This is a genomic window from Frankia tisae, assembly GCF_025403405.1.
Lineage (GTDB): Bacteria > Actinomycetota > Actinomycetes > Frankiales > Frankiaceae > Frankia > Frankia tisai.
Map to the genome: position 1 here is coordinate 1 of NZ_JANEZT010000005.1, position 44819 is coordinate 44819.

Sequence of the window (44819 nt, forward strand, 5' to 3'; positions counted from 1 at the left end):
GAGCGGAGGTGGCGCGGGGTACGGGAGGTCGGCGTGGGGCGGCAAGGCGTCGCCCGAACGGAGCAGTACCCGCAGCGGCGTCGCGGAGCCGGTGGCGAGTTCCGCGCCCTGGGCGCCGGCGAGGGCGAACAGCGCCGACGGGTCGGTCAGCAGCGTCACCGTCCCGCGGGGGATGAGCAACCGGGCCAGCTCACCCGTGCTGAGCAGCGTCTCCTCTACCCGCAGCCCGGCGTCGACGTAGGCGGGGACGACGTAGCGGCCGGCGGCGTCGAGGGAGCGCCGACCGTTGAGCACCCCGGGCCTGGTCACGGCGGCGATGTAGCGCCCGACGATGAGGATGTCGCGGTTGACGACGGTGCCGTTCTGCACGACCACGACCAGCCCGCCGCGCACGACCAGGTCGGCGTCCTCCTCACCGTCGGCGACCCGGCGCAGGCGTTCCAGCGTGGCGGGCGAGGGAGCCAGCCGGCCCGCACCGGCCACCGGGAGGTGCCCGATCGGACCGGCCGGAGCCAACCGGGGGTCGCGCCGGTCCGCGCCGGGGATCATGACGGGTGACTCCGTTCGGGCGGGTGCCCGCGGATAGGTGGCCGAACCGGCGGAAGCCGTCCGCGCCGGCCGGCCGCGTGCCGCCATCAGCCGGGGTCCGAGGCTGGTGCATTCGACGTTCAAAGGCAGCCCTTCGTCCACCGGCCGGCGCCGGCGGCGCATGTACATCCGGAGACGGCAGGCAGGGAAGGCGGCCGCCCGGAAACTTCGCGTAAATCGCGCCGATTTTCGTTATATCCCAGCGAAAACACCAGATACGCCGCGGGAGGGCAGGCCGGGGGACGACAACGGGCACGGCGGACAACCGACTGCCCCAGGATGGCCCGTCCGGACGATGCGGAAGGTGCAATCGACGGCACCATTGCGGTCATCACAATCCTCTCTACCTGCCAAGACCCGAGCTCGGCCCGTATCGCGCCAGGACGATCGCCTCGATGAAGCCCACGATGGCGTACAGCGCGATGCTCGCCACGGTGATCACGACCACCGAGGCCCACACCCCGCCGTAGTTGAACGTCTGCTGGGCGCGCTGCATGTAGTAGCCGAGCCCCTCGCCGGTCGCCAGCCACTCGGCGAGCAGCGCCCCGATGACCGCGCCCGGGACGGCGATGCGAGCGGAGACGAACAACGCCGGCAGCGCGCTGGGCAGCGCGACCTTGCGCAGCACGGTCGCGGGACCGCCTCCGTAGGCGAGGACCAGGTCGGCGGCGGCCGGCGGCCCGGAACGCAACCCGAAGACCAGGTTCACCAGCGACGGGAAGAACACGATGATGCCGGCGATGACCCCGACCGCGGTCAGGCCCCGGCCGAAGATCAGGGTGAGCAGCGGAATCATCGCCACCAGCGGCACCGATCGCAGCATCATCGCCACCGGCATCAGCGCCCGTTCCACCGAGCGGAACAGCACGAAACAGACGGCGACGACGATCGCCGCCACGGTGCCCGCCAGATAGCCGACCCCGGCGTCGCCCAGGGTGTGCCACAGCCCGTCGAGGATCGTCCGGCGGCTCTCAGCGGCCTTGTCGGCCGTGAACAGGTACGTCCACACCGCCTGCGGGTCCTTGGCCACGAGCGGGTCAAGATCGAACACGGCGATGAACGCGTACCAGAGGCCGACGATCACGGCGGCGGACGCGACCACGGACAGCACCGTGCGGCCGGCCCGCAGCAGGATCGCGGTGAGCAGCACGTGCGCACCGCGGCCCGGGGCCGGCGGCGGCGCCGAGGCGGCCGCAGCCGGTTCCACGGCCGGTTCCACGGCGGTCGCCGTCGGGGCGCCGGCCGTCACTGCCCGCCGCCCGGGTTCCCGCGCGGCGCCCACGGGGTGAGCAGCCGGGCGACGAGCGCGGTCAGCGCATAGCCCAACCCGGCGACCGCGGAGGCGACCACGGCCAGCGCCCACGTCCGCGGAACCTCCAGGGCCTGCTGGGAGTGGACCATCGCCACGCCGAGCCCCCGGTCGGCGCCGAGGTACTCGCCGATGATCGCGCCGAGGACGGCCGCCGGCGCGGCGATCTGCAGCGCGGCGAAGGTACTGGGCAGGGCGGCCCGCAACCGGATGTACCGCATCTGCTTCCAGGCACCGCCGCCGCCGGCCCGCACGACGTCGAGGCTCGCCGGATCAGCCGCCCGCAGCCCGAGCAGGGTGCCGACCATCGTCGTGAAGAACACGGAGATGCCGGCCAGGGCGATCTGCGGGGTGCTGCCGTCGAACACGGTGGTGAGGATCGGTCCGATCGCGATGATCGGCAGGCAGTAGGACGCCACGCCGATCTGCAGCAGCACCCGCTCCACCACCGGCACCCCGAAGAACACCACGGCGAGGCCGACGGCCAGGCCGTTGCCGATCAACCAGCCCTTCGCCGCGATCTCGACCGTCGACTTCGCCGAGGTCCACATGAGCCGGTGGTCGTCCCACAGCGCCCGCACGACCTCCCACGGGGTGGGCACCACGCCGCCGTTGTCGAGCACGGTGATCGCGAGCACCCACCACAGCGCGAGGAGCCCGACGATGCCGGCCGCGCCGCCGATCCACGACGACCGGTCGGTTCCCGTCCCGTCCCCGCGGCGGCGGCGCCCCGCTCCGGGACCGCCTGACCCAACCGGTCCACCCGATCCCCCGGGTCCGCCCGGACCGCCGCCGGTCGCGCCGAAGGCTGTGTCCTGCAGGGTCGTCATACTCCGCTCCGAACGGGGTCGCCCGCCGTCGCCGCGGTCCCCGCCGTCGCCGCGGTCCCTGCCGTCGCCGCGGTCCCTGCCGTCGCCGCGGCCCCTGCCGTGGGCTCGCCGCCAGCGAACAGCAGCGCCGACAGCTCGTCGTGCAGCTCGTGGAACCGCGCCGAGCGCAGCATCTCCGGGGTGCGCGGCCGGGGCAGGTCGATGTCGACCAGCGCGGAGATGCGGCCCGGTCGGGCGCTCATCACCGCGACGGTGTCGGAAAGGATCACCGACTCGGGGATGGAGTGGGTGACGAGCAGGGTGGTCGTGGCCCGTTCGCCCCAGATCCGCAGTAGCTCGAAGTTCAGCCGCTGGCGGGTCATGTCGTCGAGGGCGCCGAACGGCTCGTCAAGCAGGAGGATCCGCGGCTCGACGACGAGGGCGCGCGCGATCGCGACCCGCTGCCGCATCCCGCCGGACAGCTGCGCCGGGCGGGCCTTCTCGAAACCGGTGAGCCCCACCAGCCGGATCAGGTCGGCGATCACCGCCCGGTCCGCCTTCGCTCCGGCGACCTCCAACGGCAGGCGGATGTTGGACTCGACCGAGCGCCACGGCAGCAGCGCCGAGTCCTGGAAGGCGATGCCGAGATGGTGGCCGCGGCGGGCGGCCGCCGGGGGCTCCCCGTGTACCAGCACCTCGCCCGCGCTGGGCGCGTCGAGATCGGCAAGGATGCGCAGCACCGTCGACTTGCCGCAGCCCGACGGCCCGATGAGCGTCAGAAACGAGCCCTCGGCGGTGGCGAGATTGACATCGTCGAGAGCAAGCACGGACTTGCGGCCGAGACGGAACTCCTTGCGCAGGCCCGCCACTTTCACGCCGGAGCCGGGGGCAGGTGCCACGCCGGAGCCGGGGGCAGGTACGCGGGGAGCCGACGGTCCCGGGACCGGCTCCGGCACAGGCGTGACGGCTGCGCTCATACGAGTTCCGGCTTCTCCTTGTACAGCTCCCGGATGATGGACAGATCGAACAGCTTCCCCGCGGTGATGTCGACGCCGGCGAGCTTGAGGGTGGCGATGTTCTCTTCGACCAGGGTGTCGGTGAGCGTGAACAGCCCGTTCTTCTTCGTCTCCGCGGTGAGGATGAGCTTGTTCTGGTCGGCGCTCTCCAGACCCTGTTCCTTCTCGTCCAGGCCGAGATCCTTGCCGTAGACGGTGGCCGCCAGCCTGGCGCCGAGCGAGGCGTCGGCGGTGGCGTCCTTCCAGCCGCGGATCTCGGCGGTCAGCGCCGCTTTCACCTTGTCGCGATTCTTCGCGATCGACCCGTCGGTGACCATGAAGGTCTCCGAGACGAGCGGATAGTTGTGATCAGCGAGCAGAAATGTGGTGACGTCGAAGCCCTTGACCCGCAGCAGGTTCGGTTCGTTCGTCACGAACGCGAACCAGCCGTCAACCGTTCCGGTGGTCAGCGGCAGCGGGTCGAACTCGACCGGCACCTTCGTGATGGACGAAGGATCAAGCTTGTTCGCCTTCAGGAACGCCGACCAGACCGACTCGTTCGTCGCCTGCACGCCGATCTTCTTGCCGACCATGTCCTGCGGCGTCCTGAGGGGGCTCTTCGCCAGCGACAGGATGGCGAAGGGGTTCTTCTGGTACTGCGCACCGATGATCTTCAGTGGGGCGCCCTGGGTGATCGCGGTCCCGGTGATGTCCGGTGAGGAGATTCCGATGAAGGCCTTTCCGGTGGCGACGTCGGTGTCCTGGGGCGTCGCCGACGGGCCGCCCGCGATCAGGTTGACGCCGGAGAAACCCGCCGCCTTGTAGTACCCGCGCTGGTCGGCGACGTACTCGCCGGCGAACTCCGCGTTCTTGATCCAGGACAGCCGCACGCTCAACGTGCCGAACGAACCGGCACCGGCTCCACCCGAGGCCGAGTCCTCGTCGTCGCTGCCGCACGCGGCGAGCAGACCGCCTCCGCCGACGGTAAGCAGAGTCGCTCCCGCGGTCACTCCCACACCCCGGCGGAGAAAACCCCGCCGATCCAGACCTGTTGTCACCAAACTCCCATCGGCGTCGTCTCGGGCACACCCCATCAGCCGGTCGATCCGACCTGCCCGAGCGGTCTCCCGGACGCTAGGAAGGGGGCGTATCCGTCCCATCGCACCCAGGTGAATTGCCAGTAACTCCATTCTGACCGCCCGTCCGGTCACTCTCCACCACCACCCCCAGGATTCCTGTCGAACGAAACGTCACCGAAACCTCGATGCCCCGAAAGGGGTTCATCGTTCACCAGAACGACATCGGGCAACGATCGAATGACGGACATGCATGAGGGCAAGAGGATCGGCGTACGGATCATCTGGCCGGGCCGCAGCGGCGCCGGCATCGATGGCCCCGCCTGCTAGGCTTCGCGGTCGTGCTGCTGAGCCCCCACGAACAGGAACGGCTGCTCATCCATGTGGCGGCCGGACTCGCCCGGGAACGACGCGCCCGCGGGCTGCGGCTGAATCATCCCGAGGCGACCGCGCTCCTGACCTCGTTCCTGCTGGAGGGGGCCCGCGACGGCCGCAGCGTCGCTGATCTGATGACCGCAGGGCGCGGCGTACTCACCCGGGACGACGTGATGGAGGGGGTGCCGGAGATGCTCGCCGAGGTCCAGGTCGAGGCGACGTTCCCGGACGGCACCAAGCTGGTCACCGTGCACCAGCCGATCCCTTGATTCCCGGCGAGGTCCTGCCGGGCGAGGACCCCATCGAGATCAACCCGGGACGGCCCGTCCGGACGGTGCTGGTCCGCAACACCGGTGATCGCCCGGTGCAGGTCGGGTCGCACTACCATTTCGCCGCGGCCAACCCGGCGCTCGAGTTCGACCGCGGCCTGGCCTGGGGGCACCGGCTGGCGGTGCCCGCCGGCACCGCGGTCCGCTTCGAGCCCGGCGTGGAACGCGAGGTCGACCTCGTCCCGCTGGCCGGTGCCCGCATCGTGCCCGGCCTGCGCCCGGAGTCGGCCGGCCCCCTCGACGGGCGCGAGAGCCACGACCCCGGAGAGGGCTCATGAGCCGGCTGGACCGATCCCGCTACGCCTCCCTGTACGGACCGACGGTCGGTGACCGCATCCGGCTCGCCGACACCGATCTGATCATCGAGGTCACCGAGGACCGCAGCCGAGGTCCGGCCCTCGGCGGCACCGGTGACGAGGCGGTCTTCGGCGGCGGCAAGGTCATCCGCGAATCCATGGGGCAGTCGCTGGCGACCCGCGCGCAGGGCTCGCCCGATCTCGTCATCACCGGCGCCGTGGTGCTCGACCACTGGGGGGTGATCAAGGCCGACGTCGGTGTCCGCGACGGGCGGATCGTCGCGCTCGGTAAGGCCGGCAACCCGGACACCATGGACGGCGTCCATCCCGACCTGGTCATCGGGCCCGGCACGGAGATCATCGCCGGGAACGGGAAGATCCTCACCGCGGGCGCGGTCGACTGCCACGTGCATCTCATCTGCCCGCAGCAGGTGCCCGAGGCGCTCGGCGCCGGGATCACGACCCTCATCGGCGGCGGCACCGGCCCGGCCGAGGGCACGAAGGCGACCACCGTGACGCCGGGCTCGTGGAACCTCGGCCGGATGCTCTCCGCGATGGACGACTGGCCGGTGAACGTCGTCCTTCTCGGCAAGGGAAACACGGTCAGCGAGGCGTCGATGTGGGAACAGCTCCGCGCCGGCGCGGCCGGGTTCAAGCTGCACGAGGACTGGGGCACGACACCCGCCGCGATCGACGCCTGCCTGCGGGTCGCCGACGCCGCCGGGGTCCAGGTCGCGCTGCACTCGGACACGCTCAACGAGGCCGGCTTCGTCGAGGACACCCTCGCCGCCATCGCCGGGCGGGCCATCCACGCTTACCACACCGAGGGCGCCGGCGGCGGGCACGCCCCGGACATCATCACCGTCGCGGCCGCCGCCAACGTGCTGCCGTCGTCGACGAACCCGACCCGCCCGCACACCGTCAACACCCTCGACGAGCATCTCGACATGCTGATGGTCTGCCACCATCTCAACCCCAGCGTGCCCGAGGACCTGGCCTTCGCCGAGAGCCGGATCCGGCCGTCGACGATCGCCGCCGAGGACATCCTGCACGACCTCGGCGCCATCTCCATGATCGGTTCGGACTCGCAGGCGATGGGCCGGATCGGCGAGGTCGTGCTGCGCACCTGGCAGACGGCGCACGTGATGAAGCGTCGCCGCGGGGCCCTGCCGGGCGACGGCGCGGCCGACAACGCCCGGGCGCGACGCTACGTCGCCAAATACACGATCTGCCCGGCGGTGGCGCACGGGCTGGACGCGCAGATCGGCTCGGTCGAGCCCGGCAAGCTCGCCGACCTGGTGCTTTACGATCCCGCGTTCTTCGGGGTACGGCCGTCGCTGGTCCTCAAGGGCGGGTTCATCGCCTGGGCGGCCATGGGCGACGCGAACGCCTCCATCCCCACCCCGCAGCCGGTGCTGCCCCGCCCGATGTGGGGGGCCGCGCGCGGTCCGGCCGCCGCCTCGTCGCTGACCTTCGTCGCGCCCGCCGCGATCACCGCCGGGCTGCCCGAACGGCTCAGCCTGGCCACCCCCATGGTGCCGGTTGAGGACGTGCGCCGCCGGGGCAAGGCCGACCTGCCCGAGAACACGGCGAGGCCGGACATCCGAGTCGACCCGGACACGTTCACGGTCTCGATCGACGGCGACGCGATCGAGGCTGACCCGGTGCGCGAACTGCCGATGGCCCAGCGGTACTTCCTGTTCTAGCGACGGCTGCCCAGCGGCGGCCACCCAGCGACGGCTACCTGACAGCGGCCCGACGGCGGCTGCCCTGACTGCGCGTCAGCGGGCGGCGTTCTTGATGAACTGGTCTCGGTAGGAGGTCGGATCCCCGCTGTAGTAGCCGGCCCGGACATGACGGCGGGTGGCGGTGTTCTCCGTCGCGCGGGCCGCGGAGTGCCACAGGTAGGCATCGTGCAGCAGCAGGTCACCGCGCTCGGCGTAGACGGCGATCTCCCCCGGGATCTTCTCGAAGCCCAGCGGCATCGCGTGGGGAGGCTCGGCGTCGGTGTATCCCCCGCTCGGGCGGGCGTCCGCCGGCACGGTGACGTTGTTGATGTTTCGGTAGGGCGCCGGTGTGGCCCAGCGGTGGGAGCCCGGCACCACCCGCAGGAAACCGTTGGCCGGGCTGGTCGCGTCCACGTGGAGGGTGAACGCGCAGCCGGGCCAGACGTCGAGGCTCGGCATGGCCTGCCAGTCCGAGTGCCAGCCGATCCGGCTGTACCCGGACTCGCGGCCGGGCCGGGCGTCCTGGTAGACCACGCCGTCGTTCGGGCTGGGACTCATCCACACGTCCGCGCCGAGCAGGCGGCGCAGCAGGGCGACCATGATCGGATGGGTCGCCACCGCACGCACGGCCGGGGCGAGCTCCTCCACGTGCTCGACGTAGTTCACATACGCGTCGGCGTCGACGTCCGCGCCGCCGTGGGTCGTTCCGTTCGACGCCCGTTCGGGCGGGGCCACCGCGCCGTCGGGCTGACCCGACCGATCCAGGTAACGGGCGTCCAGGTACTGCGTGGAGCCATACCGTTCGGACACCGTTCCGGCGAGAACCGCCCGCTGCGCCGCGCCGCATTCCCGCTCGACCCGGTCGAGGAACTCTGCCGAGTGCAGGCCACGGAGCAGGACGAAACCGTGGCGATGGTAGAAATCGTCGAGGCTGGCCAGCGTTGGCACGGCCAGCGGATCCACTGCGGTCAAGTCCACGACGAACACCCCGGCCCCGGCCACCGTCGGCATGGATGGTGCCCCCCGTCGCGCGGACCCGCCGGCTCCGGACGACTCGCCGGATCGGGATCGTCCATCAGATCGGAACGGCCCGACTGGGCCGGTATGACCGCCGTCACGGGTCACACCCGTCTGCGCCGGGACGGATGCCAGGCTGTCCATGGTCGTTCCTCCACCCTCGACGTCACCGCCGGCCCGGGTGGCCCCCCGATCGGGCCGGCCGGTTCCTCACGCTACGGCGAGTGGGTTTCGGTGCCGTTGCTGACCAGCAGCACTCCGGCGGACGGCAGACCTCGCCCGCGGCCACCCAGTAGCCCCAGTCGGGCGCCCCAGCCGCCACTCGGACCGCGTGGCCGCCCGGTTAGTGTCGGCTGCGGGAGCGGGTCCGGTGGCCGGTGCTGTGCGACGTGTGGGAACCCTTGCGCTCGCATTCCCACACGTGGTCGTCGTTGTCCCAGTCGGCCTGGTAGCCCGCCTGGCAGCGCGGTTTCGGCGGGCGGTTGTCGCTGCAGGAGGTGAGCACGGGTGCCAGCGCCACCGCCGCCACCAGCAGCCCGGTCAGGCGGACCCGCAGCCCGGCGCGTCCCATCGCCCGTCGTGACATGTCGCCCCTCATACCGGTGTTTCGTGGTCAGCAAACCCGGTGGCGTGGTCGATCCGCGCGGCGCGGTGCGTGGCCGCTGGGCTCGGGTACCGCGGGGCCGCCCGGCCGAATCGGACCATGGCCACCGGCGGCGAACTCTTCCACAGACGGACGACCGGCGTGACCGGATTGTCGCTGGGACGACCAAGGGTGCCGCCTGGTCGAGGGGTGCCACCTGGTCGAGGGGCGCCGTGACGGAGACATCGGGATGGAGGCGCTGTGACGTCCGGTGACGAGGAGGGTGGCCTCGGCCGTGGCGAGGAGCAGCCCCACGGCAGCAATCGGCGCGACCCCCGCGGCGACGGGGCCGAGCCTGGCCCGATCGGGCGGTCGGGTCGGCGGGCGACACTGCTGGTGCTCGCGGATGGCCGCATGCCGACCGGGGGGCATGCCCATTCGGGCGGGGTCGAGGCCGCCGTGACCGACGGCAGCCTGGCGAGCCTGGCCGATCTGGCCGCGTTCCTGCTCGGCCGGCTGCACACCGCCGGCCTGGTCGCCGCGGCCTTCGCCGCCGCCGCCTGCCACGCCCTCGCGACCGGCCGGACCGACGTCGTCGAGCTCGACACCGAACTCGACGCCCGCACGCCCTCCCCAGCCCTGCGCGCCGCCAGCCGCGCGCAGGGCCGCACCCTGTTGCGAGCCGGCCGGGCAGCGTGGCCGGTACCCGCAGGTCCCCGCGCCCCGCACCACGCGGTCGCGCTGGGCATGGTGGCCGCCGGCGCGGGACTGACGCCCGGGGAAGCGGCCCTCGCCGCGGCGCACGTGACGGTCACCGGGCCGGCGACGGCCGCGACCCGCCTGATTGGACTGGACCCCCTGGCGGTCACCGCGATCCTAGCCCGCCTCGCCGACGACGTGGAGGCGATCGCCCAGGCGGGCGAGGCCGCAGCCGCGCTGCCCCCGCGGGAACTGCCGGCGCTCACCGGCGTCCGCCTGGACCTGCTGGCCGAGCGCCACCGGGTCACCGCGCTGCGGATGTTCACCTCCTAGTACCGCAACGGCACTTGTAGGCGGCCTCGTCGTTTGTAGAGGGAGCGTCGGGCTTGGTGTTACCGGTGTCGCCGCCAGCGAGGTGCTGCCCGCAGGCCTCGTCGACATAGCGGCGGGCATCATCAGGTACCCCGTCGACATCCAGTCCGCCCGGCACAGCAACCGCCGCATCCCATCCGAGGACACCGCGGCGGCAGGTTCCGCCAACGTCCAACCGCGAGACGAAAGTGCGATAGGCATACCAACGCCTCGTCGAGGTACCTGGAATACTTCGTGACCATGGATCAGCCAGGTCGCCAGGCACAGAGTCCTGCGTCGGGTGCAGCGGGACTCGGCCGGGTGGAAGATGGGGCCATCGAATTAGCTCAATCATTGCACGAATTCTGGTCGCGGGAAATTGTCCGTCGCAGGGTCAAGAAGCCGCAACTCATTGATGTCGGCTGGACGTGGGCCGCCCGCGAGGTCGCGACGCCGTGGGCAGAGATCAGTGGCTCCGTTTTCTCTATCGCACCAGGAGAGAGAGCTGGTGCGGTCGCTCCCCCTTCAGTGCCTCAGAGCGGGACCATAACCGACCTCTTCCGTGACATGTACTCCCGACTGCCCGGGAACCGGCTCGTGATCCTCGGCGGGGCCGGATCAGGAAAGACCGCCGCCATGATGCTTCTAATGGAAGAGATACTTCGCACACGGCTCAATGGACACCTGGGCCCAGAGGAACCGATTCCAGTATGGTTAACCCTTGGCGGCTGGAATCCCGATACGACCGATCCTCTGAGCTGGGTGAAATCCTCCCTAGCCCGCGATCACCCCTTCCTCCGCGCAGCCAAATTCGGTCCGAACGTTATAGACAGGCTAATATCACAAAGACGAATCGCGCTCTTTCTCGACGGCCTGGACGAGATGCCACCGAGCCTTCGAGGGAAGGCCCTGAGTAGCCTGGATCTCCATCTTAACGATCTTCGCCTGGTCTTGACCAGCCGGTTCGACGAGTATCATGATGCCCTCGCCCGGGGATCATTGAAAAAAGCCGCAGTAATTGAGTTGATGCCGCTAGACACGGAAACAATACAGGCACATCTGACCAACGATCTTCCCGAGCAACTAGTCGCCGGCGGACGTAAGGTCCGGGAGTATCTTCGTGAACATCCGACAGGAAATCTGACCGAGGCCCTAAACAATCCCTTCATGCTTTCGCTGGCGAAGTCAATGTGCCGAGACAGCGACCCGGCATATCTACTCTCGGCAAGTCTTACCTCGGTTTCCAGTATCCGCCACCGTATCCTTGAAAAGACCCTCGAGATAACATACCCGGATTCAGCAGAGCGTGACCACGTAACCAGGCGGCTGACGTGGCTGGCTCGAAAAATGGGCACCAATCGTGACCTGGCGTGGTGGACGATCCCCACGTGGCTCACCGCGGAGCAGCATTGGGCCGGAGCGGCGTTGACATCCGCGGCGGGGATACTCGTCGCCATCTCTCCGCTTCTTTCGCAGACCCCGATCATCCTCGTCCTTGTACCGATTCTAGCGCCGATCACGGTTTTTGTGGCGATTCAAATATCGCTTCTAATGACCTTATTCGGCAGTAATATGATCGGTGACTCCATGGATCGGTTCCGCAACGGTCCGATCTTTGGCTCTGGCGCCGGCCCGCGTGCTCTCGCCGTGCGCAAGCCCAGTGCGGTAGAACTGCTGCGAGGTCTTGGCAACGGTGCACTGTGTGGTCTGGCCTGCGCCGCTATCGGACATCGTGCCGGTGATCTGAGTGGAAGCCAAACGCTAGCAAAATGGCTTTCGGTGGGGCTGGGTCTTGCCGGTCTGCTTGCTTTCGATCTGCTGGAGGTGTGGCTAACGCCCGTGGCGAACGAGCCATCCGCGACCCCAAAATCGACCTATCTCCTCGATCGCCGGACGGCTCTGGTCTGCGGGGGTGCGGGTGGACTGATGTTCGGGGCACTAGTAGGCCTGACTATCAGCAACTACTTCGGCCCGGCGCTCGGGATAACTGTCGGCCTGTACGCGACGGCGCTGTTCGGACTCCTTTTCGGTAACGGGAATTCGGTCGCCGTACTCTTCTTCGAAATCTTCAATCTCTGCACGCAGGGACACCGTGTGGGTATTATCCAATCCCTGGAGCGAGCCCATGCGAGCGGTATCCTGCGAACGGCGGGAGCTCTCTACCAGTTCCGACATGCCGAGCTGCAGGAATACTTAGCCGGCCTTGGCCGGCCGGAGAACAGAGCGGAATTGAATCCGGCCGGTCGATCCGGAGAACCCACAGTGCGCGCCGGGTCCCGATCCCCGGAAACCACGATCCAGGAACCCACGACTGGCGGTGCACAAGTCGGCGTCACCCAGTACCAAGTCGCATTGTCATTCGCCGAGGAGCAGGCAGGCTATGTCCACGACGTCGCCCAAGAACTCGCATCGCTCGGCATCAAGTACTTCTATTACAAAGAACTCGAATCCGATCTGTGGGGCAAGGATCTCGGAGATGAACTGCCCAATATTTTCGCACACGGATCGAGCCGCGTAGTCATCTTCACATCGAAGGAATATTTCTCGAAGGTCTATACGTTGATCGAGCTCATCGCCGCCTTCGGGCAGCACAAGAAGAATCGCTCGGCGAATTTCATACTTCCGGTACTCCTCGACGATACACCGCTCCAGCTACTGCCGCCGTCGACCGTTACTATTGACGGGAGAATCAAGAGTCCCCAGCGGGTCGCGGAACTCATTGCCGAGAAGATTGCGCATTCCTCGACGACGTAGGGAGAGCCTGCCACGTTGGAGCAGGCCGTGGTCGGCAAGATGACGTTTCTCATTCATCAAACTGGTAGTACCCGAGATCCGGGAGCTGATCGCCACCCGACTTCGCAGGCTCCGCACTACCAGCAACGAGGACACACCTACATGCCGTTGCAGTACCGCGTATCTGGCTGTGATCGGCGGATAGTCCGCGCGGAACTCGCCGATCGGGATCGTGGTCGAGGAGTGGAGTTGGCGACGGGCTGGATGGCCGCCGATGCTCTCTTCACCGCCAGGTGCCGATCTCAGAGCCAGGTGCCGATCTCAGAGCTCAGGTGCTGATCCCACGGCCAGGCGTCGATCTCTGATCACGCCGGTCCGATCTGCAGCGTTCCGGCAGTCGTACGGGCAGTTACAGGGGTTGACGACGGTTTCGGGTCGGCGGTCCGGGATTTACCTCACGCAACTGCTGACCGCCAGGTGGCCGGGCGTGGTGGTGAGCCGGTGCCGAGGCCCGGGCCGGCACTGGGACTGTAGGCGGGGCGGACGTGTGTGACGCGGTTGTGCGCCCGGGACGGGCTCCATCGTGTTCGCGCCCTGATCACGCCGCAGCCGCGCGGCGCCCCGGAGCAACAACTCCGTTCGCTCTGGAGCGCATCAGCATGGAGACCGAGGAATCGCCCTTCGGCTCAGGCTCCGACGATCGCGGTGTTCCACGCAACCGCCCATGCATCCGAGTGCATCCCGGTCCGGGGCCATCCGACCCGGAATCGGCTCATCACCCGTCCGGGATGTCGAGCTGGTCCAGCAGGGTGGCGGCGGCATCAGCGGGGCCGTCGGGATCGCGCAGGGCGCCGTCGGGGGTGAACAGCTTGTAGTACCGCGGGAAGGAGACGTGATCACGCATCGTAGAGGCGTGCAGCTCGGCGAAGACCTGCCGCAGGTACTTGATCGCGGGTAGGCTGCCGCTCGCGCCGCTGTAGCCGACGAAGCCGACGAAGCCGACGAAGCCGATCACCTTGGCCTGCCACTCCGGGTAGCCAGTCAATGGCGGTCTTGAGCGATGCCGGGAAGCTGCGGTTGTAGTCGGAGGTCACGACGACGATGGCGCCGGCGGTGCCGATCCGCCGGGTCGGTCCGGCCATGGCGACCGGGCGTGGCAGGTCGGGGGCGAAGGCCGGCGGGATGGCCGGCATCACCGTCGGCAATGGGAAGTTCGCCAGGTCGAGCACGTCGACGGTGAGCCCGCCGTGCCGCTCGGCTTGAGGGTGGGCCAGACCGGCCGCAGGGTGGTGGGGGCAAGGGCCATGATCCGAGCGAGGCGGGCTGCTACGGTCCCCGCGTGGGCGACACCGAGCTGGGCCTGTTCCTCCGGGTCCGCTTCGCCCCCACCGACGTGGGGCTGCCCAGCGGACCCTGCCGGCGTGCGCGTGGCCTGTGCCGCTCGGAGGTCGCCGCGCTCACCGGGGTGAGCGTCGAGTACATGACCTGGGTGGAGCAGGGCCGCGATCAGGCAGGGCCCGTTCCGGGCGGATTCCTACATGGCGGCCCTCGCCGACAAGTTCGAACGACTCGATCTGCCGGCCGACGACGAACAGCGCTTCGTCGTCCTGCTGCCGGCCGACGAGGCCACTGCGGCTGCGCTCGACCGGCTCACCGGTCGACATCCGGTCGCGAGGAGACGACATCCGATGCCCACGACCGCCGACGCCTCATCGCGGCCCGCCACCCCCCGAACGGACCGTACGACTGTTCGGGCGTACGCCGCCGTCCGGGTCGAGCGGGGCCCGCACGGCGCGCCCCGGCTCGCCGAGCTGCGCTCCGACGTGCCGGTCGTCCTGCGCCTGACCGGTGTGACGCCCGGCCGGACCGGGGCGAGCACGGACACCAATTCGCTACCGACGGTGACGGTCCATCTGGTCAACGGGGCTGCCGGCCCACTGGCCGGAGACGATCTTCGACTGGACGTCTCCGTCGGCGGTGGGGTGCGCCTGGTCCTGCGCTCCGTGGCCGCGACCGTCGCGCTGCCGGGCCACGGCCCCGGACCGTCCCGCCTGGTCGTCGACGCGGAGGTGGCCGACGGCGGCGAGCTCGACTTCGGCCCGGAACCGACCGTGGTCGCCGACGGAGCCGACCATCGGATGATGACCGAAGTCCGGCTGGCGGCGACGGCCAGGCTGCGGCTGCGCGAGGAGATTCTGCTCGGCCGGTTCGGCGAGCCCCCCGGGTCCATCCTCAGCACGCTGCGCGTCGACGTGGCGCGTGCCGACGACCCCGGCGTCGTCGGCGCCGCCCGAACGGACGGTGCGCCGTCCGGCTGGACGCCCCTGCTGCGCCAGGAGCTGCTGCTCGGGCCGAGCGTGCCGGGGCTGCAGGGTCCCGCCCAGCTGGGCGGTGCCCGCGCGGTCGGCTCGCTGCTCGTCGCGGGGCCCGAATGGGCCGGACCCGGCCCGGAGCCCACCGTCGCCGCGGGGGTCAGCCGGCTGCCCCTGACCGGTCCGGGCTATCTGGTCTCGGCGTTAGCCGACGATGCGGTCACCCTGCGCCGCCGGCTGACGGCCGCGTTGGTCCCGCCGGCTGAGGACCCGTGACCCTCCGGCGGTCAGCCTCCGGCGCCGGGCTGACGGTCGTCCGCCCGGACATGGGCCTGGGTCCCGCCGGGCGCGGGCACTCCGTGCGTGGCGTCCCCGCGCCACGGCTCGTCGGACCGTCCGAGCGTGGAGCTGGGCTGGGGGAAGCCATCGTTCCATGGGTCGCGGGGCGGCTCGACGGCACCGGCCGGTGCCGGGATCGTCCGCACGGCGGGAGAGGTCCCGACGGTCAGCGGATCGGCCCCAGTCCCAGCCGCAACCCCAGCGGCCGCGTCCGTGGGCTGCCGGTCGGCGGACGGCGTGCCGTGATCGTCGTAGGTGCGTCCCTTCCAGGCGGCGCCGCGACCGGCCCGCTTGAGCCGCGCCGAGTCCAGCGTCATCCCGAGGTAGAGCACGGCGACGCCGGGGAGCAGCAGGGCGGCGGGAAGCGGCTGGCGGTAGTACCGGATCATCGGAAGGTAGGAGAGCGTCATGATCACCCAGGCGACCGCACCGACGACCGCGGTCGTGAGATCGCCGGCCACGATGCCCGCGATGGTGGCGGCCACCGGGACGACGAAGACCAGGGCCATCCCGAGCACGGTGCCGAGCAGCAGCAGCGGCGAGTGCCGAAGCTGGGCGTAGGCGCTGCGGGACACCATCTTCCACAGGTCCGCCAGCCGCGGGTACGGCCGCCGGCTGTGGACCTGCTCGGCGAGCCCCAGCCAGGTCCGTCCACCGGAGCGCTTGATGATTCGGGCGATCGCGACGTCGTCGATGACCGCCCCGCGCACCTCGGCCAGTCCACCGGCCGCCAGCAGGGCCTCGCGGCGCACCAGCGAGCAGCCCCCGGCCGCCGCCGCCACCCGCGAATTCGGACGGTTCGACCACCGGAACGGATACAGCATCGCGAAGAAGTAGACGAACGCCGGCACGATGACCCGCTCCCACGCGGTGTCGGCCCGCAGCACGGCCATCTGCGAGACCATGTCCAGCCCCTGCGAGCGCGCGGAGGCGATGAGGCTGGTCAGCGAGCCGGGGTCATGCGCGATGTCGGCGTCGGTGAGGAGCAGAAACTCGGCATCGCCGGCGCAGTCGATGCCACGCCGCAGGGCCCACAGCTTGCCGGTCCAGCCGGGCGGGGGCTCCGTGGAGGCGGTGACCGCGGCGGTGACGCCCGTGTGCCCCTTGCGGGCGGCCTCCTCCGCCAGCGCTCGGGCGACCTCCGTGGTCCCGTCGGTGGAACCGTCGTCGACGAGGATCAGGCGTACCGGACCGGGATAGTCCTGGGCGAGCAGGGTCGGCAGCGTCACGGGCAGCACGTCGGCCTCGTCCCGGGCCGGGATGATGATCGCCACGCTGGGCCAGGACGGCGGTGCCTGCCGGGCGGGGAGGCGCTGATCGGTGCGCCAGAAGAAGCCATGGCCGACGGCCAGGTACAGCCAGGCGAGCAAGGAGGCGAGGGCTATCCACTGCAGCACAGTCACAGAGAGTGATGCTGCCACGGGCAGCGAACAGCTGTCAGACGAGCACGGTAATTGTGTGTTAAGAACTTTCCGTCCGCTGTAGACCTGCCGCGGTCCTGGTGGCCTCGCCCCCGCCGACGCCCTCCGGCCGCACCGCCCGACAGGGCCGCTGAGCAGGGGCGATGCACGGTCGAGGACGGGCGGACGGCGCACCGCGGACGAAATCGGCCGGCCCACCGACCATCCCGACGGACCCTCCTCGATCGGACCGTGTCGGGCAGGGGTTAATACTGCGGTGCCATCGCATCGTCCTGTGTGCACCCCCACCGAACGGGCTGCGGCCGCCCTCACCGATCCCAGCCCCGGCAGAGCCACCTCGGAAGGCACCGACTGCACCATAATCAGGGGGTGACCAGAAGCCGTCGTACCGAGCAGACGGCTGACACCCGTCAGGCCCTGATCTCGGCAGCCCGCCGCCGGTTCGCCGAGCAGGGCTTCGCCGCCACGGGAACCGAGGAGATCGTCGCCGACGCCCAGGTCACCCGAGGCGCGTTGTACCACCACTTCCGCGACAAGGCCGAGCTGTTCCGTACCGTGATGGAACAGGTCGCCACCGAGGTGGCCGAGCAGCTCGTCGCGGGTGAGCTCGCGCGCGACGCGGAGCTGCCCAGCGACGCCTGGACGCAGCTGCGACAGGGGTTCCAGTCCCTGCTCGACATCTCCACCGCGGACAGCGACTTCCAGCGCATCGTGCTGATCGACGGTCCCGCCGTCCTCGGCAACCAGGCCTGGGACGCCCTCGTCGAACGGCACGGCTACCGGCTGCTGTCCGAGTGGTTGGAACGGGCGATGGCCGAGGAGCGCATCGATCCGCTCCCGGTCGGCCCGCTGACCAGGCTGGTCGCGGCCCTGCTGTCGGAGGCGAGCATCTACACGGCGGGCGCGGCCGATCCGGACACCGCCCGGATCGAGATCGGCATCGTGCTCGACCGGCTGCTGCGCGGCCTGGGCCGAGGCGGCGACCTGGCCGAGCAGCCCCCGGTCAGCGTCGACAGCGGCTCCGGCCGTACCCCCTAGCCGCTCTCCCGCCACCGCCCATCCCAACCACGAACGCCGCCCCGACCATGGACCGGTCGGGGCGGCGTTCGTGGTGTCGGCCGGACGGTGGCGGGAGAGCCGCCACCGGGTCAGACCGTCAGACCTGGCGGACGGCGCGGATGGACTCCTTGAGCGAACCCATCGTCGCCAGCACAGCCGAGGTCTCGTAGCCGCAGTGCGCCATGCAGTTCGCGCAGCGCGGGTCCTTGCCGCGACCGTAGGAGTCCCAGTCGGTGGTCTCGACGAGCTCCTTGTAGGAGGAGACGTACCCGTCGCTCATCAGGTAGCAGGGCTTCTGCCAGCCGAACAGCGAGTAGCTCGGGATGCCCCAGGCGGTGCAGTCGAGCTCCTTCTTCCCCTCGAGGAAGTCCAGGAAGATCGGCGAGTGGTTGAGCCGGAACCGCTTGCGCCGGCCCTCCGCGAACACCTTCCCGAACATCTCTCGGGTCTCCTGGACCGCGAGGAAGTGCTCCTGGTCCGGAGCCTTCTCGTACGCGTAGCCAGGCGAGAGCTGGATCTGGTCGACCTTGAGGTCGTCGTTGAGGAAGGTCAGGATGTCGATGACGTCCTGCGGGCTGTCGTTGTTGAAGAACGTGGAGTTGGTGCCGACCCGGAAGCCGGCGGCCTTCGCCGCGTGGAAGGCCCGCACGCACTCGTCGAACGTGCCCTCCTTCTCCACCACCGCGTCGTGCCGCTCGCGCAGCCCGTCGATGTGCAGGACGAAGGTGAAGTAGGGCGACGGCGTGAAGTTCTTGAGCTTCTTCTGCAGCAGCAGGCCGTTCGTGCACAGGATCACGAACTTCTTGCGCTTGACCAGCTCGTTCACGATCTCGTGGATCTGCGGGTGCATGAGCGGCTCACCGCCCGCGATCGCGACGACCGGAGCGCCACACTCCTTGACCGCGGCGAGCGCGTCCTCGGGGCTCATCCGCTGCTTCAGCACGGACGCCGGGTGCTGGATCTTCCCACAACCCGTGCAGGACAGGTTGCAGGCAAACAGTGGCTCCAGCTCCAGCACGAGCGGGAAGTGCTTGCGGCGCCGCAGCTTCTGCTTCGCCAGGTAGGTACCGATACGGAGCTGGTACCGCCACTCGACCGCCACGGTGTAGTTCCCCTCTCCTCAAATCATCGGTGGATGACCGATGATCGCTGCACTGACCATACAGCCTGTACGTACAGCCTGCATGTGGATCGAGCGATGAACTGTCGCACAGCGGTGTCCCGTAGCCGACCGGCTCATCCGAGCAATGGGTCGCGGACCGTATCCGGCCAGGTCAGGGCAATATTCGACGGTCAAGTGGCGCCGATTTCGGCGTCCGCCGGCCTCGCATCGTCAACCTTCGACGAAGCGTCGGAGGTGCCGGGAGGACGTCCATCCCGGCCGAAACTTCCGCGGGACGGACGACGGGGCGCCGGCGACGACACCTCATTATCACGCAGCGTTACACACCTCGGGACTGTCCGCGACCGGAGCGGTCGGCGGCGAGGATCAGACCGCGCGGAACCTCGACCGGCCGGACGCCGAACAGCCGGGAGACGGGCGGCGCCAGGGTCAGGCACGTAACCGCTGGCCGCGGTTTCGGCCGCGGCCAGCGGTTACGGCCCACCGACGCCGCGGCGGGACGGACTAGGAACGTGCGTCCGACCCAGCCGATGTGGCCGGGGTGGCCGATGTGGCCGGAGCGGCCGGGGTGGCGCCTGCCCGGCGAAGCTCCTTGGGCAGGTGGAAGGCGACCGTCTCGGTGCCGACGGACCGGGTGGTCACATCCGTCGTGCCGAGGCCGGACAACGCCGCGGTCAGTTCCTCCACCAGCGACGGCGGGGCCGAGGCGCCGGCCGAGATGCCGACCGTCTCCACCCCGTCCAGCCAGGCCAGCTTCACGTCGCCGACGTTCTCCACGAGGTGGGAGGCCACCCCGTCACGCCGGCTGACCTCCACCAGCCGCACCGAGTTGGCGCTGTTGGCCGACCCGACGACGAGGACGAGCTGGGCCTCCTGCGCGACCTTGCGCACCGCGTTCTGCCGGTTGGAGGTGGCGTAGCAGATGTCGGCGGATCCGGGGCCGACGATCGCGGGAAAGCGCTCCTTGAGCGCGTCGACGACCTCCTCGGCCTCGTCCATCGCCAGCGTGGTCTGCATGAGGTAGGTGACCCGCTCGGGGTCGGGGACATCGAGGGAGTCGACCTCGTCGGGCGACTGCACCAGCTGGATGCGCTCGGGTGCCTCGCCCAGCGTGCCGTCGACCTCCTCGTGACCGGAGTGGCCGATGAGCAGCACGGTGTCGCCACGCGAGGTGAACCGGCGTGCCTCGGCGTGGACCTTCTCCACCAGGGGGCAGGTCGCGTCGATGACGGAGAGCCTGCGCCCGTCGGCCTGGTTCCACACCGCCGGGGCCACCCCGTGCGCGGAGAACACCACGGTCGCGTCGGCGGGCACCTCGTCGAGCTCCTCGACAAAGACAGCCCCACGGGCGGCGAGATCGGCCACCACATGGGAGTTGTGCACGATCTGCTTGCGGACGTAGACCGGCGCACCGTGGATCTCCAGGGCGCGCTCGACGACCTCGATGGCACGCTCGACTCCGGCGCAGAACGCCCGCGGCTCGGCGAGCAGCACGGTACGCCGGCCCACCGCCGCCGCCCAGGCGCCGATCGGCAGGCCCAGCCGGCGCATCGTGCGCAGGCCCAGCACGCCGCGGCGGACCAGGTCGAGGCGACCCAGCGGCTCGTCGGCGGTGTCGACGATGACCCGGACCGCGGCGAAGGGGACGTCCCCGACCCCCGCGGCGATCGAGGCGCTCTCCATGTCCACCGCGATGGCGCCGGTGGCGGCGAGCCGGGTGCGCTCGTCGCCGGTGGCGACCTTGGCCACGGTGACGATCGGGCCGACATGCACGGTCAGGCCGAGCCGGCGCAGGTCACCGGCCAGCAGCGGGGCGGAGGCACAGCGGGCCGCGACGGACCCGTCGGCGGCTCGGACCTCGCTGGCGACGACGATGTCCCCGGGCTTGATCCCGGGGGCGAGGCCGCCGGACAGGCCCACGATCGCGACGGCGTCGGGGCGCGCCTGTCGAACCACCCGGGCGGCCCGGGCGGCCTTGTCGGGGCCCATCCCGGTGCGCACCATGACCGTGTTCGAGGGCAGGCCGGAACGACCGGCCGCCATGGCCTCGAAGCGCAGCGCCGTCGCGACCACGAGCCGGGCACGGCGCCGCGGGCTGACCACCGCCGCGGCCGGCTCGGCGGGCCGCGGCGGAGCCTGCACCCCGCCGGCCGGCGCCGCGGCGGGCGAACCCACCGCGGCCAGGCCGACGACCGGCGCCATCGTCGCGGTCGCGACGCCCGCTGCGCCGCCGGCGACGCCCGCCGAGCCGCCGACGCCCGCCGAGCCGGCGAGGGCCCCCGGGGCGGCGAGGGACAGCGCCGCCGGGGCGGTGCCCGCGGCCGCGGCCACCGACGCGCCCGGCCGGCGCGCCGCGGCAGACGAGGGAACCGACGGCGACGCCGGGTCCTGGGCGGGGATCACGGCGGGTCCCCCCGCCGCGGCCGCCGGGGCCGTGCGGTCGGCGGGGGTCACGACAGCGTCGGGAGCGTTCCCGTCGCCGCCCGGGGATGCGGAGGTGCTCATGGTGTGGCCACCCCGGTGAGACTCACGTACCGGCCGAGCGCGGTCAGCGGGAAGACCAGCCGGTACAGGTGGTAGTTCAGGGAGAAGTCGCCGGGGAAACCAGTGCCGGTGAAGTAGGGCTCGTCCCAGGTGCCGTCCGGCCGCTGGGTCTGGCACAACCAGCGCACCCCGCGCTTCACGGCCAGGCTGTGCGGGTCCACCGCCAGCAGCGCGAGCAGCGCCCACGCCGTCTGTGACGCGGTGAGCTCGCCCCGGCCGATCCAGGCGGGGTCGGTGTAGGAGCGCAGGTCCTCGCCCCAGCCACCCTCGGGCGACTGGTGCTCGAGCAGCCACCGCACCGCGGCGGTGATCGCCGGGTGGTCGGTGGGCACCCCGGCGCCGATCAGCGCCGGCACGACCGCCCCGGTGCCGTAGAGGTGGTTGACGCCCCACCGGCCGAACCAGGACCCGCCCGGCTCCTGGTCGTCCAGCAGCCACTGCACCGCCCGCTGGGTGATCGGGTGGTCGGAGCGGCCGAGGTCGGCCAGCATCTCCACGATGTGCGCGGTGACGTCCGCCGACGGCGGGTCGACCACCTCGCCGAAGTCGCAGAACGGGATCTTCGTGGTGAGCGTCCGGACGTTGTCGGCGTCGAAGGCGCCCCAGGCGCCGTTCGACGAGCGCATTCCGACACTCCAGTCGACCCCGCGGGCCGCCGCCGCGCGCATCGCCGCGGCCAGCCGCGGGTCCGCGTCCTCGACGGTGTTCACCGCGGGGGCGCCAGCGCGGCTCTGACGGGCCGACGGCGGGATGACGTGCCCCGCACCGAGCAGCCGCCGCAGTGCCAGCACCACCTCGGCGGTGTCGTCGACGTCCGGGTAGAAGTCGTTGTCGAACTCGAACGCCCAGCCGCCGGGGGCGAGCTCGGGGCGGCGTACCGCCCAGTCACCGGCGACCCGGACCTCCTCGTCGACCAGCCACCGGCCGGCCTTGACCATCGCCGGGTGGTCGCCGGGGACACCGGCGTCGGCCAGCGCGACGACCGCGAGCGCGGTGTCCCAGACCGGCGACTGGCAGGCCTCGATCTGGCGGGTCGGGCCCGCCGGGGTGTCCCGGCGGATCACGTACCGCTCCATCCCGCGGAAGGCGGTGGCGATCACCGGGTGGTTCAGCGGGTACCCCATCAGGTGCAGCGCCATGACGGAGTAGACCCAGGGCGGCTGGATACCGCCCCAGCACCCGTCGGCCTCCTGCCGGGCGACGACCCATTCGGTGGCGCGGCGCAGCGCCAGCGTGCGCAGCAGCTTGATCGGCCGTCGCTCGTAGCGGTGCAGCAGCTTGTCGAGCCGCTCGAAGGCGCCCTCCCAGCTGCGCAGCGGGGCCGGCTTGCGCACGGCCGCGGGCACCTTGAGCTCGTCGATGTCGAAGCCGAGGTCCCGCGTCGGCCGCAGCGAGCCGACGATCGTCAGCGCGACGATCGTCTGGCGTGCCCAGCAGGCGAAGTCGTAGACGTTCAGCGGCACCCAGGACGGTAGGAAGATCAGCTCCGGCGGGATGACCGGCACGTCGTCCCACGACCACTGGCCGAGCGCCGCCAGCCAGATCCGGGTGAACACCCGGGAGGCGGCCACCCCGCCCTGGGTCCGCACGAGCTCCGCGGCCAGGGCCATGTGCGGGGCGTCGACCGCGTCGCCGGCGAGGCGCAGTGCGATGTACGCCTCGATGGTGGTGGACAGGTCGGCCGGGCCGCCGTAGAAAGTGGGCCAGCCGCCGCCGGAGAGCTGCTGGGAACGGATCCAGCGGGCGGTCTGCTCGGTTTCGTCGTCTCCGCGGATGCCGAGGAACTGCTTCATGAACAGATCCTCGGCATCCATCGTGACGTTCGTCTCGAGGTCGCCCTTCCACCACCCTTCATCCGACTGCAGCGCGAGGAGATGATCCCGCGCGCGCGCCGCGGCGACGTCCGCGCTGATCGGCGCGGCCGCCTGCGGCCTGCCGGCACCGCCGGGCAGCGGCGGTGAGGACCGGGAGATCCCGTAGGCGTCGGCCGTGGCGGGCACCGGGATGGTGGGCCGCTTCGGGCTCTTCTCGGCAGTCGGAGCAGCCGGGGACGGGTCCGAGGTCAGGCTCATCGACGACTCCCCTCGTCGTACGTACGATGGTCAAGCTGACGATCATCAGGCTGATCGCCGGTTCGCCCGGCAGTGCGGCCCGGTGGGTCCGCCCGCCGGTCGAGCCGTGGCGGGGCGCCGCCCGGCCTCCCGGCATCACCCCGGTCTGGAACGGGGCGGCGGGTGGACCAGGCGGTATGGGCGCCTGCGCTCACCTGCGGCCTCCTCAGCGATCGCGCTCGGTCACGAAGCGGGCGAGGGCGAGCAGCTCCGCCTCGACCGTGGCCGGCATCGACAGTGAGCGCAGCACGTTCTCGCAGGCCTTGAGCTGCCGGTCGGCCTCGGCGGTGGTCCAGTCCCGCCCGCCCGCCTGTTCGATCAGTTCGGCGATGTGGGCGAGTTCGGCTTCGCTCGACTCCCCGGTGCCGACGAGGAAGGCGCGTAGTTCGTCGGCGGCTCTGCCGCCGGCCTCCAGCGCGACCACCACCGGCACGGACTTCTTGCGGGAACGCAGGTCCGACAGCACCGGCTTGCCGGTGACCGACGGGTCGCCCCAGATACCGAGCAGGTCGTCGATGAGCTGGAAGGCCGTGCCGAGCCGAGAGCCGTACTCGGCGAGCGCATCGACCATCTCGTCCCCGGCGCCGGCAAGCACGGCGCCAAGCGACGCCGAGCAGGCCAGCAGCGCGCCGGTCTTGCCGTCCTCCATCCGCAGCGTGTCGGCCACGGTGACGTCGGAGCGGCTCTCGAACATCAGGTCCTCGGCCTGGCCGCGGACCAGGTCCTGCACGCCGGCGCCGAGGATCAGCGCCGCGCGTCGGGCGGCCTCCCCCTCGACCTCCAGCAGGACCTGGGTGGCGAGACCCAGCAGGGCGTCACCCGCCAGGATCGCGCCGTCGGCGCCGAAGACCGTCCAGGCCGTGGGCCGGTGGCGGCGTTCGGTGTCGCCGTCCATCAGGTCGTCGTGCAGCAGCGAGAAGTCGTGCACGAGCTCGACGGCGACCGCGGCCGGCAGGCCGACCTCCGCCGACGCACCGGCTGCCTCGGCGGACAGCAGCGCCAACGCCGGGCGGACGAGCTTGCCGCCGCCACCGGGTAGCGGTTCGCCGGCGGCGTCCACCCAGCCGCGGTGGTAGGCGACGACGTGGCGAAGGCGCGGGTGCAGGCGGTCCACCACGGCGCGCAGCGCCGGCACGGTGAGGGCCCGCCCCCGCTCGATCGCATCCGGAACCGTCATGGTCATACCGGGAATCCCCCTGTGGATGAGTGCCCTGGCTGGCCGGTGGGCACCGGCCCGGTGACCGCCTTGGTTGCGGCGGTCACCGTGTTCTCCCCCCGTGGATCCGGAGAATCCGACGAATCCGATGCATTCGGTGCAACCGCTTGATCCAGCAAAAGCGAGGTGGTTGATGAGTGGGTGGTATGCGTGCTCAGCGCCTCCTCGGCGCTCTGCCGCGGAAGGGCCCGAGCCGGTGCCGGTGATCGCCCGGCAGCCTTTCGAGCTCCCTCGGCGGACCCGGCCAGCCCGTTGACGACGACCCCCATACCGGCCAGGCTCTCACGGGTTGCAGCGAGTCCGCTACGCACAGCGGATTCCATGGTCGCCGGCCAACCGGTGTCGGTCCACGTGCCGGCCAAGGCAAAGCCGGGCAGTCCGGTCGACGTACCCGGGCGCAATGCGAGCGAACCGGGAGCCTGCCGGAAGGTGGCTGTGCGCTCCCGGGTCACGAAGACCTCGAGCGGCGCGGCCGCGCGGGCGGCCGGGAACAGCCGGGCCATCTCGTCGACGAACAGGGTGCGTAGCTCGTTCGCCGACCGGTCGATCCACGGCTCGGCCGCCGACTGGGACAGCGCCAGGTACTGGGCACCGGGCGGGCCGGAGGCGGCGAGGCCGGACGAGATGGTGCGATCGAAGATCCACTGAATCGGTGAATCGACGACGGCCAGGAACGGCCCCTCGATCACCTGCCGTGGATAGATCATGTGCACGTTGATGATCGGCGAGTCGCCGAGCTCGCGCAGCCGCGCGGGCTGCGGGCCGGCGCCGGCCGGCAGCAGGTCCGCCGCTGCCGGCGGCGGCACCGCGAGGACCACGGCGTCGGCGCGCAGCCTGCCCGCGGCGTCGGTGCCGGGTACCGTCTCACCGCGGTTGGTGCCACCCGCGGTGACGGCCAGCTCCCAGCCGCCGCCCGCGGCGGTGATGGAACGGACCTTGGCCCCGAGATGCACGTCGGCGCCGGCCGCGGCCAGGGCGGCCATCGCCGCGTCGCCGTGCAGCCGGGCCAGCGGGACCTCCGCCCAGCCGAGGTCGCCGGCGTCGGCGCCGTCCAGCAGGCCCGTGCGCACGACCTTCGCCGCCAGGCCCAGCGAGGCCTCGGCGGCCGGCGCGTTCAGCGTGGCCACGGTGAGCAGCTCCCACAGCGCCTTCGTCGCCGCCGGGCCCTGGCCGTGGCTGGTCAGCCAGGCGCCGAACGACCGCTCGTCCACCGCCGCGGAGCGCTGGTCGAGGCGGCCGAGCTGGAAGGCCGCGAGCCCGGCGCGCAGCCGCTCGGCGAACGGCAGCGCCCGGTAACCCAGCAGTGCCGGGGCGAGGTGCAACGGCGCGGGCAGGCGGACGCTGGTGCGCCGCAGCCGGGTCCGGGTGAGCGAGTCACCGAGCAGTACCGGGACGTCGAGGCGGGGCTGCAGCGTGGTCAGGTGCTCCACCCCGAGACGCGCCAGCAGCCCGCGGTAGGCGGTGCAGCAGCGCATGAACACGTGCTGACCGGTGTCGATCCACAGGTCGTTGCGCCGGAACGAGGTCGTCTGGCCGCCCAGGCGCGGCCGGGCCTCCAACAGCGTCACCCGCGCGCCGCTGTCCACGGCGAGCAGGGCCGCGGCCATCCCGGCGAGGCCGCCGCCGACGACAACCAGGTGCGGTGGGGAGTCATCCCGGCTCGCCGCCGCACCGGCCGCTTCGGCCCCGGCGGCCACGTCACTCGTTCCAGCAGTCATGCGGCGCTCGTCTCCGGCCGCCCGGCGAGGCTGCGAGCGGCGACAACCGCCTTCTGCCAGCCCGGCAGCGCAAGTCGGCGGTCCAGCACGGCGGCCGGATCGTTCTTGATCCGCCGGTTGAGCCGCAGGTAGATGCCGGCCATAGCGCCACAACAGGCAGCGCTTCGCCGGTCCAACAGGTCGAGCAGGACCATTCCCCGCTCGTACCAGTCCTCGGCGCGCTGCGCCGAGGACCGTAGGTAGCCCAGCAGCGCCGTGGGTGGGCCGCCGAGGCGGCCGCTGGCATCCACGACAAGCTCGATCCCGGCGGCCTTGAGCTCCTGCGCCGGCAGGTAGATACGCCCGCCGAGCAGGTCCTCGCGGACATCGCGCAGGATGTTCGTCTGCTGCAGCGCCACGCCGAGGGCGTCGGCGATGGCCGGGGCGGAGCGGTCGGAAGCCGCCTGCTCGGTGCCGAAGATGCCCAGCGAGAGCCGGCCGATCGTGCCGGCGACGAGCCGGCAGTAGCCGACCATGTCGTCGAACGTGTCGTAGGTGGTGCCGTGCACGTCACTCTCGACGCCGTCGGCGAGTTCGATGAACGCCTCCAGCGGGATCGGGAAGCGCCGGGCGGCGTCGTCGAGGGCGACGTACATCGGGTCGGAGCTGCCCGCGCCCAGGTTGTTGACCTCCGCTCGGACCTGGGCCAGCCCGGCGAGCTTCTCCTCGGGCGGCAGGTCCCCGTCACCGATGTCGTCCAGGTGGCGGGCCAGCGCGTAGACGGCGCTGAGTGCGCCCCGTTTCTCCGGGGGCAGCAGGCGGATGCCGTAGGAGAAGTTGCGCGCCGCCTCCTTCGTCAACGCCTCGCAGGCGGCGTACGCCTCGGCGACGGTCGGTCGGCTCACCGGGTTCGGCACCGGGCTGGTCATCGGTCCTCCTCCGAGGCTCGCCGGGCCGCGACGCCGGTCGCGCTGGTCGCGGTCGCGACCGCCGCAGCGGTGCGGGCCGCAGCCGGCGCTCCCGGGGCCGCCGACTGGGCCAGCGCCACCAGGGCGAAGCGGGCCATCCGTGGCTTGGGGGCCTTCGGCGGGCCGCCGAGCACGTCGTAATCGGCGCGACGGATCGCGTCGAACGCCGCGCGGCCACCGCCGACGAAGCCGGCCAACGCCAGCTTCAGCCGACCCGACACCGTCGCGATCAGCGGAGCACCCTGGTCCATGACGGTGCGGGCCCGGCTGACCTCGAAGGCCATCAGGTGACGCACCGCGGGGCTCGCCACCCGCGCCCGCAGGTCGTCCTCGGTCACCCCGAAGGTGTCGAGATCCTCCTGCGGCAGGTAGATGCGCCCGGCGGCGAGATCCTCGGCGACGTCCTGCCAGTGCTCGGCCAGCTGCAGCGCGGTGCACACGCGGTCGGAGAGCACGACCCGGTCGGGGGTCGCCAGTCCGTACACGCCGAGCACCATCCGGCCGACCGGATCGGCCGACAGGGTGCAGTAGCGGACCAGGTCGTCGAACGTCTCGTAACGGGTGACCCGCTGGTCCTGGCGGTTGGCCTCGACGAGCCGCTCGAAGGGCTCGGCGGGCAGGTCGCAGGCGTGCACCGTGCGCGCGACCAGGCGCAGGACGGGCAGCTCCGGCTCACCGCCGGCCCAGATCACCGACAGATCCTCGGAGAGGCGGTCGAGCAGGGCGAGCCGATCGCCCGCGGCCTCGTCGCCGATGTTGTCGACGAACCGGCTGAAGGCGTACACCGCGTTGAAGTGGGCGCGCACGGCCGCGGGCAGGACGATCGGCGAGACCGGGAAATTCTCCGCCGGCGCAGCGCGCAGCAGGTGTTCGGGGGGAGTGGACAGGCCCGTCGCGCCCGACGGCGCAGGCGTGCGTGGTGGGCCGGTTGGGGCGTCGATGGCGGTCATACGCCTCTCCTTCGATGACGGTCTGCACTCCGGGCGCGGCGTGCCGGGCTGGGGTCCCCGCGGATGCCCCGGCCGGCGCCGGAACCCGGCCGGCGCCGGGAACGTGGACGGCGCCGAGGTTCGGCGGGTTCTGCGCTGGCGACGACCCGGTCCGCCGACGGGACCAGGGCGCCCGATCGCACCGGATGGTCATGGGCGCGTCTCACGCGGACCTGCTCGGCAGGTCCAGGCGGACCGGCTTGTGCGACCGGTCCTGGCAGGCGCGCCGTGCCGCCACCCGGGTTGCGGGGGGCGTGGGGCCGACGGCGCCGTGCACCCCCGGCCCCACCCCGGCGCGTCTGCCACCGACGGCCCGAAGGCCGCCGGGGCTGTGGTCGGTGTCACTCACCCCCAATTGGCGGCGACACAGGCCAGCCGGCAGGACGCTCCCAGCGCCGGATCATCCGAAGACACCCGCCAGCTTGCGGTACAGCGACGGCACCGCGCCATGGACCCGTACCGCTCCGAGTAGCCAACCAGGCACCCAGACCTCCGCGCTGCCCCGTCCCGCTCCCGCCAGCATGCGCTCGGCGACCAGCGCGGCCGGGATCGGCCGCGGCCATCGCCGCACATATGGTGCGCCGCGGCGGTGGAAGAACGGGGTGTCGACGACGCCAGGTAAACACAAGGTCACCGTGATGCCGCGTCCGGCGACTTCGGCCCGCAACGCGTCGGCGAAGCCGACCATCGCCGCCTTCGTCGCAGAGTAGGCCACCTCGCCGCGCACGCCGAGCGCACCGGCGATGCTGCCGACGATCAGGATCCGCCCCTGCCCACGATCCAGCATGGCCGGCAGCATGGCCCGAACCAGCGCCATCGGCGACAGGACGTTGACCGCGATGAGTTCCGCGATCGCCTCCGGCGACATCATGTCGTACGGGCCCGCGGCGCCGAGCCCGGCGGAGCACACCAGCAGGTCCACATCGCCGAGCAGTTCACTGGCCCGGGAGGCGACCGCCACCTCCGAGCCGGCGACCGACAGGTCGACGGAGATGCGGTGCCCCTCCGTGGCGGCGGCGACCTCGTCCAATGCCACGCCGTTGCGGCCGACCAGCAGCGAGCGGCAGCCACCGGCGGCCAGCAGCAGGGCGGTTTCCCGGCCGATGCCACTGGAGGCGCCGGTCACGACGGCCGTTCGAGGTGGCCAGGTGGCGGGGGTTGTACCCGTTCGCGCGGTCCGGTTGGTGAGGACGGTCAACCCTCCCTCACGGAAAGCAGGCCGGGACCGTGTGCTCATGACACACCACTTCCGGTCGTTCCTTTCACGCAGCTCTCCCCCGCGGGCACTGGTTGCACGTCACCTAACTACTTTCCCCACTCATCTCGCCCCGCGTCGCGAGGTGGCCCGACCGAGCATGATCGGCATGGTCCGATGGCACGAGCTCTGCCGTCGGACCACCGCATCGACCACACTCGATGGCCATGCCGATCCGGACAGCTACTGCTTCCCAAGCGTCGGGCTCCAGGACCCCGGGCGCGTGAGCGCCACCGGGTCCACGACTCCCACCATTTCACCGCCCCGCCGCCGGATCGTCCATGGTCAGATGGGCGACATCGGGCGGGCGGATCACCTGCGCGGCTCCGGACTCCCTATCACACTCCCTCTGTCGTGACCGCCCCCGCTATCGGGGCTGCCCCGCTATCACGACCGCGGGTGCGGCCCGATTTGACGGTCGTGCGACGGATTCGGGATCTTCTCCTGGGACGCGTGAACTACTTCACCCGGCCGGCCGGGTATTGGGGTGATTTCCCACCGCATTGCCTACGCCGGATTTACCCGGCGACGACCCGCCACTGTCACCACGACCTCACAACTGACGAGCACGGATCTGCCACCTCTGGTGTCAGTACCCTGCCGTCAGTCCGATCCGGTCGCCACCGGAGCCACCCGATCGGTGCGCAGGTTCATCGGTGGATCGTTCCCGCGCCGGATCGAGCCGAGCTGTGACGTAGGCCGGACAGGCTGGTGGGGCATCGTCCGAGCACTGATCCATCCTCCACACGACGACCACCCTACCGCCTCCGACAAACGTGATCGAAAGCAGCATTTCTCCGAACCTAATGGACGGGCCACCGGGCGTGGATATCACCCGCAGCGGTGACCTCCGACACATTGGTCCCGAAGATGCATCGCGAGAGGTCCGACAGTGGTCGCGACCACGACGACGTTGGCACGTTCGGTGGTCGCCGGGGGTGCCGACTACCCCAATCGGACACTCGGCCGAAACAATCGATCACCCGAGCAAATGCGGTTCAATCTGCCCACGCATCCAACGGATGGACTACCCCGGGTGGATACCCGGGCGGATTTGGCCCACCGATCCCGGTGATCCCGCCGTCACGCCCGAGGGAAGCGCCGCCGAGGAAGAAACCGATGGCGCGGGCAGTGCCGCGGGTGTTGCGGATTCCACGCACGATCCGGTGGCCGCGGCGAGCCGGGCGCCCTCGCCCGTGGCCGAGCGGCAAGCCGATCCCGGCGACCGGAGCGCCGGATCCTCGGCGCCAAGCGCGGCGAACGTGGCGGCCACGATCTCGCGCCGCTCGGCGGCGGAGACCAGCGGAGGCATCCCCTGCGGCAGCCGAGCGACAGCGGTACGCAGCGCCGCCGTGCAGAGTTGCTCCCCATGGCCGGGCACACCGGGTAGGCCGGACCCACCGAACACGGCCGGCGCCTCACCGAGGATCACTTCGGCCCCGGCCTCATCCTCGGCCTGGGCACCCTGAGCCTGGGCACCCTCGGCCTGGAGCTGAGCCTCCTCGGCCTGGAGCTGGGCCTGGCCGCGCTCGAACGCCATCCCGAGAATCCCCGAGCGCAACGCGCCGAGCGCGCAGTGCGCCCGCAACAGCCGGAGGTCCGACGGTTCCGGGCCGGCGAGCGCCCGGACCAGGGCCTGCTGCAGGGAGACCATGTCACTCTTGCCGATCTTACGGTGGATCACCGAGGGATCGTTGACGAAGGCGAGCAGCACGCCGCCGGGACCGGCCATGACGTCGACCAGCCGCTCCACCAGGAGCAGTGCGCTCGGCGGCGGGGACTGTCGGACCAGCTCGACCAGCCGGCCCAGCTCGGAGACGAACGGCTCCAACAGCGCGTCGAGGATCGTCTCCTTCGACGAGAAGTGATAATAGAGTGCTGCCTTCGTCACGCCGAGCCGCTCGGAGATATCCCTCACAGACGTGCCGGCATACCCTTGCTCTGCAAAGAGGCTGATCGCGGCGGCGAGGATGCGCGACCTGGTGTCGCACGCCGACCCGGGTGATGTTGGCTCGGCCATGGCAGCCCTACACCCCTCCGATCGAGTCCGCGCCGAATGTTACCCTCAACCTTACCTACTAAACGACCGGTAAGTTTCCAGGTAGCGGGGCACCACTGCTGCAGATCAAGACGTCGCAGGTGGCGACACCGACCGATCATCAACGTTCGAGGGGAAACCGTGGCATCGCTCGCCCGTTGGTGCTTCAGGCACCGCCGGCTCGTACTGCTCCTATGGATCGTCGCGATTGTCGGCCTGGGGGGGATCAGCCAGGCAGCCGGAAGCGACTACAAGGACGCCTTCTCCCTGCCCGGCACCGACTCACAAAAAGCGATCGACCTGCTGCAGCGTGACTTTCCGGCGGCTTCGGGAGACAGCGCCACCATCGTGCTGCACAGCAAGAACGGCACCGCCATCACCGACCCGGCCCTGCGCACGCCGGCGACGGAGATGCTCACCAAGCTGGCCAAGGTCCCGCACGTCACGGACGTCGGCAGCCCCTACGGCCCGCGCGGGGCCGCGCAGATCAGCAAGGACGGACTGACCGCCTTCGCCACGGTCGACTTCGACCTGCAGGGCATCGACCTGTCCAAGGACGACATCCAGCAGCTCGTCGACACCGCTCGCGGCTACGGCTCGAACACGCTGCAGGTCGAGGCCACCGGCCAGGTCGTGTCGATCATCGAGCAGGCGAAGCAGAGCTACAGCGAGCTCATCGGCATCGTCGCCGCGGCGATCATCCTGTTCCTCGCCTTCGGCTCGCTGCTGGCCGTGACCCTGCCGCTGATCACCGCCATCGTCGCGCTCGGCGTCGGCAGCCTGCTGATCATCCTGCTCTCGCACGTGCTCACCATCGCCGAGTTCAGCCCGGTCCTGGCGACCCTGATCGGCCTCGGCGTCGGGATCGACTACGCGCTGTTCATCGTCAACCGGCACCGCATCGGCCTGCGGGCCGGCAAGTCGCCCGAGCAGGCCGCGGTCACCGCGGTGAACACCTCGGGGCGCGCCGTGCTGTTCGCCGGCATCACGGTCTGCATCGCGCTGCTCGGCATGTTCGCCCTCGGGGTGAGCTTCCTGTACGGCGTGGCGATCTCGGCGGCCGTGGCCGTGGCGATGACCATGGCGGCGGCCGTCACGCTGCTGCCCGCCCTGCTGGGCTTCTACGGCATGCGGGTGCTCAGCAAGCGCGATCGGCGCAAGCTCGCCGACACCGGCCCGGAGCACGAGAACGTCGCGGGCTTCTGGTGGCGCTGGGCCAAGGGCATCGAGCGCCGGCCCCGACGGTTCGCCGTCATCAGCGGGGTGGTGATCCTCGTCATCGCGATCCCGTTCTTCTCGCTGCGACTCGGCTCGTCCGACCTCGGCAACGGCGACTCGGCCAAGACCACCAAGCGCGGGTACGACCTGCTCGCCGACGGCTTCGGCCCCGGCTTCAACGGCCCGTTCACAATCGTCGCGGAGATCAAGTCGCCGCAGGACACCGCCAACCTGAACGCCGTGGTGAAGGCGGCCCGCGCCACCCCGGGCGTCGCGTCGGTGTCGGAACCGCGGCCGAGCCCGAACGGCCAGGCGTCGATCGTCTCCCTGTATCCGACGACCAGCCCCCAGGACGAGGCCACCTCGAAGCTGCTGAACAAGCTGCGCGACGACGTCGTCCCGCAGGCCAACCAGTCGGGTACCGGGATCTACGTCGGCGGCATCACGGCCATCTTCGAGGACTTCTCCAGCACCCTGTCGAGCAAGCTGCCGCTGTTCATCGGCATCGTGGTCGTGCTCGCCTTCCTGCTGCTGGTGGCGGTCTTCCGAAGCCTGCTGGTGCCACTGACCGCGTCCGTGATGAACCTGCTCGCCGTCGGCGCGGCCTTCGGCGTCGTCGTCGCGGTGTTCCAGTGGGGCTGGGGGGAGTCACTGTTCAGCATCAGTGGCGGCCCGGTCGAGGCGTTCATCCCGGTCATCCTGTTCGCGATCCTGTTCGGCCTGTCCATGGACTACGAGGTGTTCCTGGTCAGCCGGATGCACGAGGAGTGGACCGCCCGGCGGGACAACCGGCTGGCCGTCTCGCTCGGCCAGGCCGAGACCGGCCGGGTCATCTCCGCCGCCGGCGCCATCATGACCCTGGTGTTCGCCTCGTTCATCCTCGGTGACGAACGCGTGATCAAGCTGATGGGCCTCGGGCTCGCGAGCGCAATCGTGATCGACGCGTTCATCATCCGGACCGTCCTCGTGCCCTCGCTCATGCACATCTTCGGCAAGGCGAACTGGTGGGTGCCTGCCTGGCTCGACCGGATCCTCCCGCGGATCTCGGTCGAGTCCGCCGACGACATCGAGGAGCTCCAGCGCGTCCCGCTGCCCGCGGACGCGCTGTCCACGGCCGGCCAGCCGGTCGGCACCGGCGGTCATGTCCGCCCGGTCCCCGGCCAGCCGTCGCGGGAGGAGGACAGCCCCCGCGCGGGGGAACCCACCCGCTGAACGACCCGCCGGGGACGCCCCAGGCAGCGGGCGTCCCCCACGCGGACAGACGTCCTCACGCGGACCGATGTCCTCACGCGGACCGATGAACCGAAGCCCCGACAGGCACGTGTCTGCCGGGGCTTCGGCGCGTGCGGGGGGTGCGGCGCGTGCGGGAGCGAGGGGAGGCGGTCAGCCCGTGGTGAAGCCGTCGGCGACCGTCAGCGCCTCGTCGAGGATCGCGAGACCGGTCCGCGCATCCGCCTCGGAGATGGTGCACGGCGGGACCACGTGCACCCGGTTGAAGTGGGTGAACGGCCACAGGCCGCGCTCGCGGCAGGCCGCGGCGACCGCACCCATCGGGGCCGCGGCCGGGCCGGCGGCGTTGAACGGCACGAGCGGCTCACGGGTGGCGCCGTCGCGGACCAGCTCCACCGCCCAGAACACGCCGAGCCCGCGGACCTCGCCGACCGACGGATGGTCGGCCGCCAGCTTCGCCAGCTCCGGCCCGATCACCTCGGTGCCGAGCATCCGCGCGTGGCCGAGGATCCCCTCCTCCTCGAACGCCTCGATCGAGGCGACCGCAGCGGCGCAGCCCAGCAGGTGCCCGGAGTAGGTCAGCCCACCCGGGTAGGGGCGCTCGGCGAAGGCGTCGGCGAGATGCGGGGCGAGGATCACCCCACCGAGCGGGACATACCCGGAGTTCACGCCCTTGGCGAAGCAGATCAGATCCGGGACGACCCCCCAGTGGTCGACGGCGAACCACTCGCCGCACCGGCCGAAGCCGGACATCACCTCGTCGGCGATGAAGACGATGCCGTGGGTGTCGCACAGCTCACGCACCCCGGCGAGGTACCCCGGCGGCGGTACCAGGATCCCGTTGGTGCCGACGACCGGCTCGACGATGATCGCCGCGATCGCCGCCGGACCCTCCAGCGCGATCACCTCCGCGAGATGGGCGAGCCCGCGGCGGGACTCCTGCTCGGCATCGACAGCGTGGAACGGCGAGCGGTACAGGTAGGGCCCGAAGAAGTGCACAACGCCGGGGATCCCCGGCTCGCTGGGCCAGCGCCGCGGCTCCCCGGTCAGGGTGATCGAGCCGCCGGTCGCGCCGTGGTACGAGCGGTAGGCGGCGAGAATCTTGTGGCGGCCGGTGGCGAGCCGGGCGATGCGCACCGCGTTCTCGGTGGCCTCGGCCCCGCCGTTGGTGAAGAAGACGCGGTCGAGGTCGCCCGGCGCGCGCTCGGCGATGAGCCGCGCGGCGCGGGAACGCACCTCGTGGGCGTGGAACGGCGCGACGGTCGTCAGCGCGCGGGCCTGGGCCGCGATCGCCTCGACCACCGCCGGATGCTGATGACCGATGTTGGCGTTGACGAGTTGCGAGGAGAAGTCCAGGTAGCGCCGGCCGGACTCGTCCCAGAACCAGCTCCCCTCGGCGCCGGCGACCACCACTGGGTCGAGGGCCGCCTGGGCCGACCAGGAGTGGAACACGTGCCGACGATCGTCGAGGTACGCCTCGCTGCGGCCGGCGACGCCGGCGGTGGCGGTGGCGGAGGTGGCGGAAGTGGTCGTCATGGGGTCAGGGTCCTCTCCTCGTCGCCGACGGCGCCGAGGTCGCCGGGGCGGGCGCGACGGGGGGCTGCGTGCCGGCGGTGGTGGCGCGGACCGTGCCGGCGACGGCGGGAATCACCGTCTCGCCGTAGGCCTCGAGGGTCGCGAACTTGGCGTCGTGTTGCAGGTAGACGGCGAACTGGTCGACGCCGAGCTCGGCGAGCTGCGTCAGCCGCTCGACGTGCGCCTCGGGCGGGCCGAGCAGGCAGAACCGGTCGACGATCTCGTCGGGGACGAACGTGGTGTGGGCGTTGCCGGCCCGGCCGTGCTCGTTGTAGTCGTAGCCCGTGCGGCCGGCGATGTAGCTGGTCAGCGCGGTGGGCACGGGGCCGTCCGCGCCGTAGCGGGCGACGAGGTCGGCGACGTGGTTACCGACCATCCCGCCGAACCAGCGACACTGGTCGCGCTGGTGGGCCAGCGACAGCGGGTCGACTCCGCCCACGTAGGCGGGGGCGGCCACGCAGAACTTCACCGCCGCCGGGTCCCGGCCGGCCCGCTCGGCCGCGCGGCGCACCGCCCGGATGGTCCAGGCGGCGATGTCCGGGTCGGCGAGCTGGAGGATGAACCCGTCGCCGATCTCCCCGGCCAGTGCCAGCGCCTTCGGCCCGTAGGCGGCGACCCAGATGTCGAGTCGGCTCGCCGTGCCCCACGGGAAGCGCACGGCGCTGCCGCCGACCTGCGCGCTGCGCCCGTTCGCGAGCTCGCGCACGACCTCGATGCACTCCCGCAGGGTGGCCAGGGACGTGGGCTTGCCGTTGAGTACCCGCACGGCCGAGTCGCCCCGGCCGATCCCACAGATCGTCCGGTTGCCGAACATCTCGTTGAGGGTGGCGAACAGCGAAGCCGTGACCGTCCAGTCGCGGGTCGCCGGGTTGGTCACCATCGGTCCGACCAGCACCTTGCGGGTCGCGGCGAGGATCTGGCTGTAGATGACGAACGGCTCCTCCCACAGCAGGTGGGAGTCGAAGGTCCACACGTGGCTGAAGCCCAGGTTCTCCGCCTGCCGGGCGAGGTCGATCACCCGGGCGGCGGGCGGGTTCGTCTGCAGCACCACTCCGATGTCCACCGCGTCACCGCGTCCGGGGGAAGCCGAGGTCGACCGAGCTCGTCGCCGGGTCGGGCCAGCGGGACGTGACGACCTTGGTCCGGGTATAGAAGCGGATCCCGTCCGGGCCGTACATGTGCAGGTCGCCGAACAGCGAACCCTTCCAGCCGCCAAAGCTGTAGTAGGCGACCGGCACGGGGATCGGCACGTTGACGCCGACCATCCCCGCCTGCACCTCGGTGGTGAACCGCCGGGCGGCCCCGCCGTCGCGGGTGAAGATCGCCGCACCGTTGCCGTACGGGTTGTCCTCGATCAGCCGCAGCGCCTCGTCGTAGGTGGCGACCCGCACGACGGCGAGCACCGGGCCGAAGATCTCGTCGGTGTAGACGGCGCTGGTGGGCCGCACGTGGTCGACGAGGCTCGGGCCGAGAAAGAAGCCGGGACCGCTGGTGGCGGGATCGGCGCGGCCGTCGACGACTACGCTCGCCCCCTGCGCGGTGGCGAGGTCGAGGTAGCCGGCGACCCGGCCCCGGTGCGCCGCGGTGATCAGCGGCCCCATCTCGCTGGCGTCATCGTACCCGGGCCCCACCCGGATGCCGCGGACCCGCGTGGCGATCGCCTCGACCAGCGGATCCGCGACCTCGCCGACCGCGACGACCACCGACACCGCCATGCAGCGCTCGCCGGCCGAGCCGTAGGCGGCGGAGACCGCGGCGTCCGCCGCGGCGGCGATCTCCGCGTCGGGCAGGACCACCAGGTGATTCTTCGCCCCGCCGAGGGCCTGCACCCGTTTGCCGGCCGCGGTGGCGCGTTCGTAGACGTAACGGGCGATCGGGGTGGAGCCGACGAAGCTCACCGCGGCGACGTCGGGATGGTCGAGCAGGGCGTCGACGGCGACCTTGTCGCCCTGCACCACGTTGAGCACGCCGGCCGGCAGCCCGGCGCGTCCCAGCAGCTCGGCGAGGAACAGCGCCGGGGACGGGTCGCGCTCGCTGGGCTTGAGCACGAACGCGTTGCCGCAGACCAGCGCGTTCGCCAGCATCCACAGCGGCACCATCGCCGGGAAGTTGAACGGGGTGATGCCGGCGACGACGCCGAGCGGCTGGCGCACCTCGTGGACGTCGACACCGGCGGACACCTGCTCCGAGTAGCCGCCGCGCAGCAGATGCGGGGCACCGCAGGCGAACTCGACGTTCTCCAGGCCACGGGCGATCTCGCCGAGCGCATCGTCGAGGGTCTTGCCGTGTTCTGCGGTCAGCAGCCGGGCGACCTCCTTGCGACCGGCGTCGAGCAGGTCGCGGAAGCGGAACATCACCTCGGCCCGGCGGCCGAGCGGCGCCGCCCGCCAGCCCGGGGCCGCCGCGCGGGCGGCGCCGACCGCGGCGCGCACCTGTTCGGGCGAGGCGAGCGCGACGCGGGCCTGCTGCTCGCCCGTCGCCGGGTTCCACACCGGGGCGAAGCGGCCGGCCACGTCCACCACCTCGGCCCCGCCGATCAGATGGCCGATCGTCCTCATCGCCGCGTCCCCCTTCCTTGTCAACGCACGTACTGGGAACAAGGCCAACGCAGGTACTGGGAACAGGTCAACGCAGGTACTGGGACAGGCCGCGAGGCACATAGCGGCCGTGACCGGCGCGCCCGCTGAACTGGCCGCCGGAGACGACGACGGATCCGCGGGAGAGCACCGTGTCGACCTTCCCGGCGATCTCAAAGCCCTCCCAGGCCGAATGGTCGATGTTCATGTGGTGGGTGGCGGCGCTGATCGTCGTCGTCGCGTTCGGGTCGTAGATGACGATGTCGGCGTCCGAGCCGGGGGCGATGACGCCCTTGCGCGGGTAGAGGCCGAACATCCGCGCCGGGGTGGTCGCGCAGGTCTCGACCCAGCGCTGCAGCGAGATCTTCCCGGTGACGACGCCCTGGTAGATCAGGTCGATGCGGTGCTCGACCGTCCCGATCCCGTTGGGGATCTTCGAGAAGTCGCCGCGGCCGAGCTCCTTCTGCTCGGCGAAGCAGAACGGGCAGTGGTCCGTGGAGACGACGGCGAGGTCGTCGGTGCGCAGGCCACGCCACAGGTCGTCGGCGTGCGGGGCGGTGTTCGTGCGCAGCGGCGGGGAGGCGACGTACTTGGCGCCCTCGAAGCCAACGGCGCCCAGATGCTCCTCCAGACTCAGGTACAGGTACTGCGGGCAGGTCTCGGCGAACACGTTGCGCCCGGCGGCCCGGGCGGCGCTGACCACTCCGAGGGCCTCGGAGGCGGACAGGTGCACGAAGTACAGCGGCGGGTTACCGGCGACCTGGGCGAGCACGGACGCCCGGTGGGTGGCCTCGCCCTCCAGCGCCGGTGGTCTGGTCAGGCCGTGATAGATCGGGTCGGTGTCGCCGCGCGCCAGCGCCTGGGCGACGAGGACGTCGATGGCCAGGCCGTTCTCCGCGTGCATCATGATCGTGGCGCCGGAGTCGGCGGCGCGCTGCATCGCCCGCAGGATCTGGCCGTCGTCGCTGAAGAACACCCCCGGGTAGGCCATGAAAAGCTTGAAGCTGGTGACGCCCTCGTGGGCGACGAGGGAGTCCATCGCCTTGAGCGCGGCCTCGCCCACCCCACCCATGATCATGTGGAAGCCGTAGTCGATCGCGCACTGCCCCTCGGCCTTGGCATGCCAGGCGGCCAGCCCCTCCTCGACGACCTCACCGGTGCGCTGCACGGCGAAGTCGACAATCGTGGTCGTGCCGCCCCAGGCCGCGGCGGCCGGCTCCACCGGCACGTCCAGGGTCACGCTGCCGGCCTTCGCGAAGGTGAAGGTGATCGGGAGCTGGGACCCGATCGGCAGGTTCTGCGTCACGCCCAGCAGGGTCGGCGCGGAGGCATCGGCGATGAAGATCCGGCCACCGCCGGATGGGATGTCCGCCTGCTTCGGCGGCTGGCCGCCGCCGGTTTCCGGCGACGACACCGAGACCAGGGTGTCCGGCTCGCCGCCCGCGTTGAAGAACGCCGACACGACCGGCGCCGAGTCGCCCTGGGACACGGGTCCGGCAACGTAGACGTTGCGCAGCGTGATGGCGCCGACGGACCCCGCGACGCTGTTGGTCGTGGTTCGCGCGAAGTTCGTCAGCGCGTCGTTGCCGGAGGCGCAGCTCGCCAGGCCGGCCGAACCGATCACCGAGGCCAGCAGGGCGACGCCCACCCGGCGCGACGTCATCCGCCGCCGGAACGCGGAGCGCGAGGCGTCGTCGTCGCGGGGTGCCGCGGCGGCGGTCGTCGCATCGGCGACGGCGTTGACTGACGAGAAACAGGCACCCGGACGGCGGTTCACAGCGCGGTGGCTCCTCCTGCACAAGACCGGCGCGTTGGGCGGCGCCGGTGCTGGTCGACGGCCGTCGCTGAGGACGGCCACCCGGCGGCGCGCCCCGGTGCCGGTAGGTCGGACCCGGCGTGCAGGGGGTTGCCCCGGTGCCCGGAGGACCGCCGCCGACGGCCCGGTGCGCAGGGTCGTCCACGGGAGGTCTCCGTGCCGGGCTAACACTAGTCACCCGGCGGCGCCACATGCCCAGGCCGACGGCCCGGTCAGCCCGCGTGGGCCGGTACGCGGCGCGGGCCGGGGGCTGTGCGCGGGCCCCGGAATCGGCGCTGACCGGCCCGACAGGCCACGAAGAGCCGGTCGATGACGTGGGCAGAGTCACGCTCCGCCGCGGACGGCGTGCGGGCGGGCGATCGCCGTCCCGGCCGGTGCGCGCCGTCGCCGCGCCGGTCGGCCTCTGCCGGCGCACAGGCGGGGTCCATCCGCGCTACGTTCGCGGTGCGGTTGACGCTCAACGCGCAGCCAACGCCTGTCGACCTGTCGCCTGTTTTACCTGGTAGGGCTGTTCGGTGTCGGTGCGCGGTGATGTGGGGTCGGTGCGCGGATCCGTGGCGGGCGGTGCCCGTCGTCGCGAACGGTGGCCGGAAGACCCCGTGGAGCCCCTCAGCTTGGCGTTGCGGCCCTTGCGCTTGCAGCGCGCGTCTGACCTGCGGCGATGCGTGCGTGTTACGCTGGTAGAGGCGGAAGGGGCACGTGACACATGGCGTTCCAAGTCGGCGAGACCGTTGTTTACCCGCATCATGGTGCTGCTCTGATTGACGCGATTGAAACTCGCGTCATCAAGGGCGAGGAAAGACTCTATCTCGTGCTGAAGGTCGCTCAGGGCGATCTGACTGTCCGGGTGCCGGCCGACAACGTCGGTATGGTCGGGGTACGCGACGTCGTCGGGCAGGATGGGCTGGAACGGGTGTTCGAGGTGCTCCGGGCACCCCACACCGAGGAGCCCACGAACTGGTCCCGGCGTTACAAGGCAAATCTCGAAAAGCTCGCCTCCGGTGACGTGAACAAGGTTGCAGAGGTCGTTCGCGATCTCTGGCGCCGTGATCGCGAACGCGGTCTTTCCGCGGGTGAGAAGCGCATGTTGAGCAAGGCGCGGCAAATCCTTGTCAGCGAGCTCGCGCTCGCGGAGGGCACCAACGAGGACAAGGCTGAGGCGATGCTCGACGAGGTTCTCGCCGGCTGATCCAAGGCCTTGTCAACCCGGTCGTAATAGATCGGGTGTCGGCTGATCGTTCGGCCGGCGTGATATCCCGGAAAGATGATTTCCGGTCGGGAGGTCGGCCCCTCCGGACGCTCTGCCGTCCGGTGGGCCGGGTTCGCCGGCCGGCGCGGTCCGATGGCGGCGTACGCACCGCTCGGCTGCGCACGCCCGATCGGCGTACCGGTCGGCCGGCTCGCGTCCGGTCGGCCGGATAGGCCATGCTCTCGTGGTGGATGGCACACGGGAGGTCTGAATGATGGGCGAAGGTCTCCAGCCGCGGGCAGTCGGTCCGCGGGTTGCGGCGATCGTGCCGGCTGCCGGCCGCGGTGAGCGGCTGGGCGGGGGCACCCCGAAGGCGCTGCGTGCCCTGGGTGGTCGGCCGATGCTGGTGCGTTCGATCGAAGCACTGCGACGCGCGGAGTCGGTGACGCAGATCGTGGTGGCCGCACCGCCCACCCTGGTGGAGGTTGTGGCGCAACTGCTCGGGCGGGACGTACGCGTGATCGCCGGGGGCGCGGAGCGGGTGGATTCGGTCCGGCGGGCCCTGCGCGCGGTGGACGACGACATCTCCGTCGTCCTCGTTCACGACGCGGCCCGGCCGCTGACCCCGCCCTCCCTCGTCGACGCGGTCGCTGCGGCGGTGCTGGCCGGCCATCCGGCGGTGATCCCCGTGCTCGGCCTGACGGACACCGTCAAGGAGGTCGGCCCGGACGGACGGGTGATCCGTACCCCGCCCCGCGACGGGCTGCGGGCCGTGCAGACCCCACAGGGATTCCGGCGTGACGTGCTCACCGCCGCGTATGCCCTGAAGGACATTCCGGTGACGGACGACGCCGGTCTGGTGGAGGCTCTCGGGGTGCCGGTGATGACCGTCCCCGGCGCGCAGGAGGCGTTCAAGGTGACCCAACCGCACGATCTCGTACTCGCCGAGGCGCTGCTGGCCCGTTGCGCCTCGGGCGACGCCCCGGCGGGTGCCGACTCCCGCGGAGGGGCCGACTCCCGCGGCGGCCTGGATGCGCGCGGTGGCTCGGATGTCCGGAGTCCCGGGTGAGCCCGGACATGCCCACGCCGGCGGACGGCGGCGTGGCACCGACCGACCGACCGGCCCCGGCCTCGAACGCGGTGACCACCGCGGTGCTGCCGCGCGTCGGCATCGGCATCGACGTGCATCCGTTCGCGGCAGGTCGGTCGTGCTGGGTCGCCTGCCTGGAGTGGCCGGGGGAGACGGGCCTGGCCGGGCACTCGGACGGTGACGTCGCCGCGCACGCGACCTGTGACGCATTGCTCACCGCGTCGTGCCTCGGGGATCTGGGGAAGGTCTTCGGCACCGACCGGCCCGAGTACGCGGGCGCCTCTGGCGCGGTCCTGCTGGCCGAGACGGCCCGGCTGCTCGCCGTCGGCGGCTGGGTCATCGGGAACGTGTCGGTCCAGGTCATCGGCAACCGCCCGCGGATGGCGGGGCGCCGGGAGCAGGCCCAGGAGGCGATGTCCGCAGCCCTGGGCGCCTCGGTGAGCCTCTCGGCGACGACCACCGACGGCCTCGGCCTGACCGGCCGGGGCGAGGGACTCGCGGCGATCGCCACGGCCCTGGTCGTGCGGGCCTGAGCGCTGGCCGCGCCCGAGGGGGTATGCCGATCCGGCATCGCTCGGTAGTGTGCCGGCGGTGAGTGAAAGGCTGGGCCGTCGTTGGCCGCGCCCCGAGGAGTCTGATGGCTGGTCGCCTTCCCGAGCCGGTGCGGGCCCTCGCGGACGCACGGATCCACGTGGTCCTGGCCACGGTTCACCCCGACGGCTCGCCGCGGATGACCGTGCTCTGGGTGGATCGCGACGAGGACGAGCTGCTGCTGTCCACGGTGCGCGGACGCGCGAAGGAGCGGGACATCGCCCGTGATCCGCGGGTCGGGCTGATGTTCCTCGACCAGGAGAACCCCTACTCCTACGTCGAGGTGCGCGGCACCGCGACGCTGACCGAGCAGGGGGGCCGGGAGCTCATCGACCGGCTGTCGCTCAAGTACACCGGCGATATCTACCGGTGGGACGATCCGGGCGAGGTCCGGGTCGTCATCCGGGTCGTGGCCGACCGGGTGCTGACCGTCGGCTGACGGTCAGCTGACCGGGCTGAGTGCCCGCCGTCGGAGCCGGAGCCGTACCCTTGACAGATGGGTCTTCACCTCTACGACACGCGTAGGCGGCGTGTGCGGCCATTTGAGCCGCTACGCCCCGGTCACGTGGGCGTCTACGTGTGTGGACCCACCGTGCAGTCGCCGCCGCACGTGGGTCACCTCCGCACGGCCCTGCCGTTCGACCTGCTGCGCCGGTGGCTGGTGCAGTCCGGGCACGAGGTGACGCTCGTCCAGAACGTGACCGACATCGACGATAAGATCATTACCAACGCGGACCGGGACGGCACCTCGGTCTGGGAGCTCGCCACCCGCCAGACCCGGGCCTTCGACGACGCCTATCGCACGGTCGGCATCCTGCCGCCGACGATCCAGCCGCGCGCGACGGGCCACATCCCGGAGATGATCGCGTTGATCTCCGCGCTGATCGACGGCGGCCACGCCTACGCCGGCGGGGGCTCGGTCTGGTTCCGGGTCGGATCCTTCGCCGGTTACGGGGCTCTGTCACACCAGCGGCCGGACGCGATGCTGCCCTCGGCGGAGTCGGAGCCCGGCAAGTCCGATCCGCGGGACTTCGCGCTGTGGAAGGCCGCCCGCCCCGGCGAGCCGTTCTGGTCCTCGCCCTGGGGCGACGGCCGTCCCGGCTGGCACCTGGAGTGCTCGGCGATGGCCGGGAAATACCTCGGCCCGGCCTTCGACATCCACGGCGGCGGGCTCGACCTGGTCTTCCCCCACCACGAGAACGAACGGGCGCAGACGGTCTGCGCGGCGGGCGGCGCCACCGGCGTGGACACCGGCGAGATGGCCCGGTACTGGATGCACGTCGGGCTGCTGACCACCGGCGGCACGAAGATGTCGAAGTCGCTCGGCAACTCGGTACTCGTCGCCGATGCCCTGGGCGCCGTCCGCCCTCAGGTGCTGCGCTACCACCTGCTGTCGGCGCACTATCGGTCGACGCTCGAATACACCCCGGAGGCGCTGGACGAGTCAGCCGCGGCGCACGACCGGGTGGAGACCTTCGTCCGCAACGCACTCGACATCCTCGGCGGGCCGGGTGAGGCGGCGGCGCTGGCGGCCGACGACGGCCCGTCCCTGCCCGGGGCCGGCGCCCGGGGACG

The 44819-nt window shown here is 71.2% G+C and carries 34 protein-coding genes and 3 pseudogenes; 13 read left to right on the plus strand and 24 right to left on the minus strand.

What is annotated here, in order from left to right; all coding sequences use genetic code 11:
• The 5 genes and pseudogenes from NBZ85_RS01080 to NBZ85_RS01100 all read right to left on the minus strand — a co-directional run.
• Positions 1-549 (minus strand): annotated as a pseudogene (locus NBZ85_RS01080) (adenine deaminase C-terminal domain-containing protein); the annotation flags it as partial.
• A 382-nt stretch (positions 550-931) separates the two neighbouring features.
• A complete protein-coding gene (locus NBZ85_RS01085) occupies positions 932-1795 on the minus strand; it encodes an ABC transporter permease (RefSeq protein ID WP_261553881.1) in 864 nt (287 codons plus the stop codon).
• A gap of 38 nt (positions 1796-1833) precedes the next feature.
• A complete protein-coding gene (locus NBZ85_RS01090; RefSeq protein WP_261553880.1) occupies positions 1834-2727 on the minus strand; it encodes an ABC transporter permease in 894 nt (297 codons plus the stop codon).
• Positions 2724-3683 (minus strand): ABC transporter ATP-binding protein, encoded by a 960-nt coding sequence (locus NBZ85_RS01095; protein ID WP_261553879.1) that lies wholly within the window; start codon positions 3681-3683, stop codon positions 2724-2726. Before NBZ85_RS01095 ends, NBZ85_RS01090 begins: the two co-directional genes overlap by 4 nt.
• On the minus strand, positions 3680-4711 hold the full coding sequence (locus tag NBZ85_RS01100) for an ABC transporter substrate-binding protein (protein ID WP_261553878.1): 1032 nt from the start codon (positions 4709-4711) through the stop codon (positions 3680-3682). The genes NBZ85_RS01095 and NBZ85_RS01100 overlap by 4 nt, the downstream gene beginning before the upstream one ends.
• Positions 4712-5118: 407 nt before the next feature.
• Here NBZ85_RS01100 and NBZ85_RS01105 point away from each other — a divergent pair, with 407 nt between their 5' ends.
• The 3 genes from NBZ85_RS01105 to NBZ85_RS01115 are packed head-to-tail and all read left to right on the plus strand — an operon-like array spanning position 5119 to position 7483.
• Positions 5119-5421: an urease subunit gamma gene (locus tag NBZ85_RS01105; RefSeq protein ID WP_261553877.1), complete on the plus strand. Its 303-nt coding sequence runs from the start codon at positions 5119-5121 to the stop codon at positions 5419-5421.
• Positions 5418-5759 carry an urease subunit beta gene (locus NBZ85_RS01110; protein ID WP_261553876.1) on the plus strand — a complete coding sequence of 114 codons (342 nt, stop codon included), beginning with the start codon at positions 5418-5420 and terminating at the stop codon, positions 5757-5759. Before NBZ85_RS01105 ends, NBZ85_RS01110 begins: the two co-directional genes overlap by 4 nt.
• Positions 5756-7483, plus strand: coding sequence for an urease subunit alpha (locus NBZ85_RS01115; RefSeq protein ID WP_261553875.1), 1728 nt, complete (start codon positions 5756-5758; stop codon positions 7481-7483). Before NBZ85_RS01110 ends, NBZ85_RS01115 begins: the two co-directional genes overlap by 4 nt.
• A gap of 75 nt (positions 7484-7558) precedes the next feature.
• Here NBZ85_RS01115 and NBZ85_RS01120 read toward each other — a convergent pair whose 3' ends face one another.
• Both NBZ85_RS01120 and NBZ85_RS01125 read right to left on the minus strand, forming a co-directional pair.
• Positions 7559-8515 (minus strand): phytanoyl-CoA dioxygenase family protein, encoded by a 957-nt coding sequence (locus tag NBZ85_RS01120; protein ID WP_261553874.1) that lies wholly within the window; start codon positions 8513-8515, stop codon positions 7559-7561.
• Between the two features lie 349 nt (positions 8516-8864).
• Positions 8865-9107: a hypothetical protein gene (locus NBZ85_RS01125; protein ID WP_261553873.1), complete on the minus strand. Its 243-nt coding sequence runs from the start codon at positions 9105-9107 to the stop codon at positions 8865-8867.
• A 411-nt stretch (positions 9108-9518) separates the two neighbouring features.
• Here NBZ85_RS01125 and NBZ85_RS01130 point away from each other — a divergent pair, with 411 nt between their 5' ends.
• Positions 9519-10136, plus strand: a complete 618-nt coding sequence (locus tag NBZ85_RS01130) for an urease accessory protein UreF (protein ID WP_261553883.1) — start codon at positions 9519-9521, stop codon at positions 10134-10136.
• Between the two features lie 279 nt (positions 10137-10415).
• A complete protein-coding gene (locus NBZ85_RS01135) occupies positions 10416-12908 on the plus strand; it encodes a TIR domain-containing protein (RefSeq protein WP_261561385.1) in 2493 nt (830 codons plus the stop codon).
• 754 nt (positions 12909-13662) lie between these two features.
• Here NBZ85_RS01135 and NBZ85_RS01140 read toward each other — a convergent pair.
• Positions 13663-13932, minus strand: a complete 270-nt coding sequence (locus NBZ85_RS01140) for an NADPH-dependent FMN reductase (protein ID WP_261553884.1) — start codon at positions 13930-13932, stop codon at positions 13663-13665.
• A 46-nt stretch (positions 13933-13978) separates the two neighbouring features.
• Positions 13979-14116, minus strand: a pseudogene (locus NBZ85_RS01145) (NADPH-dependent oxidoreductase); the annotation flags it as partial.
• A 459-nt stretch (positions 14117-14575) separates the two neighbouring features.
• Here NBZ85_RS01145 and NBZ85_RS01155 point away from each other — a divergent pair.
• On the plus strand, positions 14576-15475 hold the full coding sequence (locus tag NBZ85_RS01155) for an urease accessory protein UreD (protein WP_261553882.1): 900 nt from the start codon (positions 14576-14578) through the stop codon (positions 15473-15475).
• An 11-nt stretch (positions 15476-15486) separates the two neighbouring features.
• On the opposite strand, the gene NBZ85_RS01160 is transcribed toward NBZ85_RS01155, so the two are convergent.
• Entirely contained in the window at positions 15487-16941 is a 1455-nt protein-coding gene (locus NBZ85_RS01160) for a glycosyltransferase (RefSeq protein ID WP_261553871.1), read from the minus strand.
• Between the two features lie 387 nt (positions 16942-17328).
• Between NBZ85_RS01160 and NBZ85_RS01165 the strand changes: the two genes are divergently transcribed.
• Entirely contained in the window at positions 17329-17997 is a 669-nt protein-coding gene (locus tag NBZ85_RS01165; protein ID WP_251747401.1) for a TetR/AcrR family transcriptional regulator, read from the plus strand.
• A gap of 118 nt (positions 17998-18115) precedes the next feature.
• On the opposite strand, the gene hpnH is transcribed toward NBZ85_RS01165, so the two are convergent.
• The 10 genes and pseudogenes from hpnH to NBZ85_RS33660 form a co-directional block, all read right to left on the minus strand.
• Entirely contained in the window at positions 18116-19120 is a 1005-nt protein-coding gene (gene hpnH, locus NBZ85_RS01170; RefSeq protein ID WP_136448269.1) for an adenosyl-hopene transferase HpnH, read from the minus strand.
• A gap of 525 nt (positions 19121-19645) precedes the next feature.
• Complete coding sequence (gene ispH, locus NBZ85_RS01175; protein WP_261553870.1) at positions 19646-21646, minus strand: 4-hydroxy-3-methylbut-2-enyl diphosphate reductase; 2001 nt, start codon at positions 21644-21646, stop codon at positions 19646-19648.
• Positions 21643-23757: a squalene--hopene cyclase gene (shc, locus tag NBZ85_RS01180; protein WP_261553869.1), complete on the minus strand. Its 2115-nt coding sequence runs from the start codon at positions 23755-23757 to the stop codon at positions 21643-21645. The genes ispH and shc overlap by 4 nt, the downstream gene beginning before the upstream one ends.
• Before the next feature lie 205 nt (positions 23758-23962).
• Entirely contained in the window at positions 23963-24979 is a 1017-nt protein-coding gene (locus NBZ85_RS01185) for a polyprenyl synthetase family protein (protein WP_261561380.1), read from the minus strand.
• The gene (gene hpnE / locus NBZ85_RS01190) at positions 24976-26730 is read right to left on the minus strand and encodes a hydroxysqualene dehydroxylase HpnE (protein ID WP_261553867.1); all 1755 of its coding nucleotides are present in this window, start codon (positions 26728-26730) and stop codon (positions 24976-24978) included. Before hpnE ends, NBZ85_RS01185 begins: the two co-directional genes overlap by 4 nt.
• On the minus strand, positions 26727-27638 hold the full coding sequence (gene hpnD / locus NBZ85_RS01195; protein ID WP_261553866.1) for a presqualene diphosphate synthase HpnD: 912 nt from the start codon (positions 27636-27638) through the stop codon (positions 26727-26729). The genes hpnE and hpnD overlap by 4 nt, the downstream gene beginning before the upstream one ends.
• Complete coding sequence (gene hpnC, locus NBZ85_RS01200) at positions 27635-28627, minus strand: squalene synthase HpnC (protein ID WP_261553865.1); 993 nt, start codon at positions 28625-28627, stop codon at positions 27635-27637. Before hpnC ends, hpnD begins: the two co-directional genes overlap by 4 nt.
• Positions 28628-29066: 439 nt before the next feature.
• Complete coding sequence (locus tag NBZ85_RS01205) at positions 29067-29903, minus strand: SDR family NAD(P)-dependent oxidoreductase (protein WP_163553074.1); 837 nt, start codon at positions 29901-29903, stop codon at positions 29067-29069.
• 1045 nt (positions 29904-30948) lie between these two features.
• On the minus strand, positions 30949-31812 hold the full coding sequence (locus NBZ85_RS01210) for a TetR/AcrR family transcriptional regulator (protein WP_372517648.1): 864 nt from the start codon (positions 31810-31812) through the stop codon (positions 30949-30951).
• Positions 31813-31941: pseudogene (locus NBZ85_RS33660) on the minus strand (TetR family transcriptional regulator); the annotation flags it as partial. It abuts the gene before it with no gap.
• Between the two features lie 159 nt (positions 31942-32100).
• On the opposite strand from NBZ85_RS33660, the gene NBZ85_RS01215 reads away from it, so the two are divergent.
• Positions 32101-34389 (plus strand): MMPL family transporter, encoded by a 2289-nt coding sequence (locus NBZ85_RS01215; RefSeq protein WP_261553863.1) that lies wholly within the window; start codon positions 32101-32103, stop codon positions 34387-34389.
• Positions 34390-34560: 171 nt separating this feature from the next.
• On the opposite strand, the gene NBZ85_RS01220 is transcribed toward NBZ85_RS01215, so the two are convergent.
• The 4 genes from NBZ85_RS01220 to hydA form a co-directional block, all read right to left on the minus strand.
• On the minus strand, positions 34561-35943 hold the full coding sequence (locus NBZ85_RS01220) for an aspartate aminotransferase family protein (RefSeq protein ID WP_261553862.1): 1383 nt from the start codon (positions 35941-35943) through the stop codon (positions 34561-34563).
• Between the two features lie 4 nt (positions 35944-35947).
• A complete protein-coding gene (locus tag NBZ85_RS01225) occupies positions 35948-37045 on the minus strand; it encodes a TIGR03842 family LLM class F420-dependent oxidoreductase (protein ID WP_261561382.1) in 1098 nt (365 codons plus the stop codon).
• A 4-nt stretch (positions 37046-37049) separates the two neighbouring features.
• Positions 37050-38540 carry a CoA-acylating methylmalonate-semialdehyde dehydrogenase gene (locus tag NBZ85_RS01230; protein ID WP_261553860.1) on the minus strand — a complete coding sequence of 497 codons (1491 nt, stop codon included), beginning with the start codon at positions 38538-38540 and terminating at the stop codon, positions 37050-37052.
• Between the two features lie 67 nt (positions 38541-38607).
• Positions 38608-40335, minus strand: coding sequence for a dihydropyrimidinase (gene hydA, locus NBZ85_RS01235; protein ID WP_261561383.1), 1728 nt, complete (start codon positions 40333-40335; stop codon positions 38608-38610).
• Positions 40336-41080: 745 nt separating this feature from the next.
• Here hydA and NBZ85_RS01240 point away from each other — a divergent pair.
• From NBZ85_RS01240 to cysS, 5 genes are all read left to right on the plus strand, one after another.
• Positions 41081-41563: a CarD family transcriptional regulator gene (locus tag NBZ85_RS01240; protein ID WP_009741775.1), complete on the plus strand. Its 483-nt coding sequence runs from the start codon at positions 41081-41083 to the stop codon at positions 41561-41563.
• 274 nt (positions 41564-41837) lie between these two features.
• Entirely contained in the window at positions 41838-42632 is a 795-nt protein-coding gene (gene ispD / locus NBZ85_RS01245; protein WP_261555478.1) for a 2-C-methyl-D-erythritol 4-phosphate cytidylyltransferase, read from the plus strand.
• A gap of 71 nt (positions 42633-42703) precedes the next feature.
• Positions 42704-43186 (plus strand): 2-C-methyl-D-erythritol 2,4-cyclodiphosphate synthase, encoded by a 483-nt coding sequence (ispF, locus tag NBZ85_RS01250; RefSeq protein ID WP_261555489.1) that lies wholly within the window; start codon positions 42704-42706, stop codon positions 43184-43186.
• 104 nt (positions 43187-43290) lie between these two features.
• Entirely contained in the window at positions 43291-43683 is a 393-nt protein-coding gene (locus NBZ85_RS01255; protein WP_261555479.1) for a PPOX class F420-dependent oxidoreductase, read from the plus strand.
• 57 nt (positions 43684-43740) lie between these two features.
• Positions 43741-44819: cysteine--tRNA ligase (gene cysS, locus NBZ85_RS01260; protein ID WP_261561384.1), on the plus strand; the 1079-nt coding region annotated here is incomplete at its 3' end.

Excerpts from the sequence above, each read along its gene's own strand:
- NBZ85_RS01185 (WP_261561380.1), bottom strand. The coding sequence starts at position 24,979 with ATGACCATGACGGTTCCGGATGCGATCGAGCGGGGGCGGGCCCTCACC.
- NBZ85_RS01240 (WP_009741775.1), top strand. The coding sequence starts at position 41,081 with ATGGCGTTCCAAGTCGGCGAGACCGTTGTTTACCCGCATCATGGTGCT.
- NBZ85_RS01220 (WP_261553862.1), bottom strand. The coding sequence starts at position 35,943 with ATGACGACCACTTCCGCCACCTCCGCCACCGCCACCGCCGGCGTCGCC.
- NBZ85_RS01130 (WP_261553883.1), top strand. The coding sequence starts at position 9,519 with ATGCCGACCGGGGGGCATGCCCATTCGGGCGGGGTCGAGGCCGCCGTG.
- ispD (WP_261555478.1), top strand. The coding sequence starts at position 41,838 with ATGGGCGAAGGTCTCCAGCCGCGGGCAGTCGGTCCGCGGGTTGCGGCG.
- NBZ85_RS01255 (WP_261555479.1), top strand. The coding sequence starts at position 43,291 with ATGGCTGGTCGCCTTCCCGAGCCGGTGCGGGCCCTCGCGGACGCACGG.
- hpnC (WP_261553865.1), bottom strand. The coding sequence starts at position 28,627 with ATGACCGCCATCGACGCCCCAACCGGCCCACCACGCACGCCTGCGCCG.
- NBZ85_RS01205 (WP_163553074.1), bottom strand. The coding sequence starts at position 29,903 with ATGAGCACACGGTCCCGGCCTGCTTTCCGTGAGGGAGGGTTGACCGTC.
- shc (WP_261553869.1), bottom strand. The coding sequence starts at position 23,757 with ATGAGCCTGACCTCGGACCCGTCCCCGGCTGCTCCGACTGCCGAGAAG.
- NBZ85_RS01090 (WP_261553880.1), bottom strand. The coding sequence starts at position 2,727 with ATGACGACCCTGCAGGACACAGCCTTCGGCGCGACCGGCGGCGGTCCG.
- ispH (WP_261553870.1), bottom strand. The coding sequence starts at position 21,646 with ATGAGCACCTCCGCATCCCCGGGCGGCGACGGGAACGCTCCCGACGCT.
- NBZ85_RS01095 (WP_261553879.1), bottom strand. The coding sequence starts at position 3,683 with ATGAGCGCAGCCGTCACGCCTGTGCCGGAGCCGGTCCCGGGACCGTCG.
- NBZ85_RS01125 (WP_261553873.1), bottom strand. The coding sequence starts at position 9,107 with ATGTCACGACGGGCGATGGGACGCGCCGGGCTGCGGGTCCGCCTGACC.
- NBZ85_RS01155 (WP_261553882.1), top strand. The coding sequence starts at position 14,576 with ATGCCCACGACCGCCGACGCCTCATCGCGGCCCGCCACCCCCCGAACG.
- NBZ85_RS01135 (WP_261561385.1), top strand. The coding sequence starts at position 10,416 with ATGGATCAGCCAGGTCGCCAGGCACAGAGTCCTGCGTCGGGTGCAGCG.
- NBZ85_RS01115 (WP_261553875.1), top strand. The coding sequence starts at position 5,756 with ATGAGCCGGCTGGACCGATCCCGCTACGCCTCCCTGTACGGACCGACG.
- hpnE (WP_261553867.1), bottom strand. The coding sequence starts at position 26,730 with ATGACTGCTGGAACGAGTGACGTGGCCGCCGGGGCCGAAGCGGCCGGT.
- hpnD (WP_261553866.1), bottom strand. The coding sequence starts at position 27,638 with ATGACCAGCCCGGTGCCGAACCCGGTGAGCCGACCGACCGTCGCCGAG.
- NBZ85_RS01230 (WP_261553860.1), bottom strand. The coding sequence starts at position 38,540 with ATGAGGACGATCGGCCATCTGATCGGCGGGGCCGAGGTGGTGGACGTG.
- NBZ85_RS01120 (WP_261553874.1), bottom strand. The coding sequence starts at position 8,515 with ATGCCGACGGTGGCCGGGGCCGGGGTGTTCGTCGTGGACTTGACCGCA.